Consider the following 57,671-nt stretch of genomic DNA (forward strand, 5'->3'; position numbering starts at 1 on the left):
GCAGCGTGGCGTCGTTTAACGCGCTCAGTTGATTATCATTAGTGGCGGCGGAAACGCGCTGTTTGATACTGTCGAGCTGTTTTTGCAGCTTGGGCAACTCAACGCTTGCCACCAGCTTGGGGGCCGCCGGCGCGTCGGCCGGCTTGGTATCGGCGGCAACGGATGCGGTAATGGGTGCAAACCCCGCCGCAATGACAAACACCATCAATATGCAACGGTGCAAAAAAGTCCGAAAAAGGTTATGCATAGGGTAAATTATTCCGAAAATCAACGATGCCGTGGCCGCTACGCCGGTTAGTCTGAATGGGACACTCTCGCTAGTTAAGTATCCAACAACTTAATTATCCAACAAATAATACACCGATTCCCATAAAACATGATGCCGATCCGCGTACCACTATAAAATGATTGTTTCTGGCTGACGAGCGCCGCGCAACTCGCCGTGGCAGCCCCGAGCTCAAATCGCTGCCAGCGCAAAACGGATGGTTTTTTTGTACTACAATTCATTCATCATAAAAGCCTTTAATAACCTATGAGGTCGTTATCATGAGCCATTTTATTTTTCCGCCGCGGGCGATATCGTATGGCAAATTACCGGCTAACGCGTTAAGACTTCTCTTGATCGCGCCGATACTGCGCTAGCTGACCCAATGACTAAACAAGCGGAACTGAAAAAAGTCAAACGCCTGGCCCTGCTGCTGCTAATCTGCGCGGCGGGGGTTTTTGTAGCGACCCTGTTTTTACCGCAGGGATTCTGGCGCGACGGAGTCAAAGCCATAGCCGAGGCCGCCATGGTCGGCGCCATGGCCGACTGGTTCGCCGTTGTCGCCTTGTTCCGGCGGGTGCCGATTCCTTTTATCGCCGCCCATACCGCCATTATCCCCCGCAATAAGAATAAAATCGCCGATAATCTGGCAATCTTTGTGCAGGAAAAATTCCTCGATACGTCATCCATCGCCGGGCTGATACGCAAACACGATCCGGCGCTGACGATTGCCAATTGGCTTACCGCGCCCGACAACGCCGACCGCCTGGGCGGCCATATTTTACAATTGATGCGCGGCTTTCTTGATTTTACCGATGACCGCCGCATCCAGGGATTTATTCGTAACGCCCTGCATGCGGTCATCGATAAAATTGATTTATCCGCGTCCGTCGGCACTATCCTGGACAGCTTGACCAAAGATGGCCGACATCAGGATTTGCTGGATGCGGCATTGCGCCAACTGATTAAACTGCTGAATAAGCCCGGTACCCGGGAGCTGATTTCCATACAGATTATCCAATGGCTTAAGCGGGAACATCCGCTTAAAGAGAAAATGCTGCCCACCGAATGGCTGGGCGAACACAGCGCTACGGCAGTGGCCAATGCGGTGAATTCGCTGCTGGATGAAATAGGTAAAGACCGCGGCCATGAATTGCGCCGGCGTTTCGATCGGCTGGCGGACAAACTGATCGACAGGCTTAAGCACGATCCCTCCACCGCGCGCAGGGCTGATGAAATCAAACATTACCTGAAAAACGACGATGTGCTGAATACCTATATCAGCGAATTATGGGGCGATTTGCGCCGCTGGTTAAAAGAGGACCTGGACCGCCCGGACTCGGTATTGCATGGGAAAGTGGCCGCCTCGGGGCGCTGGATGGGACAAACGCTGGCCCAGGATGCCGGCCTGCGCGCTTCGCTGAATCAACACCTGGAACAAGCGGCCAGCAAAATGGCGCCGGACTTCTCGGCGTTTCTTACCCAGCATATCAGCGATACGGTGAAAAGTTGGGATGCGCGGGATATGTCGCGGCAGATCGAGTTAAATATCGGCAAGGATCTGCAATTTATCAGGATCAACGGTACCCTGGTGGGCGGATTTATCGGCCTGGCGCTCTATTTGCTGTCTCAACTACCCGCGATCTGGCGGCTATTATCGGCATAAATAAAAGTTAAATAGATTTTTCAAATCAAGCAGATGCTTCTTCTCTACAACGATGTTTAAATAATTGTTCATAACTGCACACTTTCCTTTCCATTATTTTGGCGAACTATCGCCTATCTGGCAGTTTTGACTTTATTAATAAATAAATTAGTGGAGATGACATATTGAATAACACCAACGTACCGAATGAAATTAATTTAAAAAATAAATATAGCCTACAAGAATACTCTCCCAGCGATAATATAGATCATTGCATATTATCAAAAAACATTACTTCCATTTATAACAATGAAGTTATCAACATGCGAATCAACCGTCACGCTAGCCGTGGCCTAGCAATAAAGTCCGATATTAATCACTTTAACCAAGAAAAAATAAACATTGATCATTTATTTACCTGCCGAGACCTTTTTAAACGTTACCCGGAAAGCATGGCGACGGCACAGGCTGGAAAAATTATCCGGGTGGAATGGCAAAATAGCCTCTATTACGTGCCAAGCAAAAAAATAACGCTGCCCGGCGGTCACGATATCTATGTTGCGCAATTCAATAACCGCACATTGCTATCAGACGGCGATATTTATCATATCGAAGACTTGGTCTCGCCTCCTCCTCCGTCCTTAATGGCATACATGCTGAATCTGGTGAGCCACTTGGTTGGCATCGTGAGTAGCCATATAACCCTGCCTGGCGTATACGCGTCAACCGCGCCACCGGACCCGGCCAGCGCCGGCATGCCGCGCAGTGAATATCGACAGGATCGGCAACCGGCGAGCCGGCCCTTTCTGCTGCCCGGCGCCGCCGGGACCGGCGACAGCGATGTAGACCAGGTTACGGACCTTCCCTTCCGGCAAAACCAGAACGCCGCTGAACGAGTCCACCAACGGCAAGACATGGACATTTGCGAAACCAACCTGCATTTGCCTCTCCACGGAGCCAGGCAAGTATATGCAACCCTGCGTGGGGAATATATTAATATAGCGAAAGAGAAAATATATTCCCTGGAATGGATGTCTGGAATGAATACTTTTGTGCAGAACAAACTTACAGAAATATTTGATCAGGCAAGTTATTTACAGGATAGAATTCGCTGCGCCGACATTATCATGATAAAAAGACATATTGAAAAAAACCTTGAGAATTGTCTGGCATCTCGGCATGGATTAACACTATCTGAAAAACGATTAGAAAAAATATTTTTCGATCAAACAAAAATAGAAGATATTTTTATTTCATTTCGCGGCGACATGATAAAAGCGCTACACGATATAAATTTTAAAACCTTACGCAGTGTTATAGAGTACAAAAATGGCATCAATTATGAAGAAGCCAAACAAAACTTCAGGCAAAAAATCAACGAAACCGGTCAATCCATGAATGCCACCGACGCCGAGTTTTATTCCCTTATCGTTTTAATGGAGAACGCCCAAAAAATTTATGATAAAAATTTAAATGATGATGGCATCCCCATAATTAAAAAATTATTGTATTTTAATGATAGGGAACTATTTCTAACTATGCTGGATGAAAATCCGCATGGAATATCCCAGGTACTGGTAAAACGGTTCTTTTATTATATATTTGAATACAGTAGGAATAATGGTTTTACCACCCGAGGAAATTTTTATATCGTCCCCGGTGAATTTACTGAATTTTGGCATAATTTTCAGCAGCCTGAGCGGGCGCTGAATGAAGATGATATAGCCAAACTTCTATCCGACCAAGTGCTTGATTATATGAATAATGATAACAAACCCAAGCAGCACTTAGAACGTGCGATAATATGTATCGATTTTGTCCGGACTCATTACGCCCATGTAATAAAGGCTCTGCCCTGGCGAAAAGCCAATATCTGGCCTTACAATAAATGCCTGGCCATTCTTGATAGATTGATCGCCACGGACCTGGGCGAAGCAAATGAGCAAAAAAAGCCGATTGATAAACAATGGAGTGATAGCGTTGTTAGGCAAATTATTTATAATAAAGAGTGCACTTTTCTGATACAGTTTATTATCAGATTACAAAATACGCTAATCGCTATTACTCATCATCATTTGCAGGAAAAAATAACTCTGTCCGCTAGTACCAATGAGCAGCGTTTGATAGAAGCAAAAATTTTGGCAATGAAAATGGTTTTGCCTGGGCGGCAAATTCATTTGCCGCATAAGGAACTGTTATCTAGATATAACCAGAAAATAGCGGAAGGGAACATTGATCTTCTTCTCAGGGCTGCTATTTATTGGTACTTTGAAAACCACAGCAGACAATCCTATCGGTACGCCGACCTTGATGCGCTGTATATCATAAAAAACTTCCAGGAGGCCGAGAGAGTAGCCGTTTTTGATTTTCAGCGGCGAGAGGATAAAAATTTCCAAACGATTTTCGATTTACGTCACTCCGATAACTTCACTACGCCTAAAGAATATTACGACCAGTTTATTTATTATAAAGCATATACACTTAACCATGAAGCCAGGTATTTAAGCTACAAAATGATTGAGCGTTCTTCATTAGATTTTTTAGAACTCACTTATCCACCTAAAGAAATTTATACTTTTAAAATATTTTCAAGAAATTACGTGCAAAACTCCCTTACACCTGCCAGCGATGTTTTTTTACCACAAAATAATTTCGGTACTATTTCGCTAGTTAAAACATATCATCAAAAATGGGTGCTGGTATCGTCCCTGCTCAGCGCTCCGGCGATCAAAGAAATGGCATTATCTGAAGATGACATGATCATAAAGAATATCATAAAAGAAAGTCAAGGTACACAATACCAATTAGATTGGCAAAACAGAAAACAAATTTCAGTCACAGCGGATGATTTATTGAAAATTTTTGATATTGCTTATAACCAAAGCGTAACAAATCTATCGCCGCTAAATTTTTTCTTGGTTAAGCCGGAAGAAAATATTGCCAGCAATGCAAGATCCGAATACCTTTTGGTTGCCGGCATATCGGATAATCCCTTATCGTCTTTACTTGAGGTGATAGATTATTGGAACGCCCAGACATTAAGTGAAGCATTATCGGAATTTAAGGAAAGTCTGCGGATAACATTGTGGTGGGAACAGCTGTTATTTCTAATTCCATTTTACGAAACCATCTGGAAATATTGGTATGATGAAGATAATGAAATAGAAATTATAGAGGTCATATTTGATATATTTGATCTGGCATTTTTATTTGGAGAATTCACAACTAGTGCTGGCAGAAAGATAAGTTCTGTAGCCAAAGGATTGGCCGAGATAACCGATCTGGCTTCATTACCGAGTAAATATTTAAACAGAAGAGTTTCACAAGCCTTATTAAAGGAATTGCCAGGCCTAGCGAGACAAAGCTCGCTGAGCCTGGCCCAAGGTTTTTTAATCTTTTGTAATCCGGTGCCGATACCGGGATCACTAAACAACCAGTTTCAAAAAAAGTTAATCAAAACCATGTCGGCAGATATTTCCTGGATAAGTAATTCTGTGTTAAACACCCTGGAAAAAAGGAAAACTCAATTAATTTATTGGCAATATACTATTAACGATCAGTCATTTACTATTGAAAGTGATGGGACCTATATAATCGATAAAGGATTAAGCACCGAGAGAACGCTGATAAAGATTGCGGATAATTTTTATCAAGTCATTTGGGATAACAATATTTCTCGCTGGCGTATTATCAACCAGTATGAGCTGGTTAACCTTAATTATGCTGTACCGATAGATAAAGATAAAAATGGTAGTTGGGATGCTTTGAATTTTTTTGAAATAGATACTATCCCTCTGCTGAATGAAAATAGTGGAAAAAAAGAAATAAACTTTGAATTTAGCGCAATAATGTTTGAACCATTACGCCGTTTAACTTTTGCCCAAAATAATTATAAAAAATATAATTGGGAACATAGTTATTATCTGGAACTTATATTAGATCGTTATACTCCCCACTTAACTGAATTATTTGAAAAAGAGAGTGAATTAAGCACCATGTTGGCAGATTTTGCTGCTTGCCTGACGGATGAAAAAAAATTTCGCACAATATTCTCCATGCTTATTGAAGAGAGCTTAGATGAAAACCTACGGTCCTTTGTAAACGATTTCATTAAGCCCCATAATATCCAGGTCAGCTATAGAATTGCTCGTATGTGGCGAGATGAGCACGATCATCATCCTGATGATCATATTGTCATACTCCTCGGCATTAAGGAGCAAAGCTATATTATAGATATCTCATATTTGCGTCCCGTCCAAATAAATTTATTTTCAGACAGGCAGGTATTTATTGAATCTGAATGGATACATTATCTCAAAACCCGCATAAAAAAAGATTATAGCCTAATAAAATACAAGGATTTCACCGATATTAAAAAAGCCCTTGTTTTTCCTTATCGTGAAGCGGACCATGCGGGTAAATATATAAAAGATGCTTTTCTGGTCAGAGAGCCTTTATGGTATAAAACGGCCATTATAAAATATTTTTATCACGGACAGGAGAAATCATCGCCTTTTGACAACCATCGTCCTCCTACGGTATTGGCGGCGGTCCGACATATTATTGCCAAACAACGATCGCAGCATGAGATTCACTCCAGTGACGTGATGAATATGACCTTGCCGTTTGATGTATTGCAAGAAGCTCAGATTATAAATGCCACACAAGCGGATGAAATGATTAATCTTATGTCCAAATCATTATACAACGGACCCGCTCTGCTGGATTTTATGTCTGGCAAGTTAAATATAACCAGTTGCGAATCATTGATTAAATTAAAAGCGGGGTCTCTCCTTGCCTTCATCTCAGATGGAAAATACTTGTTCCATTTAATGATTTGCGTGGGTAATGGCCGTTTTGCGGGCTTGGGCAATGATTTCCTTAGCCCATCCTTTAAGCCTGGTCCCTCCATCGTCGTAGCCGAAGAAATGGGACTATTTATGGATCATCAACTGATTGTCAGAAACTCCACCACGCCCTATATGCTGGTTGCCGGCCATCCCGCTACGGCGACGGCAACCGAATCTGTCATCGACGAAACCATAACGGTTGAGCGAATCGCCAAAGTTTCCTCATCGGGAGAGCGTGTAATTGAGGACATAACCTTTGCGCAACGCGCCAAAATGCTGACCGATAATGCCTGGTCGCTGGCAAAATCTCCCAACGACGATCGCGTATTGGTGTTGAAAATGGAAGTTCTTGGCGCCAATATCCACCCACTTTATACCCGCGAGCTGGCCCATACGCTGCGCGCGCTGATCTTTGCCAATCCGGACTTTCCGGCGTTTTCAACTATCACCGCCATTGAGATAACCAGCTGTTTCACCGGTTTTGACGGCGTGGACTATCGGGGACAAACCTTGGCCGACGAGCTGGGGATACCGATCAGAACGGCTCCCTATCTGGATACGGACGATATACGTCAACGCCAGCCGCACTGGTATGGTCATTTTTCACCGCGCCGGAATGCTAATCACACAACATCATTATCGCCAGAACAAATTGCCACCATGTTTTCAAAGAAAAATAAATCTTCCCGGGTGCATGCTAAAAACCAGCGCCTGGCGAATATAGTGGACATACTGCGTGATATCCGCAAATCCCTTAATAACACGCGGATTAAGCGAAATATGGCATTTCTGCCGACGATATTCATCGACCTGGCCCGCCTGATTATTCGCGATATAAATTTTTATAATTTCATTGAAATTTATCATCTTTCCAATGAATCTGAAAAAAAACTGAATAACGTATTAAGGGAATATACGGTCATGATATCTGAAGCCGATGAATTTTTTATACAATGCTTTTTAGATATCATTCTTGCCGTGGATGATTTCAATCACTTGGCAAAGTGGATTTTCTCTGCGCCGCTGGCAACCACGCAAGCGTCATTATCCCCGGCGCCGCAGGCCAGGCGTTAGCACTCAGGCCATGCGGCGGCAGTCGCCCGGCGGGCTCGCCGGGCGACAAACTCAGTCATTGATGCGCAGTTTTAGTAAATCGTCCAGGCCAATGCGGCGAAACAGCTCGGCCCTAACCCGATCGGCAACGCCGTTCACCTCTTCGCATCCGTCGCGCGACGGGTCGATATGCACGCGAAAAGGCCGGTTGCCAAACGGCATAGCCACAACCCGCCCGATGGCCCGGGCCACCTCGGCCACATCGGCATCGTCCGGTTCCAGCGCCGACAATCCCCGTAGGCTTTGCTCCGGCAAGCCGGCATACGGTCCTTGATCATATTCTCCGGCCCGGACTCGGTCCGCCGGGGCGCCGGAGTGCGCAAAATGGTTAGTACCCCGGGTAAAGGCGCCCGGAACGATAATGGTGGTTTCGATTCCCCAGCGGCTCAGTTCCGGGGCATAAGATACGGCCAGGGAGTCCATAGCGGCCTTGGCGGCGAAATAAGGAGACAAATAAGGCGGAGTACCGCCGCGGGCGCTGCTTGATGAGACCCATATCAGCAATCCTTTGCCCTGTTTGCGCAACTGCGGCAAAGCGGCGCGATTGACCCGCTGGGTGCTAAGTACATTGATATCAAATAATTGCGCAAACTGTTCCGGCGTAAAGGCCTCGGCGGGACCGAATGACATATGGCCCGCATTATGGATAATCACATCCAGCCGTCCGCAATCGGCGATAATGCTCGCGATGCCGGCCTGCACCGACGCGTCGGATGCGACATCCAGCTCCACCGTACGCAAATCGACGCCGCGTTCAGCGGCATACCGCTGCGCTTCGGCCACCTGCGGCGCGTTGCGCCCCGCGGTTTCCCTCATACCCGCATAAACCGTATGCCCCGCGTCCGCCAGTTCCCGGGCGGTCAATGCGCCGAAACCGCTGGACGCACCGGTTACTATGATAATATTTTTCATGATATGGCCTCTCGATAGGGGTAAGGAAACGCCGGTTATCCGGCGTTAAATCAGGCCGCCGTTGGCGCGCAAAACCTGGCCGTTAATCCACGAACCGTCCTGACCGACCAGGAAAGCCACCGCGGCGGCGATGTCCTCCGGCGTGCCCAGGCGTTCCAGCGGCGCCATTTTGGCCATGCGATCGATAACTTCCTGCGGTTTACCTTTTAAAAACAAGTCGGTACCTGTGGGCCCGGGGGCAACGGCGTTAACGTTTATCCCACGGCCGCGCAACTCCTTGGCCAAGATGGCCGTCAGGGTTTCCACCGCCGCTTTGGTGGCGGCATAAACGCCGTAGGTTTCCAGCTTCAGCCCGACGACGCTGGTGGAGAAGTTAACGATGCTGCCGCCGTTGCGCAAACGCCGCGACGCCTCGCGCAGGCCGTTAAAAGTGCCTTTCAGATTGATGGCGATCTGCCGGTCAAATAGTCCGTCGTCGCTATCCGCCAGGGTGCTGAGGTTCATGATGCCGGCGTTATTGATCAGCACATCCACTCCGCCGAACGCCTCTTCCGCCCGGTCAAAGAGCATGGGAAAGGTGGCCGGATCGCTGACATCGCCCCGGGCGCCCAGCGCCCGCCCGCCCGCCCGCTCGATTTGGCTGACCAACTCATCCGCTTCAGCCTGCTGGCGTGCATAGTTGACGATAACGGTGTAGCCGTCATAGGCCAGGCGCTTGGCGATGGCGGCGCCAATACCCCGTGAAGCCCCGGTAATAATTGCGACCTGCTGCGTTTGTTGATTCATGCTCTTCTCCTGAAGGTAAGCGGCCCGCACCGTTGTGGGCCGGTAGAAACATCATGGACCTGTTTTTGTACCGGATAATCCCCTATTATTCGACATCACTATCCGAAAAGGGTTAACAATACGATGGACAGATACGAGGCAATGCGGGTATTCACGCGGGTGGTGGAACAGCGTAGCTTTACCAAGGCGGCAGCGGATTTGGCTATCCCCCGCTCCACCGCCACCGATGCCATCAAGCAGTTGGAAGCCCGGCTGACGGTCAGGCTGCTGCACCGCACCACCCGGCATGTGAATCCAACGCTGGACGGCGAGGCCTATTACCAGCGCTGCCTGCTGATTCTGGCGGCGGTGGAAGATGCAGAAACCGCCTTTATCGGCGCCCTGCCAAAAGGGTTGCTGCGGGTCGATGTGCACGGCACCCTGGCTCGTCATTTTTTGCTGCCGGGTCTGCCGGATTTCCTGAGGCGTTATCCCGATATTGAATTTTTCATGAGCGAGGGCGACCGGCTGGTGGATCTGGTGCGTGAAGGGATAGATTGCGTGCTGCGGGTCGGCCGGCCCAAAGACAGCGATATGGTCGCGCGGCGTATCGGCGTGCTGGAAGAGGCCACCTGCGCTTCCCCCCAGTACGTTACGCGTTTTGGGCTGCCGGCTTCGCCGGCGGATCTGGAGGGGCATCGGATGGTGGGCTTCCGCTCGTCCGCCACCGGCGCGCTAATGCCGCTGGAGTTTATCGTCGGCGGCGTTTCCCATCGGCATACGCTGCCGGCAACGGTCACGGTAACCGGAGCGGAAAGCCTGGTGGCGGCGGCTCGGCTCGGCCTGGGGATTATCCAGGTGCCGCGCTACCACGTTGCCGCTGATTTGGCCTGCGGCAATCTGCTGGCCCTGCTGGAGGACTATCCCTCGCCGCCCGTGCCGGTTTCGGTACTTTATCCGCGCAACCGCCAACTTTCACCAAGGGTGCGGGTTTTTATCGACTGGCTCGGCCAGGAGTTCATCCGCCGCAATGCCTGAACGATCGCGGACCGATCCTTAGCCGGGCATAAAATCAATGATGAACCGTTTATGCTGTTGCAGGTAGGAAGCCGGCGGCGGGGAGATAATGACCGGCTTGATATTCTCTTTGATAAAGGCGCAGAGCGCCGGATCGCCGGAAAAGCTTTTTGCCGCCTGGCCGCTGGTAAAATCCAGCGCCAATGAGCAGGTTCGCCCCTGGAATTGATTGAACTCATGGTGCCAGATGCACAGAGTCATGGCCGTGGCGGTGGCGGCGAGATAGCCGGACATTTCGTCATCCATACCCGCGTCCAGATAGGCCTGTTTACTGGATTTATAATCGTCCAGCTCCTTAACCTCATCCGGCTGGAGGCACGGTTTTAACCGTGATGTTGCCGCCGTCTGCCCGGCGGCTGCCGGGGCAACGCGCGTCGGTAACGTTGCGCAGGCGCATAATAAAAAGCACAGCGCCGCCAAAATGCATGTTCTGATATCCATATCCTTGCCTTTTGTTTTTCCGCCAATAGCCGCCGCGACCGGCCAAGCTACGTAATTATTGCAGCGATAATATCAGCGATAAAGCCGCCGGTCAGCGGTAAACATCACGCTATAAAGTATCAGTGCGCAGCGGTTTAACCATGATGCCGCGCGTCCTCACCGCCAGGGACCGCCGGCTCCGGCTCCGGCTCCTCCACCAGCATTAAGCCGGCGCGCAGCCCCAGCGCCACCGCCGGATTGGGAAATAACACCCACTCGCGCGGCTCCCGCACCCGGTACTCACGGCCGTTTTCCCGCGCCAGAAGCTCGCCCTGGTTGAAACAGGTAAAATTCAGCGTATCGGGAGGGATCAACAGGGCAAAATCCGCCTGGCTGCGGGTGATTTGCTGGCTTACCCGATAGCGCCGCATCGGCGGCCCCTGGCGCGCGGGCCACGCCTTATCGCCGATCAACGCCGCCAGCGCCTCGCGGGCCGCGCTGAACTGGCTGTGATCGTTGTCGCCAAACGGCAGCGCTTTGCCCAGTTCCAGGGTGGCGCTGGCGGCCTGCAGCCGATCGCTGCTGAAATGGGTGAAAGTGGAACCCGCGGCGCGGTGGGTCACCAGGGCGTCCAGACCCGCGGCCGCCAGCCAGGCCAGCAGCGCCGGGGCATAAGGCTCGCGTTGGTACGGCAGCAGGGCGAAACGCACATGGCGGGAACCGCGGATGGCGGTATGCAGATCCACATGCCAGCGCGGCAGCCCGTCGCGCCCGGACCCGCTGTAACCAAAAAAGTCCTGCAAGCTGGCTTGCAGCCGCCGGCTGCGGGCGGTTTCCTCGCCCTCGATAAAACCCTCGGTGCCCCGCTGGCCAAACATCCGGTTCAGATCGTTGACCAAATAGCGTCGGCCCGCCCGCAGCGCGCCGGGGTTGCCCAGCACCACCAACAGGCGCACCGCCAGTTCCCTCCGCCCCGCCAGCAGTTCCGCCAGCAGGCCGTCAAGCAGTTCCACCGGCGCGGTTTCATTGCCGTGCACGCCGGCGGACACTACCACCGAGGCGGCGGCGGGCCGGCGCGGCAGCAACTGCATAATGCCGTTATCCAGCCATTGCCAGGTCAGTCCGGCGGTCTCGCCCCGCCGGAGCTCCGGCAGAGTGCCCGCCAGCGTCTGGCGGAGAAAATCACTGCTGCTCATATTGACGATCCCCGTTAATTACTCATTATCCCGTGCTGGCGCCCCGGGCGGCCGCATTGATGGTCAGACGGCGAAAGACAAGCCGGGCGCCAGCGTTTCCGGCAGGGTTAACCGTTCGCTTTCCAGTGACGCCATCGGCCAGGCGCAATAATCCGCCGCATAAAACGCGCTGGGACGATGGTTGCCGGACGCGCCGATCCCGCCGAAGGGAGCGCTGCTCGCAGCGCCGGTCAACGGTTTGTTCCAATTCACGATGCCGGCGCGGGCTTCCAGCAATAATTGGTCGAAATGGCGGCGATGGGGCGAAATCAATCCTATCGCCAGCCCGAAACGCGTGCGGTTGGCCAGGGCCAGGGCCTGGTCGAATTCGTCATAGCGGATAACGCTTAATAATGGACCGAAATACTCTTCGTCCGGCGCGTCCCCGACCGCGGTAATATCGATAATGCCCGGCGTCAGCAGGCTGCTGTCGGCCCGGGGTTGCGCCATGGTCAGCAGGGCTTCGCCGCCGCCGGCCAGCAGTTTTTGTTGGGCCGCCAGCAAATTCGCCGCCGCCGGCAAACTTATTACGCCGCCCATAAACGGCGGCGGCCGGCTATCCCAGGCACCGACGCGCAAGCCGGCGCTGACGGCCGCCAGCCGGCGCAGCAGCGCATCCCCGGCCGGGCCGCGCCTGACCAGCAAGCGGCGAGCGCAGGTGCAGCGCTGGCCGGCGGAGATAAAAGCCGAATGGATAATTACATTCACCGCCGCGTCCACATCGTCCGCCTGTTCCACGATCAAGGCGTTATTGCCGCCCATTTCCAGCGCCAGCATTTTCTCCGGCCGGCCGGCCAATTGCCGATGCAGCTGGTAGCCCGTGTGGGCGCTGCCGGTAAACAGTAAACCATCGGTTTCATCGGATGACGCCAGCGCCATGCCGGTCCGCCGCCCGCCCTGCACCAGGTTGATCACCCCGGCGGGCAGCCCCGCCTGCTGCCAATAGCGCAGCGTCAGCTCGGCGGTCATGGGGGTCAGCTCGCTGGGTTTGAATATCACGGTATTGCCGGCCAGCAGCGCCGGGACAATATGGCCGTTGGGCAGATGGCCGGGGAAATTATAAGGACCGAACACCGCCAGCACGCCGTGGGGCCGATGGCGCAGGCTGGCATGGCCATCACCCAGCGGCACGGAAGCCTCCCCGGTGCGGATCTGGTAAGCCGTGAGGGAAATCGCCACTTTATTAATCATGGCCTGGACTTCGGTTTGGCTTTCCCACCAGGGTTTGCCGGTCTCGCGGGCAATAGCGGTGGCCAGCTCGGTTTTATGCTGTTCCAACAAGCCCGCAAAGCGCTGCAGCAGTTCCAGGCGCTCCGCCAGCGGGCGCCTGGCCCAGGCGGGGAACGCGGCGCGCGCGGCGCGGCATGCCGCCTCGACCTGAGCGGCGTCCGCCTCGTTGCCCTGCCATAATAGCGCGCCGGTCACCGGACAGAATTTGGTGAAATGTTCCCCTTGCCCGCCGCACCAATTGCCGTTAATAAACTGGGTCATACCGATATCTCCGTGGCAAAAAGGTTTACCGCCCGTAACGCTTGCCCCTGCCAGCGCCGGGCACCATCGAATATATCAATATCCCCCGGCTAACGCAGCCCCCGATTCAAACGGACGGCGAACGGATAGACGAGCGACAACGCTGAACAATCCGGGCTGGGCTATAGTGAAGAAGACGTTAATAAGACAATTTTCACCATTAATGGCATATGCGCCTATTTTTCAGGAAACCAGAAACATGGCTGAACTACCGAAAACCGACGTGAAGCGCAGCATCGGCGATCGCGGTATTATCGGCGATCTGCGCACTTGCGCGTTGGTCGCCCTGGATGGCACCATCGACTATTTCTGCTGGCCGGAACTGGATAGCCCCTCGGTATTCAGCGCCCTGCTCGATACCGACCAGGCCGGACTTTTCAGCCTGTCGCCCGATTGGCCCAATGCCCGCCGCCAGCAGCTCTACCTGCCGGACAGCAATATTCTGCAAACCCGCTGGCTGGATCACGCCGGCCTGGCGGAAGTGACCGATTTTATGCCGATTTGCGACGCCGGCGATCGGCTGCCGCGCATTATCCGCCGCCTGGAAGTGTTGCATGGCGAAGCCACATTCGCGCTGCGCTGCGCGCCGGTACAAGACTATGCCCGCGCCAAGCCCCGGGCGCGCCTCAACCGTGGGGCGGTGGATTTTACCGCCCGGGGCCAACCTACCCTGCGCCTGGTATCGAGCGTCCCCCTGCATACCTCCGGCGGCGGCGCCGTGGCCAGCTTTGTGCTGAAGGCCGGCGAAAGCGCTGAATTTATTTTCGGCGGCGCCCAGGATAAACAGGTCAATCTGGACAATACCCAGGCGTGTTTCGACGAAACGCTGAAGTACTGGCGCCGCTGGTGCGCCACCAGTAATTACAAAGGCCGCTGGCGGGAGATGGTTAACCGCTCGGCGCTGGCGCTCAAGCTGCTCACGTCTTACCAGCATGGGTCCATCGCCGCGGCGGCCACCTTTGGCCTGCCGGAACATCTGGGCGGGGAGCGCAACTGGGATTACCGCGCGTCCTGGATACGCGACGCCTCGTTCAGCGTCTATGCCCTGATGCGTTTGGGTTACACCGATGAAGCCGGCGCTTTTGTCAAATGGGTGGGCCGCTGCACCGAAAACAGCCGGTTCCAGCCGGATAAATTGCAGGTGATGTATCGCCTTGACAGCGGGATCGAGCTGGAGGAAACCGACTTGCCGCATTTGTCCGGGTACGCCGGGTCCACCCCGGTACGCATCGGCAACGGGGCGTACCGGCAGTTGCAATTGGATATTTACGGCGAGCTGATGGACGCCGTATACCTGGCCAATAAATATGGCGAAGCCATTTCACACCGGGGTTGGGAGCATATCAGCAGAATGATCGATCATGTGTGCGAATGCTGGAACCAGGCGGATGCGGGTATCTGGGAGATGCGCGGCGAACCGCAGCATTTCCTGCATTCACGATTAATGTGCTGGGTGGCCATCGACCGCGCGCTGCGTCTGGGGGCCAAACGCTCGCTATCCATGCCTTACGCGCGCTGGGATGAAGCGCGCAACGCCATCCGCGACGATATCTGGGCCCACTTCTGGAACCCGGAACTGGGCCATTTTACCGCCACCCGCCACGGCAGCGACCTGGATGCGTCCATGCTGCTGATGCCGCTGTTCCGGTTTGTCGGCGCCACGGACCCCGATTGGCTGGCCACCCTCGACGCCATCAAAACCACCCTGGTGCAAGACGGCCTGGTGCGGCGCTACAATGCCGAGGTTACGCCCTCCGACCCGTTATATGGCCAGGAAGGCGCCTTTGCCGCCTGTTCGTTTTGGTATGTGGAGTGCCTGGCGCGCGCCGATCGCCTGGCGGAGGCGCAGTTTGAATTTGAAAAACTGCTCAGCTACGCCAACCCGCTCGGTCTGTACGCCGAGGAGTTCGACCAGCAGGGCTACCCGCTGGGCAATACTCCCCAGGCATTGACCCACCTGGCGTTAATCAGCGCGGCGTTTTATCTCGATCGCAAACTCAGCGGCGGTGAATCCCAGTGGCAGCCATAAGCGCGGGCGCGGCGCGTTTCAGGTCATCTCCGGCAGCAGGCCGATAAACGTGGTCTTTTTACGCGGCCCCGTCATCAGCGGTTCGAGCTGTTCGACACAGCGCAGGTAGTGGGCGGTTTTTTTATGCGCCGCCACCGCCTGCTCGTCGCGATAGGCCTCATAGATATAAAAGCGGTTCGGCGACTGCTCGTCCTGCAACACGTCAAAGCGCAAATTGCCCGGTTCCTGTACCGAGCCCAGGTGATTTTGACGGAATACCGCCAGGAACTCCTGCACCTTATCGGGTTTGACATTGATTTCCACCAGCGTCACATGCATCACTCCCCTCCTTTATTCGCGTGTTGTTCGCTTTTGAACAGCTCATAGGCGCGCTCGGCATTTTCGCCATGGTGCACCACCGCCTGCACCGCTTTAAGCATCGCCACCGGCGCGGCGGACTGGAAGATATTGCGTCCCATATCCACCCCGGAAGCCCCCTGGTCGATGGCGCGATAGCACATTTCCAGCGCGTCGCGCTCGGGCAGTTTCTTTCCGCCGGCGATCACGATGGGCACCGGACAACCGGCCGCCACGCGTTCAAAACCGGTGTCGGTATAATAGGTCTTGATGATCTGCGCGCCGATTTCAGCGGCGATGCGCGTCGCCAGGGAAAAATAGCGCTGGTCGCGCACCATGTCCTTGCCGACGCCGGTGACCGCCATGGTGGGCATGCCGTAGCGCGTGCCCTGGTCCACCAGCTGGATAATATTTTTGATGGATTGGTGTTCATATTCGCTGCCGATATAAACCTGCGCCGCCATGGCCGCCACGTTGAGGCGCAATGCATCCTCAATGGCCACCGCCACCGCTTCGTTCGACAGTTCCCCCAGGATGGAGTTGGCCCCGGACGCCCGCAGCACCACGGGTTTATTCACCGCCGGCGATACCACGCTGCGTAAAATGCCGCGCGTGCACATCAGCACATCGGTGTGGGCGAACAAGGGGGCGATATGCAAGTCGATCCGCTCAAGCCCGGTGGTCGGCCCCTGGAAATAGCCGTGATCGAACGCCAGCATCACCGTACGGCCGGACGCGGGATTAAAAATCCGCGCCAGGCGCGACTGCATCCCCCAGTCCAGCGCGCCGCTGCCTTTGAGGAAAAACGGCGCGTTCTGCTGCGCCACCCCGATGCCGAAATCTTTCCCATCTTTGATATCATCCAAATCAGCCATAATTATTCCTCCCCGGTGGGATGATTAAAAGTCATATTTACCGATATTGTCTTTGTCGAACTGCACGCGCTGCGGCAGCAGGACAATGCCGTTATTCTTCGCTTCATAGTCATATCCCTGCACGCTGTTCGGCGAGACTTCCACTTCGCCCACCTGCGGGATGGTCAATTTGTCGCCCACCTTCAGATCGCCTTTTTGCAGCATTTCATGGGCTACGTACACCGCGATTTTGCCCTGCTGCACCACGTCCCACAGGCCGAAGGTTTTCACCGTGCCGCGTTCGACATAGGGGCGCATGACGTTTGGCGTACTGAAGCCGACAATCGCCACGTTCTTGCGGCCGAGATTTTCCGCGGCCTGGGCGGCGGCGGGCAGCGCGTTGGCGTCGGGGGCGATAATGGCGTCCAGATCCGGATAGGCTTTCAGGATGCCTTCGGCGGTTTGCAGGGATTTGGTGGCATCGTTATAGCCAAATTGCGTGGTCACGATACTCCAGCCCGGATGTTCGGCGCTGATTTTGGCTTTGGCCTCCTTGACCCATTGGTTCTGGTCGGTCACCGTGGGGCTGGAGTAGAAAAAGGCCACCTTGGCCTGCTCCTTGATATTCTGTTTGGCCGCCATATCCACCAGCAGCGCGCCCAATTGCTTCGGCGTGCCCTGGTCGATATACAGGGTCCGGCACTCGGGTTTGGTATCGGAATCCCAGGTCAGCACCTTGACCCCGCGCTGCATGGCGCGCTTGAGCGCAGGGCACAGCCCGTCGGGGGATACCGCCGACACGATAATGGCGTTATACCCCTGGTTGACGAAGTTATTGATTAACTGTACCTGCCCGGACACGCTGGGTTCGGTCGGCCCGTCATAGGTCACATCGATGCCCAGCTCCTTGCCCGCCGCCAGGGCGCCGTTGCCGCCGCTGGTAAAAAAGCCCACGCCCACCAGCTTGGGGATAAAAGCGATGCGCTCGGCGGCCTGGGCGGTTGCGATCCCCCCCGCCAGACAAAGCGCGCCCGCCATTACCAGGTTGCGCCAGATGATTTTATCCATGGTCCGTACTCCATTGGTCTTAGGGAAGTTCATAGGGGAACCCGCGGGCGCAGCCGACGGGTCAGGAAAGTAGTAACGATGTCCCAATGCAGGCTGGCGGAGCGGCCAATCACCACCAGGATCAGGAGCGCGCCGGACAGGGCGCTGGAAACCTGGTTGCCCACGCCCGCCATTTGCAGGCCCTGCTGCAAAAACCCCACCAGCAGGGTGGCCAGGGCGGTACCGAGAATCGAGCCGGAACCGCCGTAAATATTGGCTCCGCCCAGCACCGCCGCGGTAATGGCCGGCATCAGCAGCGCGCCGCCCAGATCGGAACGGGCGGAACCGAAATAGGACACCAGCAGCACGGCGGCCACCGCCGACGCCAGGCCGGTCAGGCCATAGACCGCGCACAGCGTACGCCCCACCGGCACCGCGCTATAACGCGCCACCCGCGCATTTTGGCCAATCATAAAGACATTGCGGCCGAGCCGGGTGCGGTGCGTCAGCAGCCAGAATCCCAGCAGCGTGACTAAAAACACCAGTAATGGCATCGGCACCCCGCCCGGCGCCAGATTGGCGAAATCGCTAAAAGCGGTGGGGAAACCGCCGATGCCTTCAAAGCCGGTGGCGCCCGCCAGGCCGGACAGCAATAAGGCGCTGCCGCCGAAAAGATAGAGCGTGCCCAGCGTAATGACCAGCGGATTGACGCCGGTAAACAGGATCAGGCCGGCGTTGAGCAAGCCGCAGGCCAGGCCGAGCAGCAGGGTTAACGGAATCGCCGCGGCCATGGGCACGCCGCTTTGGAACAGCACGCCGAGCGCGATGGCGCATAGCCCGACGGTGGAAGCAAAAGAAATATCGATGCCGCCGCTGACGATCACCATGGTCAGCGGCAGGGCGACGATGCCGATGGCGATAAAATCGCTGGTGCTGAACAACAGCATATTAATATCCAGCATGCGCGGATTAACCACCCCGAACAGCGCAATCTCCGCCGCCAGCAATAGCACCAGCGCGCCTTCCCAGCCGTACGCTTTGATGTTCATCAGGCCACCCCGCTTTTTTTATCCGCGGCGAGCGGCGCGCGGCGCGCGTTGCCCGGCCGTTTTTTTTTGCCTTTTCCCGCGCCGGACGCCGGCATGAAGCGGGCATATTTTTGCCGGCGGCGGCTTTGCTCCAGCGCCCGGCGCAAACGGCCGTCAAAAATCAGCACCCCGAGCAGCACCAGGCCGGCGATAAAATCGTTCCACCAGGCGGGCAGCCGCAGCAACACCAGCACGCTGTCGATCTGCGTCAGGAAATATGCCCCCAGCACCGCGCCGGCCACCGTGCCCGTCCCGCCGAGCAGGCTGATGCCGCCCAGCACGCAGGCGGCAATGGCCTTCATTTCCAGCCCGCTGCCGGTTTGATTGGGGACGAAACCGATTTGCGAAGCGAACACGATGCCGGCCAATGCCGCCATCATGCCGTTGACCATAAAAGCGGTGATGCGGATGGTATTGATCGGCACGCCCAGCTGGCGCGCGCCCTGTAAATTATCTCCCACCGCGTAAAAACTGCGGCCGAAGGAGGTGCGCCCGCATAACCAGAACAGGCCGCCCAGCAACAGCATAATCAGCCAGCCAATGGGCGAAATTCCCAGCCAGAGCGGGCTGGATAACGCTTTCAGGCCGGAGGGCAGCCCTTCAATCCATTTCCCCCCGGTCAGCAGCAGCATCAATCCCCGGTAAAGCCCCAGGGTGCCGAGGGTGGCGACGATGGCCGGAATGCGCAGCCACGCCACCAGTATCCCGTTGAACAATCCCGCCGCGGCCCCCACCGCCAGCGTCATCAGCATGGCCGGCGCCAGCCCCCAGCCGGCATTCAGCAACAGCCCCAGCGATACCGCGCACAGGCCGGTGGTCGACCCTACCGATACATCGATATTGCGCGTCAGCATCACCAGGGCCGCGCCCATGGCCAGCAGCATCAGGATCTGCGCGCTGCTGAAAATCATCGCCAGCGTTTGCAGGCTGATATAGCTGCGATCCAGCGCGCCCAGCAGGACAAACAGCGCCAGGATGGCCAGCAGCGCGGTAAGTTCGCGGTTGTTTTGCAATAATTTAAGCATCGGCGCTATCCTCGATATGCCCGCCATAGGCGTTGGCTTCCGCTGATGCGGGGGAGCCGAAAGCCAAACGCATCATGTGTTCGACGCTGACCGAACCCCGGCTCATCGGCGCGCTCATTTGCCCCTGGTGCATCACCAGCACCCGATCCGCCAGCAGGGCAATCTCTTCCGGGTCCGAGGAAATCAGCAGCAGCGCCACGTTTTGCTGCACCACGCCGCGCAGTAATTGATAAATATCCGCCCGCGCCGACACGTCGACGCCGCGCGTGGGCTCATCGACGATCAGCAGCCGGGGCTGCGCTTCCAGGCATTTGGCAATCAGCAGCTTTTGCTGGTTGCCGCCGGAGAGCGTGCGCGCCAGCTGATCGGCATGCACATATTTAATGCCCAGCGCCCGGTGATAACGTTCCAGGGCGGCTTTTTCCCGCCGCGGCGATAACCACCAGTCATTGCGGGCGGCGGCCAGCGCGCCGGTATTCCAATACAGCGGCGCATCCAGATATAAACCGGATGCCTGGCGGTCCTCGGGCAGATAAACCAGCCCCGCGGCCAGCCGCGCGTTCAGGGCCAGCCCGCCGATATCCCGGCCTTCGAGCCGCAGCCGCCCGCCGCGCAGCGGACGCAGGCCATACAGGCTTTCCGCCAGCTCGGTACGCCCCGCGCCCACCACGCCCGCCAGACCCACGATCTCGCCGGCGTGTACGCTAAACGACACATCCTTGAACCCCTCGCCGCTCAGATGCTCCGCCTCCAGCACCGGCCGGCGCGCATCGGCGGTCTTGCGCTGGCCCGGCAGCTCAAGCCACATTTTTTGCGCGGCGGGCAGGGCGGCGGCGGCCAGGGGGGCGATGGCCTGGATCAGCGCATCGCTGTCGAATTGGCCGATGGCGCCGCTCAGGGTGATGGCGCCATCGCGCATAACGCTGACCCAGTCCGCCAGGGCATGCACTTCGGGTAATTTATGGGAAATAAACACCACGCCAACGCCCTGCTTTACCAGCCCGCGTACCTGTTGAAACAGGCGCTGGGTTTCCGCGGGAGTCAGCGAGGCGGTGGGTTCGTCCAGGATCAGAATGCGCGCGTCGCGCATCAGCCCGCGCAGAATTTCCACCAATTGCTGATCGGCGACTTCCAGGGTGCCGGCCGCCGCCTGCAGGGACAGGCTGCACCCCAGGCTGTCGAGCAGCGCGCTCAGCTTTTTGCCGTCGGCCTGGTGGCGCGGCAGGCGAAATAGAATGTTCTCCTTGACCGTCATATTGGGAAACAGCATTGGCTCCTGGGGCACCAGATAAATGCCGTAGTGGTGCGCCCTGGCCGGGGTCAGGCGCTCGCATGTCTCGCCCGCGATGCGCAGCGTGCCGCTGTCGGGGGCGACCACGCCGGCGATAATTTTCATCAGCGTCGACTTGCCCGCGCCGTTGCCGCCGAGCAAGGCATGGATCTGGCCGGGCATCAGGGTAAACTCGATATTTTTTAATACCGCCACGCCGGAATACTGCTTGCAGACGTTTTGTACGTTGAGCAACGGCGTGGCGGATATCGGGGGTTGTGCCATCAGATTGCCCTCGGTCAAATATGAACAAATGAATTTTAATTTCAAAACTGTTCATTATCCTAGTAGGCGCGTTATAATAAAACCGCCAGATGGATCACATTTCACTCATTACAATTACTCAAGTAGCGCCGGAGGACACGACAATTTTGCTTTTGCCGTGTCCGTCACAATTTGCCCCTGTTCTTAATTGAACAATTGATTTAAATTTTAATAAGTGTTCTATATGACTAAAAATAATTCCGACCATTTCAACCCAGCGGACAGCACCATGGCCGAACCGGAACTGTTAGCGCGTATTGCGTGGTTTTATTACCACGACGGCATGACCCAGGGAGAAATCGGCGAGCAGCTGGGGCTGACCCGCCTGAAAGTATCGCGCCTGCTGGAGAAGGGCAGGCAGTCCGGAGTAATCCGCGTACAGATCAACTCGCCCTACGAGGGTTGCCTGGAGCTGGAGAACCTGCTGCTGGAACGGTTTGATTTGCGGCATGTGCGGGTACTGCCCGCGCTGGCGCAGCGGGATATCAACCAGCGCATCGGCATCGGCGCGGCCCAGGAAATCATGAAGCAATTGCAGCCGCAGCAACTGCTGGCGGTGGGGTTTGGCGAAACCGCCATGAGCACGCTCCAGCATTTGAGCGGGTTTATCACCTCGCAGCAGATCAGGCTGGTGACGCTTTCGGGCGGCGTCGGCCCTTATATGACCGGCATCGGCCAACTGGATGCCGCCTGTAGCGTCAGTATTATCCCGGCGCCCCTGCGCGCCTCCTCGGCCAGCGTCGCTGAGATTTTTCGCCAGGAGCGCAGCGTGCAGGATGTGTTATTGACCGCCCGCGCCGCGGATATCGCGGTGGTGGGCATAGGATCGCTGAGCCAGAGACGCGAGGCCACCATTATGCGTTCCGGTTATATCAGCGAGGGCGAGCAACTGCTGTTCGGCCGCAAGGGCGCGGTGGGGGATATCCTGGGCTACTTTATGCAGCGCAACGGCGAGTTGGCCGGGGAGATGCCGATTCACCAGGAGCTGATCGGCGTGTCGCTGCGGGATTTGGATAGCATTCCCCAGGTGATCGGGGTAGCGGGCGGCGCGGAAAAAGCCGAGGCGATCCTGGCCGCCCTGACGGGAAAACATATTAACGCCTTGATTACCGAAGAGAGTACGGTGCGCGCGATGCTGGCGCTGCTCTGACCCTAACGCGCCTCGGCGCCACTGACACAGAGATAAAAACAATGGCCACACTCTGTTCCCCTACCCGCACCCCGCCTCGCGCCGGCGGCGACTATCTGCTGGCGCTGGATGCCGGCACCGGCAGTATCCGGGCGGTGATTTTCGATACCGAAGGCAACCAGATCGCCACCGGGCAGGCGGAATGGCAGCATCTGTCCGATCCCGCCATTCCCGGTTCCATGGACTTCGATTTGGATAAAAACTGGCTGCTGGCCTGCGGCTGCATTCGGCAGGCGCTGCAACTCGCGGGGCTGCCGCCCGAAGCGATCCGCGCGGTAGCCGCCTGCTCCATGCGCGAAGGCATCGTGCTTTACGATCGCCACGGCAAGCCCATCTGGGCCTGCGCCAATGTGGATGCCCGCGCCAGCCGCGAGGTCAGCGAACTCAAAGAATTGCATGACTATGGGTTCGAACGCGAGGTTTACGAGTGCTCCGGCCAGACCCTGGCGCTGGGCGCCATGCCGCGCCTGCTGTGGCTGGCCCACCACCGGCCGGATGTCTATCGCCGCGCTGCGACCCTGACCATGATCAGCGACTGGCTGGCCTATATGCTGAGCGGCGAACTGGCGGTGGACCCGTCGAACGCCGGCACCACCGGCATGCTTAGCCTGGCCAACCGGGACTGGCAGCCCAGCTTGCTGGAAATCGCCGGTTTACGCGCCGATATCCTGTCGCCGGTGCGGGAAACCGGCACGGTGCTGGGCGCGGTCACCCGCACCGCCGCCCATGCCAGCGGCCTGGCCGCCGGTACGCCTGTGGTGATGGGCGGCGGCGATGTGCAGCTCGGCAGCCTGGGGCTGGGCATTGTGCGGGCGGGGCAAACGGCGGTGCTCGGCGGCACGTTCTGGCAGCAGGTGGTCAACCTGCCCGCCCCCATTACCGATCCGGATATGAATATCCGGGTCAACCCCCACGTGATCCCCGGCATGGCCCAGGCCGAATCCATCAGTTTTTTTACCGGCTTGACCATGCGCTGGTTCCGCGATGCTTTCTGCGGCGAGGAAAAGCTGATCGCCGAGCGCATGGGCGTGGATACCTATAGCCTGCTGGAAGATATGGCCGCCCGGGTGCCGGTAGGGTCCCACGGCGTCATGCCGATTTTTTCCGACGCCATGCATTTCAAGACCTGGTATCACGCCGCGCCCTCTTTCATCAACCTGTCCATCGATCCCGATCGCTGCAATAAACAGACGCTGTTTCGCGCCCTGGAAGAGAACGCGGCCATAGTCTCCGCCTGCAATCTGGAGCAGATCGCCCGTTTTTCCGGGGTAAAAACCCCGGCGCTGGTATTTGCCGGCGGCGGTTCCAAAGGCAAGTTATGGTGCCAGATACTCAGTGATGTCACCGGTCTACCGGTGAAGGTGCCGGAAGTCAAAGAAGCCACCGCGCTGGGCTGCGCCATTGCCGCCGGGGTCGGCGCCGGCATTTATTCCAGCCTGGCCGAAACCGGCGAGCGGCTGGTGCGCTGGCAGCGGGAGTACCAGCCGGATATGGTTAACCACCAGCACTACCAGCGCATGAAGGCCGACTGGCAGGAGGTCTATGCCGGCCAACTGTCGCTGGTGGACCACGGCCTGACCACCTCGATGTGGAAAGCGCCGGGGCTATAATAACGGCGCGGCCCTGCGCGAACGCGGGATTGGCGTTCATTCCCGGCGCAGCAGCCCCATTTGCCGCAGTTGGTTAAAGCTGGCGTCGGTAGCGCCCTGCGGATGATATTCCAGGCTGACCCAGCCGTCATAACCGGAGTTATCCAGCAAGGTAAACAGTTTTTCAAAATCCACGGCGCCGGTGCCAATCTGGTGGCGCCCCGGCACGTCCGAGATCTGGATATGCGCGATGCGGTCGATAAACGCCGGAATAATTTTAAACGGATCTTCCCCCGCCCGGACGGAGTGATAGACATCGTACTGCACGGCGATGTTATCGCTGTCCACTTGATCAAACAGATCCACCGCCGCCTGGACCGATGAAATCACCGCTCCCGGCACATCGTTGGTGTTAATGGGTTCCACCACCAGCTGAATACCGATGTCCTTAAGCGCGTTGGCGGCATAGGTCATATTGTCCACCAGGGTGGGATAAGGCGCCTGGCCTTGGGCTGCCGGGCCGGACGGGCAATTGATGCGCGGCGGACGCAGCGCTTTGCCATAGGCGACCGCCTGGGCGACGGCGGTGCGGAATTCATCGCGCCGGCCGGGCTGGGCGGCAAAACCGCGATCGCCGGCATCCCAATCCCCCAGCGGCAAATTAAACAGCACCAGTTCCTGGTGGTTGCGCTTCAGCGCATCGAGGTATTTTTCCGCCGGTTCCCCGTAGGGAAAAAAGAATTCCACCGCGGTAAAACCCGCAGCGGCGGCGCGGTCGAAGCGCTCGAACAACGGGTACTCGGTATATAGCATGGTTAAATTTGCAGCGAATCGAAGCATCATTGTCATCCTTATCAAAGCGGCGGCCGCCGGCGATCTCGCCGCCCGGCCGCCCGTTGCCGGTTAATTCAGTTGGCTTTCGCCCTGGGGCAGGGGCGCGTCGGCTACCGGTTTATTAAAGCGCACGAACAGCGTACCCAGCACATAGAGCGCGGAACAAAGGGTAAAGAAGGTCAGCACGCCGCCGTAGCTGCCGGTCACTTGCAGGATAATGCCTACCAGGATCGGGACCAGGATGCCACCCACGCTGCCCGCCATATTCATGGTGCCGCCCACCAGGCCGACGCGGGATTTATGCGCCAGCAGCGCCGGCAGGCTCCAATAGATACCGCCGCCGCCGGTCAGAAAGAACGAGGCAATCGATAGCATGATGACGGCATTAATCGGGCTGGTGATGTTCGGCAGGACAAAAAATATGCCCAGCGTAATCAAACCGGAAATGGCAATCAGGCTTTTCACCGCCACGCCGTGCTTAATGCCCCGTTTAACCAGAAAATCCACCAGGAAACCGGCGCTCAGCGAGCCGAAAGCGCCCATCAAAAAGATTACAAAAGTGGCGTTGCCGATGGATTTCAGATCGAACCCCCGCGCCTGGGCCAGATAACTCGGGCCCCAGGTCAGCAAGCCGAAATAGATCATCGCCCAGGTGGCGCGGCCGAACATAATGGCCAGCAGAGATTGCATATCGATGCCCATGCCTTTCACCGGCGGCAATTTATCTTCCGCCGTGTTGGCTTCTATTTTACCGTCGTTGATAAGCTCCAGCTCCGCCTGGTTGACGCCGGGATGATCGGTGGGCTTATCGCGCAGTTTGAACCAGGCCAGAAGTCCCAGGGATAGGCTGAACACGCCGGCGACGATAAACGCCAGCCGCCATGAATCGAGCACCGCGATCAGGTAGGCGATAATCAGCCCCCCGACCGCCACCCCCAGCGGACTGCCGCAGTCCATAATGGACGCGCCGCGTCCCCGCTCGGAGCGGGCCAGCCAGGTGGAGCTCATTTTGGCGCCGGAAGGGGAAATCGGCGTTTCGGCCACGCCCAGGGCGATGCGGGCGAAGATCAGCGACAACCCGCCGGTGGCCAGCGCCAAACCGATTTGACTCGCGCCCCACAGCACGGTGGAGCAGGTCACTACCTTACGCGGGCCAAAGCGGTCCAGCGCCCAGCCGCCGGGAATTTGCAGTAAAGCATAAGACCAGAAAAAGCTGCTGAGAATCAGTCCCTGCATGGTGGGCGACAGATGAAATTCATCTTTGATGTACGGCATGCCGATGGAGATTGTAATCCGGTCCATCAAGTTCACGGCCAGCAGAAAAAACAGTACGGCGAAAATACGCCACCGCACATTGGTCGGTTTGGTTGCCTCAGGAGCAGAGGCAGCGGCCGGCGGATTTTTAGCAGAGATGTTCATATTGATTCTCCGTAGCACTCTTTCAGAAAGTCGCGGACCGATCCGCCAAAAGTCGCAATGATAAACATGCTGGGTCACCTCAGGGTGTGTAAGCCGCATGAGCGTAGCATTTGCAATAATCGCTTTATCTACGCTGAACAAAAGTTCACAATAAGAACTTATGTCTACTACTAAAATCTAAATAAGGCTTAAAAAAATTGAGTTCACTCACAAAACTCTATAAACAATGCGAAATTTGTTAAAAATAATGACTATTCATATATTCCCTGGCTCTTCATCTGTTCATTTTATAATAACAACGTCATTTATATGAACATATGTACATTTTTTTGACGCCGGAAAAAACGCCGCGCCGGCCGGGGAAAATATATATTAAAAGCTGAATCGTCAAAGCCAGACCTAATAAAAGAACTGCCGGGCAGGTTTCGCCAAGGTTATTTTGTCCATGGGCCAGGCATCATTTCTGTGCCGGTTTTTCCGCGCCATTTCCCCGCGCTTATTTAAGCGTTAATATTATTTTTGTGACCGGCTTCAAAGACTTTTACAGGGAATTTTCATTTCATAGGCTGAACAAAAGTTTGCAAACTGAACTTATGAAATACTCCCTCGCCATCGCGGCCGGCCCGGCGCACCGCGACCGCGGGCCAACGCCGCTTAGCAAGGAAGAGAGCATGCCTATCGCCAATAAATTGTTCCCCTCGGCCCATATCGCGGAGCTGTTTTTCCCGTTGATGAGCGACGAAAACGCCGTGGCGCGCATTGTCGAGCGCATCGGCGACATTGAGTTTTATCGGGGTTTCGAAACCGGCATTATTCACGATGCGCAGATTGCCCGGCGGGTTCTCGACCTGGCCGAACGCAAGAAATTAACGGTGACCCAATGGCTGACCTTTGAGCTATTAAAAGACCACTTAAATCTCAGTAGCCTGGATAAACCTTTGCGGGAAAAATCCATCGCCCGCGCCTGCGAGCTGGTGCACATCGCGGCGTCATGCGGTACGACCAAGCTTGCGCTGGTCAGCGGCAGCGACCCCGGCGACGCCCTGCGCGACGAGGCGAAGCAAGCGTTTGCCGAAGCGCTGGTGCGCATAGGCGAGCAGACCCGCCGCTATCCCGGCATGCTATTGCAGGTGGAGCCCCTGGATCGCTTTGCCCATAAATGCCAGTTGATCGGCCCCACCCCGGAGACGGTGGAGTGGATGGCCCGGCTGCGTCCCGATTGTCCGAATCTTTATCTGGCGTGGGATAGCGCCCACGCCGCCCTCAACCAGGAGGATTTATCAGTCTCGCTGGAGCAGGCCGCGCCGCTGCTGTCGCAGTTGCATCTGGCCAATGCGATCCTCGACCCGCGGGACGGCGGTTATGGCGATTATCATATGAAATTCGGCGCGCCGGGTTTTCTGACCCCCGATATGGCGGCGGGCATCATCCGCGCCGCCCTGCGGCTGGATTTCCCCGCGGAACTCGGGGCGGTTTCCATCGCCATCGAGATGCGCACCGGCGCGCAGGACGACCTGTGGGATAACGAACGGCAGTGCCGGGAATTTTTGCAGGCGGCCATGAGCGCGGCGCAGCGGCCGGACTAGTGCGCAAGCGCCGGGCGGATGGCGCTATTGGATAAGACATTGCGGAGCACAGACATGAAAAAGTACCTGATCGGTACCAGTTGGAAAATGAATAAAACCCTGGGGGAAGCCCTGGATTATTGCGCCATTCTGGCCAAGGGCGGACCGCTGCCCGATCGGCTGCAACCCTTCGTGATCCCGCCGTTCACCGCGGTCAGGGAGGTGACGCGGGCATTGCAGCGGGCCGGGCTCAATTGTCTGACCGGCGTGCAGAACATGCATTTTGCCGACCGGGGCGCCTTTACCGGCGAGATATCGCCGCTGATGGTCAAGGATACCGGCGCGACGCTGGTGGAGATGGGCCACTCCGAACGGCGGGAGTTTTTTGGCGAAACCAACGAAACGGTGCGGCTCAAGGCCGCCGCCGCGCTCAGCCACGGTCTGACGCCGCTGATTTGCATCGGCGATAGCTTGCAGGAAAAATGCTGGGGCGTATCGAAAGAGACGGTGATCCGCCAGATGAAAGCCGCCCTGGCGGGGCTGCGGCCCGAGCAGGTGGCCGGGGTGATTATCGCCTATGAACCCATTTGGGCCATCGGCGAACAGGGGGTGCCCGCCACGCCGGAAGAAGCGCAGGCCATCCACCGGCAGTTGTATCACGCGCTGGCGGAAAGCTACGGCGCGGAGATTGCCGATCGGGTGCCGTTACTCTACGGCGGCAGCGTCAATCATGATAATGCCCTGACGCTGCTGGCCTTGGATCATGTCGACGGCCTGTTTGTCGGCCGCGCCGCCTGGGAAGGCGAATCCTATCGGCGTTTGCTCGATACCATCGCGGCGACGTTGTGATCGGCGCGTAAAGCGCACGCGATCGGCTCACAATCACCGCCATCGACCATGCCGGGAGCGCATTAAATTTATGCGTTCCCGGCCATGGATGGCGATAATCGGCAAGTCCCCTGCTTTAGCCTATCGGCTGGCCCAGCAGCGCTGCCAGTCCCTGCCTGGATTGCAGCAAGACTTCGCGGCTTTGTTCCACCGGGACCGGGCTATCGGCGCGCAGCGGCCAGGAGTCGGCCTGGCGATGCATGCGCAGCGGAATCTCCAGGCTGCACGGGATATTGCGCCGCGCCAGCGCCTGGAGCAGCGGCCGGTAATCCAATTGTCCCTGGCCGATGGCCGGGAAAAAGAACTCGCCGTTAACCGTCCGTACATCTTTGATATGGCAGTGGCGCATGCCGTCCAACATCTCCAGCGCCTGATCGATGGCAGCCATATCCGGCCGCAGGGAAACCATATTGCCCGGATCGACATTAAATGCGACGGCGTCATGCCCCACGTCTTCCAGCAATTGCCGCCCTTCCCGCGCCACGGCAAACGCATCGTAGTTGGGATCGCCGCCGTTCTCCACGCAAATCACGCACCCGCGATCGGCGGCTTCGGGGGCCAGGATACGTAAATTACGCACCAGCCGCGCGTAATCCTCCCGCTTGGCGGTACAGGTATTCAGATAGGTCGCGCCGATGTCATGGGCAAAACGGATACGCGCCCTGAATTGCTCCACCGCATCCGCCCCCGCCAGGTTGATGGTGCAGCCCAGCGCAATGCTGCGTAACTGATATCGCCCGAACAGCTCCTTGACCCGCGCGGCGTTTTCGCTGCCGAACAACGCCGGATCGAGGTTGCCCACATAACCTTGATTATACGCCAGCTCAATCACCGTAAAACCCGCCTCATGCACGGTACGAAAGGTGGTCTCCAGGTCGATACCGTCGAACATGGCGGTATTCACGCCGACTATCATCTGCTGCGTCATGCATAACTCCTTACAGTCCCGGGCCAGCGCCCGCGGACGCTGCCCCCATGCGGCGATTACAAGGCAACCGCTTCAGGTTGTTTGATCCCTTCCGCCATAAAAGAAAGAATGAGATACATGGAGATGGCGCCGGGATCGGGATGGCCTATGGAACGCTCGCCCAGGGATTTCGCGCGGCCGAAGACCGCCACCATTTGTTTAGTCTCATCGGCGCCGCGGCTGGCCGCCTGCGCGATCTTCGGCAGCGCGTCGCCCAGCGGTTCGGATTCCAGCGGCTGCGAAGCCTCGACCGCCGCCGCCAGCGCATCCACCATGGTTTTATCCCCGGGTTTGGCCCCGCCGCGTTTGCGCACGGCTTCCAGCCCATTCACCAGAAAACGGGTCAGCACCGGCGTGGTCAACTCGGTTTCGCCGGCGACGCTTTTACCGCCGGCGCGGAACATGGTGCCGAAAATGGCCCCCGAAGCGCCGCCCATGCTGGACATCAGTTCGGTGCCCACGCGGGTCAATAACACGCCGATATCATCGGCCTCTTCCGGCGCCTGGGTTAACAGCGCATGCACGGCGGTAAAGCCGCGCTGCATGCCGATACCGTGGTCGCCATCGCCCACCGCCATATCCAGGCGGGTCAATTCCGGTTCGCTGGCAATCATTTTATCGGCGACGAAGCACAGCAAGCGGGACGTTTCGGTGGTATTCATGATTATTTCCTCCAGGCAAAACTATGGCAAGGCGCGTCATACAGCGGTTTGAGTTCGTCATCCAGCTTGAAGAAGGTGATTGAATAGCCGGACATTTCTTGCGAGGTGCAATAGCTGCCCACCAGGGTGTCGTGGATACGAATGCCGCGCTCGCCCAGCAGCAGGTGGACTTTCCGGTTGGCAATCAGCAGTTCGGTATAGGTCGACGCCCCCAGGTTATTCACCACCAGGCAAACTTCATCGCCGGCCTCCAGGCCCAGGTCATCGCACAGGCGATCCACCAATTCGGTGACCAGTTGGTCGGCGGGAATCATTTTCTGGCGGCGCACGCCGGTTTCGCCGTGGATACCCATGCCCAGTTCAAATTCATCTTCCGGGATCTCGAAATTAAACGCCCCGGTCTGCGGCAATGAGCAAGCGGACAGCGCCACGCCGATGGTGCGGGTATGCTGGTTGGCTTTTTCCGCCAGCCGGTACACTTCATCCAGGTCCTGGCTGTGGCGTGCGGCCGCGCCGGCAATTTTCAGCACCATCATATCCCCCGCCACCCCGCGCCGGTCGTGCAGGCGATCGCGGGGAGCCGAGGCCACATCATCATTGACCCGCACGGTGCGCGTAGGGATGCCCTCTTCCTCCAGCAGCTCGGCGGCAATATCGAAATTCATATTATCGCCCGCGTAGTTGCCGTAAATAAACAACGCGCCCTGGCCGCGATTGGCGTGTTTTACCGCCGCCATAATCACATTCGGCGCCGGCGAGGCGAAAATATCCCCCAGCGCGGCGGCATCGGCCAGTCCGTCGCCCACATACCCGGAAAACATCGGTTCATGCCCGCTGCCGCCGCCGGTCAGTACCAGCACCTGGCCATCGCGCAGCCCCCGGCGCGCCACGGCGCTGATCCCTTCGATTTTCCGCAAATCGCCGCCGCAGGCGGCAATCATGCCGTCCAATTGTTCACGGCAAACATCGATGGGGTTATTTAGTAATTTTTTTGGTTTTCTCATTACCTGCTCCATTGTGATCCATGGATATGCGTGTCGCGTTTATCATTCAAGACATTAACAAATTTGTATGATTAAAAGCGCGACAGCGTTAAAAATTAGCCTAATTGCGGTTATGCCTGCGGTTAACGGTTTAATTACCGGCTACCGGCGTCATCAAGAAATTTATTTTCGTAATAACTGATGCGATCGACTTTAGGCCCCGAACCGCCGGCTTCGAATTCCGATTCCAGCCAGGATGCAACGATACTTTTTGCCAGCTCGGCGCCAATGACCCGGGCACCCAGGGTAATAATCTGCGCATTGTTACTTTTGCGCGCCCGCTCGGCGGAATAATTATCGTGGCAAAGCGCGGCGCGGATACCCGGCACTTTATTTGCGGAAATACACATGCCGATACCGGTGCCGCATAATAAAATGCCGCGCTCATGCTCGCCGTTGACAATTTGCTCCGCCAGATGAACCGCAATATCGGGATATAACTCGCCCGTATCGCTATAGTCCTTCACCGCTAACCCTTTTTTACGCAGAAAGTCGACCAAAATATCTTTTAATGCCGTAGCAGCATCATCACAACCGATAGCTATAGGTAACATGGTTTCTCCGTAAGGCTGAACCGCTATGGCACATCACAGCCTGGTTTTATGAACACGCATTGATACGCAACACATCGATGCCGATCCAAACAAAAGAACATCGATGTTACTTTTGTTCACTTATATAAATAATTAACCCCGGAGAAAAATTGAAGCCGGTCACAAAAACTCGCTATTTGGATTAAAAACAAGAATATTTGATAAGTGAATCGTGTCAGCCATGTTGATTATTTCTTTCAGTTAGTGTTCATATGCTCATTAACGTTATCGGCGCCCGACAAATGCTCTCTCTTTCTCTAAATGCCAGCGCGCCGAAACGGAGTCGCTATGAATAGCGAACCCACGTACCCCAAAGAGGTCCCGTTATGGAAAGGCAATTGGTTCCTACCGATAATGAGTTACTTACAGAAATTGCGGTCGCCTACTACCAGGAAGGCATTACCCAGGAAGAAATAGCCAAAAAATTCGGCATCTCGCGCATTAAGGTCGGCCGTTTGTTAAAACGCGCCAAAGAAGAAGGCATTGTTGAAATCACCGTGCGTTATCATCCGGTGTTCAGTACCCGCATAGAACAGCAGTTAATGGAGCAATTCGGCGTCAAGCGGGCGCTGATTGCCCTGGATTATAACGACGACGACGAGCAGCGCAGGCAAATCGCCACGCTGGTGTGCAATTATCTCACCACGGTTTTAAAAGATAATATGGTGTTGGCGGTGGGACAAGGCCGCAACGTGGCGGCGGTGGCCGATCATGTGGGCATCGTGTCGGAAAAACAGTGCAAATTTATCTGCGGCATCGGCGGCACCCACCGTCCCGGCGACGCCATTAACGCCGACCATATCAGCCGCCGCCTGGCCAAGAAATTCGGCGGCAGCAGCGAAACGCTGTATGCGCCGGCCTATGTGGAAGACCGGGCGCTGAAAAAAGCCTTTATGCAAAACGGCACCATCAAAGAAACGCTGGATCGCGCCCGCAAAGCGGATATCGCCCTGGTGGGCATCGGCGATATGAATGAAAACAGCTATATGGTGAAACTGGGCTGGTTCACGCCGCAGGAAATTGCCGACGCCAGTCTGCACCAGGGCGTTATCGGCGATATCGCCGGCTATGACTTCTTCAACGCCCACGGGCAGCACGTGGATACGGTAATGAACGATCGGGTGATTGGCTTAAGCATCGACGAACTGCGGCAAATCCCCTGCGTAATCGCCATCGCGGCCGAAAAAACCAAAGCCATGGCTATTCTGGGTGCGCTACGCACCGGCGCCATCGATATTATCTGCACCAGCGCGCTTAATGCCCGCACCATTCTCAATATGGTTAAATAACCCGCCGCTTCACATGCGCCGCCCGGCCATCGCTGCCGCGGCGGCAGTACCGCCAGGATCGACGCCCGCGCAAAAAAACCAAAACGAGATCTATCTCAAGTTTATTTTTTTCTTTTCATGTAGCATCATTACAAATGTTCAATTACATAACATTTGTATTACCCACACCTTTTTCCTTATCAAGTTCCTTGTAAAGAGAGACGCGAGATGAACCAACTTGATGCGTTAAAACAGTTTACCGTCGTCGTTGCCGACAGCGGGGATATTGAATCCATTACCCGCTTTTCCCCGCAGGACGCCACTACCAATCCTTCGTTGATTCTTAAAGCCGCCAAGCTGCCGCAATACGCCCCCCTGTTCAGCGAGGCGCTGGGCTATGCGCGCCTACAGGGCGGCAGCCGGGAAACGCAGTTGATCAACGCCTGCGACAAGCTGGCGGTGAATATCGGCGTGGAGATCCTGAAAAGCGTGCCGGGACGGGTTTCCACCGAAGTGGACGCCCGCCTGTCGTTCGATCGCGGCATGTGCGTGGCCAAGGCGCGCAAGCTGGTGAATCTTTACCACCAGGCCGGGATCGACAAGTCGCGCATCCTGATCAAGCTCGCCTCCACCTGGGAAGGTATACGCGCGGCGCAGGAACTGGAAAACGAGGGTATCAACTGCAACCTTACCCTGCTGTTCTCCTTTGCCCAGGCCCGTGCCTGCGCCGAAGCGGGGGTGTACCTGATATCCCCGTTCGTCGGCCGTATCTATGACTGGTACCAGCAGCGCCAGCCGCAGGAACCCTATGTGGCCGAGCAGGACCCCGGGGTAAAATCGGTGCGCGGCATCTACGACTACTACAAGCTGCATCGCTATCACACCGCGATCATGGGCGCCAGTTTCCGACGCATCGAGCAGATCCTGGCGTTGGCCGGCTGCGATCGCCTGACCATCTCGCCTAATTTGCTCAATGAATTGCAAGCCGGCGACCAACCGGTAGACCGCCGGCTGTCGCCCCCGGTCCAGGCGCGCAACCAGCCGACCCCGCTGACGGAAGCCGAGTTCCGCTGGCAGCATAACCAGGACCCGATGGCGGTGGATAAATTGGCCGAAGGCATCCGGCAGTTCGCGGTGGATCAGCAAGGATTGGAAGATCTGCTGGCGGCGAAGCTGTAAGCGGATCGGTTAACTTTTATTCAATTTCATTATAGCTTCACCATAGGAGCAGCTATGACCTCCCGAAAAGTGCTGGCGAACGCCATCCGCGCCTTAAGCATGGACGCAGTGCAAAAAGCCAAATCCGGCCATCCCGGCGCCCCCATGGGCATGGCGGATATCGCCGAAGTGCTGTGGCGCGATTACCTTAACCATAATCCGGCCAACCCGAAATGGGCCGACCGCGACCGCTTTGTCCTGTCCAACGGCCACGGCTCGATGCTGCTTTACAGCCTGCTGCATCTCACCGGCTATAACCTGCCGATGGCCGAGCTGAAAAACTTCCGCCAGCTGCATTCCAAAACCCCGGGCCATCCGGAGTACGGCTATACCGACGGCGTGGAAACCACCACCGGCCCGCTGGGCCAGGGCATCGCCAACGCGGTGGGCATGGCTATCGCCGAGCGCACCCTGGCGGCGCAGTTCAACCGTCCCGGCCATGAGATTGTCGACCACCATACCTATGTGTTTATGGGCGACGGCTGCATGATGGAAGGCATCTCCCACGAAGTCTGCTCCCTGGCCGGCACCATGAAGCTGGGCAAGCTGACGGCGTTTTACGATGATAACGGCATCTCCATCGACGGCCACGTGGAAGGCTGGTTCAGCGACGACACCGCCGGGCGCTTTGAAGCCTACGGCTGGCACGTGGTGCGCCACGTGGACGGCCACGACAGCGCCGCTATCCAGGCGGCCATCGAAGAGGCGCGCCGGGTGACCGACCGGCCGTCGCTGCTGATGTGTAAAACGATTATCGGTTTTGGCTCGCCGCATAAAGCCGGCTCCCACGAGGCGCACGGCGCGCCGCTGGGCGAGGCGGAAGTGGCCGCCACCCGCCTACAGCTGGGCTGGAACGAACCGCCGTTCGTCATCCCGCAGGACGTGTATGACGCCTGGGACGCCAAACGGGCCGGGGCCGAGCGCGAAGCGGCCTGGAGCCGGAAATTCGCGGCCTATGAAACCGCGTTCCCGGACCTGGCGGCGGAATTTACCCGCCGCACCGCCGGCCGGCTGCCGGCGGACTGGCGGCGGCAAAGCCAGGCCTATATCGACCAGTTGCAGGCCAACCCGGCGAATATCGCCAGCCGCAAGGCGTCGCAAAACGCGCTGGACGCCTTCGGCCCGTCCCTGCCGGAGCTGCTGGGGGGCTCCGCCGACCTGGCGCCGAGCAACCTGACGCAGTGGGCCGGCTCGGTGTCGCTGGGGGATAATCCGGCGGGCAACTATATCCATTACGGGGTGCGCGAGTTCGGCATGACCGCCATCGCCAACGGCATTGCGGTGCACGGGGGCTTCGTGCCCTATACCGCCACGTTCCTGATGTTCGTGGAGTACGCGCGCAACGCGGCGCGCATGGCGGCGCTGATGAAAATCCGCTCCATCTATGTGTATACCCACGACTCCATCGGCCTGGGGGAAGACGGTCCGACGCACCAGCCGGTGGAGCAACTGGCCAGCCTGCGGCTGACGCCGAACATGCGCACCTGGCGCCCGTGCGACCAGGTGGAATCGGCGGTGGCCTGGCAGCAGGCGATAGAGCACGCTACCGGGCCGAGCACGCTGGTATTCTCGCGCCAGAACCTGGCGCAGCAGGAGCGCACGCCGCAGCAATTGGCGGACGTGGCCCGCGGGGGGTATGTGCTCAAGGACTGCGACGGCCGGCCGGAGCTGCTGATTATCGCCACCGGCTCGGAAGTGGCGCTGGCGGTGGCGGCCTGGCAGCAGCTGAGCGGCGAAGGCCGGCGGGTGCGGGTGGTGTCGCTGCCGTCGCCGGAGGTGTTCGATTTGCAGGACGCGGCCTACCGCGAGGGGGTATTGCCCAGGGCGGTAAGCGCGCGGCTGGCGGTGGAAGCGGGCATCGCCGACTACTGGTATAAATATGTGGGCCTTGACGGCGCCGTCGTCGGCATGACCCGCTTCGGCGAATCGGCCCCGGCGGAGCAGCTGTTTGAACTGTTTGGCTTTACCGTGGGCAACGTGCTGGACAAGGCGCGCAGCTTGCTGGGATAAATAAAGCCGCCAGCCCGGCGACGCCGGGCTGGCGCGAAATCTTGCGCCGGGCAAAGCCAGCCATTCACTCGATCAACGGCTTGTAATGATGCGGCAGCCGCATCGCCACCAAATCCTTGCGCCGCACCACGTTGGTCGGATAACGGCTGCCCGGCAGCGACGCGGTATCCATCGTGAGCGTCGCCAAACCCGCCTCGCGCCATAACACCCGCTCCACCCGCGGAAACGCAAACGTCTCCGGTACGAAAACGCCGCTTAAACCGCCGGCGGCGCCATCCCCGCTCACTCCGTTGGCCAGCGCCAGATACACATTATTCTCCCCTGCGCGGGTGCGGAACAAATGCCAATGCAGCGGATCGGCCCCGGTGGGAATCGGATACCCCTGCGCGACCCGGCTGCCCCCATGGCCAAAACTAAATCCGCCCTCCAGCGCGGCGGAACAGGCGATCGCATCGCATCCCATCAGCGCCAGCACCCGCCCCGACTCCGGCAACAGAGCGTCATTGCCCAGCAACAGCCCGATGCGCCCCGGCGCGATATCGAATACCGCCCATTCATCGCCGGGCGTCGCCCACCCCTGATACTCCTGCGGCACATGCATCTGGCGATAACACCCCACCACTCCCGCCGGCCCGGTCAGCACCAGCGCATTATGCATAGCGCCGTTCCCGCGCTCGGCGAACCCCACCGCCAGAAACACCCCAAGCTCCATCGCCAGCGCGGTCAGCGCGGCGATCTCCGGTCCGTCCAAAGCCAGGGCATTATCCGCGGGATTATCCCGCCCGCTGAGCGCCAGTTCCGGAAACACCACCAGTTCGCTGCCGTCCCGCTCAACCGCCCGCGCGGCCAGCGCCGCAATCGCCGCCAAATTATCGGCCACTCGATCGGTGCAGGCGAACTGCGCCACGCTGATACGGCTGGTCTTGCCCGCCGGCAGCGGCCGGTGTCCATACAGGCCGAAAAAATCCTGCGGATTCCATAAAAACGTATCGCTCAGCAAGGCCATATAACGATCGGGGCGGCGCTGCGCGAACACCGGCTGCCGCAACACCAGACGCCGCCGGGCGCGGGCCAGATCGATCTCGCCGAAAGCGATGCCGTCCCCGTCATCCACCACCGCGGCCAGGGTGCCGTCCGGCTCGATCACGCAGCTGCCGCCGCTGAACTGTACCCCGCGTTCCAGCCCCCAGCGGTTGCTCTCCAGCAAATAACAGCCGTTCTCCATCGCCCGGGTAATCCAATAAGGCGCGGGGGTGCGCTCCGCCAGCCAGTTGCTGACATGGCAAATAATATCCGCGCCGGCCAGGGCCAGCAGCCGCGCGGTTTCTATATAATGGATATCCATGCATACCAAGATGCCGATACGTCCGACCGGGGTATCAAATACCTGGTGGCCCACATCGCCGGCCGCGGCCCACTTCGGCTCCGAAATATAAGGATGGCTTTTGCGATGGCACCCCAGCACGCCCTGCGGCCCAATCAACACCGCGCTGTTGTAATACAGCGCGGTGCGCGGGTCCACCTCGGGCATGCCGAGCACGATATAACAATCATAGCGCCGGGCCAGTTCGGCAAAACGATCGGTACTGGGTCCGGGCACCGGCTCCACCTGCGGCGCAATCTCCTCCCGATCAAACCAGCAATAGCCGGTAGTGGCCATCTCGGGCGTGGTAATCAGGCGCGCGCCCCGCCGGGCCGCCTGCTCCACCCATTCCAGCAACCGGGCCAGATTGCGCTCTTTGGCGAACAGGGTAGGTTCAAACTGGATGGCCGCGGCCAGAAATGGCGATAATGTCATGATCAACCCTCTTTATTTTTACCGCCGGTCTTGGCGGCCGGCGAGGTCAGGGAAAAAATATCGTTGGCCTGGATAAGCGAGCGCGAAATATCTTCGATGGTGATCCGCTTATCCATGGCCTGCTGGCGCAGGATTTCGTAGGCTTGCTCCTCCCCGATCCCGTGCATATGCATCAGGATCGTCTTGGCCTCGCTCACCTGGCGCAGGCCGAGGATCTTTTTCTCCAGCCGATCAACCCGATCGGTCAGTTGCCGCGCCTGCTGGCTCAAATGCAGGGCAAAGATAATCGCCGACAGCAAACCCGATACCCGGATTGGGGTATTAATGGTCGCCCTGGCGCCCAGTTTCAGCGCCTGATCGATAAACGTCGGGTTTTCGTAGGTAATCACCGCCACCAGGGGAATGGCGCTTTGCGCCAGCCACGGCACGTCCGATTCCCGCCGATCGGGTTGCAGCGCCAGAAAAATCAGATCCGCGTCCGCCGGGGACTCGTCCGGTATCGGCCAAAAAGCGCGTACCATCAGCCCCATGCGGCGCAAATGGTCGGTCAGGGTCTTACCATCTTCATCATGGGGATGCAGCACTACCACCCGCATACCCCGGCTGAGCAACCGGGCGGTAATACTGGTCCGGGAATCATCAGGGTGCATCGGGCTGCTCCAGTTTTGTCAGTTTGGTGACCCAGTCGCCTTCTATCTGGTTACTCATATAGGGGTCCGGTCGTACCCGATTGCGCGACTCCCAGACAATTTCAAACTGCCCGCGGCCGTCGGCGCAGCCGATGCGCGGATACAGCCCGGTATGCTGGTTCAGGGGGTCGATCTGGATACGCCCCTGCGGCGCATCGTATTCACATCCTCGCAGGCAGGGCAACAAAGCGGGCACCTCGTCGCTGCCGCACTCCCGTACCGCCCGGGCATATAAATGCAGCTGGCTATAGGCCGCCTCCCAGTTCATATCCGTTGACACCCCCGCGCCGAAATGCGCATGAAAATGCGCCAGCGCCTGGCGGTTCTCAGGGGTGTTCACGCTTTGGAAATAAGGCGCCGACGTATAATGGCCGCAGGCGTACTGCGCGCCCATCATGGCGATTTCGGTTTCCGACGTATTCAGGCTGCCGATTGGCATACGCGCCGGGTCCAGTCCCGCATCGGCATAGGCGCGATATAAAAACGGCACCGTCTGGCCAATCATGGTGCTGAAAATAAAATCCGGCTGCTTCTTTTTCACATCCTCGATAATCGGTAAAAACGCCTCGTACGGCGCGTTTAAATCCAAATACCGTTCGCCGATCACCGCGCCATCGTGGTGTTGCAGAATCAACTCCTGCATATTGCGGTTGCATTCATAGGGATAAACATAGCGCGAGCCAATCATATAAACCCGGGCCCCGAAACGGCGGGTAAGATAATCCGCCATCTGCACGCTGTTTTGGTTGGGGGACGCCCCGCCGTAAATAATGTTTTCCGAAAATTCGAAGCCTTCATACTGCTGGGGATAGAACAGCAGGCGCCGGTATTTCTCGACGATCGGCAGGATGGCCTTGCGGCTGCTGGAGGTATAACCGCCAAAAATAACGTTAATCCCGCGCTCGACGATCAGTTTTTCCGCCAACTGGCGAAAGCGGGCATTTTCCGACATCGGATCATAATGCACCGCGCGCAGCTCGCGGCCGTTGATGCCGCCGGACTGATTGATCTCGTCGATGGCCTGCCGCGCGCCGCGCATTTGCGAGGCCTCAAGCGACGCGGTCACGCCGCTGGCGGAAAAAAGCAGGCCGATAGTTAAAGGTGCCGCTGAACTCATTTTCACCCGCTTATCTTGACTGAAGACCGGCGGCGGCCAACGCGCGCCGCCTTGAATACCACGCCATCCGGCTACAGCGCCAGCAGGGTTTTATTGATCATGGCGCCGACGCTGTACTTCGGATCGACCATATTGCCCAGCCGCACTTTGCCGCACTGGCTCAGCAGCATATACGCATCCCATTGATCGAAACCATAATCGGCCACCAGCCAGTAGATCAAGTCCCGGTAGGCGATGCGGGTGGCATCTTCCAGCGGCCGCGCGCTACCGATACTCATGATCGACTCCGCATTCTCCATGCGCGGCCAGGAGATCTGCCATTGTTTGATCAGATCGACTTTGATAATGGTGGTGGAGGCGTATTCCACCGCGGTGCCGCACAGCTCGCCGTCCCCCTGGCAGGCATGGGCGTCGCCGATAAACAGGCGGCCGCCGGGCGAGCGTACCGGCAGATAGGTAATGCTGCCCGGACCGATATCCGGCACGTCCATATTGCCGCCGTGGTTATCCGGGGTCAGGGAGTTGATCGAGTCGATCTCGGGCGATACGCTCAGGGTGCCGATATGGGGTTTATACGGCAGGGTATGGCGGTCGCTCCAATACACCTGCTGGTCGTCGAGCTTGATGCGCTTGACCTTTTCCGGCAGCGGATCGTTAAGCATGGCGGTCAGATCCGTGCCGGTCAATCCGCCGAAATGGGGGATCATGGCGCAGATGCCGTGCGGATCGTCGCCGCGGGGCAGCATGCTTTCAATATAAACCGCCAGCACATCGCCTTTTTCCGCGCCGGTAACCATGATCGGTCCGTTTTGCGGGTTAAGGAACGGCATATTCAGCAGTTCGCTCGGTTTATCATGTTCGTGGTTAATCGCGCCTTCGAACGCATCGCGGGTATCCACGATCACCCGATCGCCCGGTTCGATGGTCAGCACCGGCGTCGAGTACGGCCCGATGGTATAGTGAAATTCCTTTTGCATCGCTTCGGTCAAATGATGGGTCACCGGCTGGCGCCCGGCGCCGACGCCGCGTTTGGTCATGATGGATTGGTCAAGCCAGTTCATAGGTTATCTCCATAGGGCATAGATCCCCCCGTTCTGGGAGGGCTGGGTTTATAAGGCCAGGTAGCGGCGCATCAGGGCGTCGTCACAGAGCTGCGCGTGGTCCAGAGTGTCGATAATCCGGCCCTTATCCATCACGCAGCAGCGGTGGGCCGCGCGCTGCACCATGGCGATATCCTGCTCCACCAGGATCACCGCCACGCGCAGTTCCCGCGCGATGCGCACCAGCGTGTCGGCGATAATATGGACGATGGAAGGCTGCACCCCTTCGGAGGGCTCATCGAGCAGCAGGACCCTGGGCGCGCCCACCAGCGCGCGGGCGATGGCCAATTGCTGCTGTTCGCCGCCGCTCATGGTGCCGGCCTTTTGCTTCAGGCGCTGGCGCAGGATGGGGAAATACTCAAGCACCTGTTGCAGTTGATCCTGCGCCGCGCGGCGATTCTCACGTAAAAACTGCATACCCACCTGGAGATTTTCACCCACCGTCAGGCCGCCGAACACCTCGCGTCCCTGGGGCACGTAGCCGATGCCCAGATGGGCGCGCCGCTGCGGCGTGGCGCGGGTAATATCGGTTTCGGCCAGCAACAGGCCGCCTTCCCCCACGGGCAGCAGGCCAATCAGCGCCCGCATCAGGGTGGTTTTGCCCACGCCGTTGCGCCCGATAAGTCCCAGCACTTCGGCCGCATGCAATTGCAGCGTCACGCCGTTTAAGACCCGGCCGCCGCCGTAACCGCCGCTCAGGCCGCTGGCCTGTAGTAGTATCTCGTTCATGACGCTTTCCCCAGATAGATATCCGCCACATCTTCACGGGCCAGTACCTGCGCCGCTTCGCCGTCGGCGAACACCCGGCCGCCGTGCAATACGGTGACCCGCGTGGCGATCTGCCGCACAAACGTCATATCGTGCTCCACCACCATCAGCGTCAGGCCGTCGCGCTGCATCTGTTTAATCAATTCGCCGGTGAGCTGGGTCTCTTCAATGGATAATCCGGCCACCGGTTCATCAAGCATCAGCAGGGTCGGGCGCAGCGATACCGCCATGGCGATTTCCAGCCACTGTTTTTTACCATGGGATAAATTGCCGGCCCGCTGGCGGCGTTCCGCCGTCAGCCGGAATTTCTCCAGCAAAATATCGATCCCGTCCCCCGCCCCGCGCCCGGCCGCCCGCAGATGGCTGAGCGACAGCTGCAAATGCTGCGCCACCGTCAGTTCGGGAAAAATGCCGGGGATCTGGAATTTAATGCTCATGCCGCGGCGAATACGCTGGAAGGGCTTTAACGCGTTCAGCCGCTGGCCCAAAAAATAAATTTCCCCCGCGCTGGGGCTATGCTCGCCGGTCAGCAGTTTAAAAAAGGTGCTTTTGCCGGCCCCGTTCGGCCCGATCACGCAGCGCACCTCGCCCTGATTAATGGCCATATCCACGCCGTTAATCACCTGCGCGCCGCCGAAGCGTTTGCTCAGTCCGCGCGCTTCCAATACCGGTTGCGCCACATCGGTCGCCAGGGAATTCATCGCGGGTCCTCCTTATCGGCGCGCGCCGGCCACCGCCGGGCGAACAGTTCACCCAGCCAGGGCAGCAGCCCTTGCGGCGCGGCCAGCACCACGAACAGCAAAATGGCCCCCAGCAGGATCATTGCGTACTCGCTGCCGTAAATCGCCAGCCACTGGGAGAGCCATACCAGGGCCGCGGTAATTACGATGGTGCCGAAAATATTTTTACGCCCGGCGGTGGCCACCCAGATAACCGGCATGGCGGCCGCCGTGAGTCCCATGGAGGATGGGGTGATATAGGCGCCCCACAGCGTATAGAGCGCGCCGGATAACCCGGACAGCACGCCGCCCAGGATAAATACCAGCAGCTGATAACGGCGGATATCGATGCCCAGCATTTCGGCGCGCCGGGGATTTTCGCGAATCGAGGCCAGGGTCAGTCCGAACCCGGAACCCAACAACCGGCGCACGCCCCAGTACGCCAGCGCCAGCAGCAGTACCACCAGATAATAAAAAGCATTGCCCTCCAGGGTCAGCGGTTCGCCGCCGAACCCCGGCAGCGATAGCGGCGGCATCCCCGACATGCCGTTGAACCCGTTCAGGCGCGCGCCGCCGATGGTCCACTGCGGTCCGGCGGTCTGCGACATAAAGGTTTCCATCACCAGCGTAAACGACAGCGTCACGATGCCGATGAAAATGCCGGTGACCCCGCCGTAAAACATCAGGTAACCCAATATGGCGGCAACCGCGGCGGCCATAACCAGGGCTATCAGCAGACCGGTCCAGCTCGATAGCGCCCCGTCGCCGAAGTTGATGGTCAATACGCCATAGGTATAACCCGCCAGGCCGAAAAACGCGGTTTGGCCGAACGACAATATGCCGCCGTGCCCCCACATGGCCGCCAGGCCGATGGCGCCGAAAGTCCACAACAAGAAGTAGGACAGGTCCCCCACCGTCGAGTCGTCGGCCACCAGCGGCAATAGCAGCATGGCCGCGGTTACCAGCACGCCCGCCGGGCCTTTGCCGGCAAGCCAGCCGGCCGCGCCGCGCCTCGCGGGTCGATTTGTTTGCATAACAGTCACCATGCCGCTCCTAGCGATTACGGGTAAACAGGCTGCCGACGCCCTGGGGTAAGATACGAATCACCAGCATGGCGGTGACCAGCAGGCCGATCTGGCCGGCCAACTGTCCGTACCAGGAATTAAGGCCGGTTTGGATGGCGCCCAGCGCCATCGCCGCCGGAATGGTGCCGACCAGTACATTCGCGCCGCCCACCACCACCGAGACAAACGCCTGTACGATAAAACTGCTGCCCATGGTGGGCACCGCGGTCAGCGTGGGCGCGTACAGCGCCCCGCACAGCCCGGCCAGGCCGGCGCCCAGCGCGAAGGTCAGGGTATAGATGCGATCGGTTTCCAATCCCAGGCAGGACGCCATGCGCGCATTCTGGATGGTCGCCCGGGCGCAAACGCCGTAATTGGTATGGAAAAATACCCCGTACAGCAGCAGCAGGATGCCGATGGCGAACAGCGGCAACAGCGCCCGGTAGGTGGCAAAAGAGTATTCGCCGAACGTAAAGGACCCGAACGGCGTGGATAACCCTTCCAGCGACGGGCCGGCAATCAGCAGCATCCCCTGCTGCACGATCAGGCTGATCGCCCAGGTGGCCACCACCGAATCATGCAGCCGCCCATACAGATGGCGCACCACCAGCCGCTCCACTACCCCGCCGGCAAACGCCGCTGCCAGGGTGCCCAGCAGCATGGCCACCGGCAGCACCACCCCGGCTTTATTCATCAGGATGGTGACGTAAGCCCCGCACATAATAAATTCGCCGTGGGCCAGGTTAATCACGCCCATCATGCCGAAAATCACCGCCAGGCCCAATGCGGCCAGCACCAGATAGGCAAAGTTATCGCCAAATTGATAAATCACTGAATATAATGCGGAAATTATTAACATCCCGGTCTACTCCCCTGCCATTAACCACCGGTTCCCATGGGGGCCGCCATGGCCCCCTGGACGCGTCATGCCTTGGGAGGATTGGACGGGGTATATTGGTTATGATCGGGTTTCACCGGCAGGTTGCAGCCGACCTGCCCCAGCCAGTAAGGTTTGATGTCATTCCATACTTTGGGAATTTCTATGGAGTGATCTTCTTTCACATGGGCCAGATAAATGGTGTGGCTCAGGTGATGGCTTTTCGGATCGATGCAGACTTTGCCGGACGGGCCGTCGGTACAGATGTCGCCGCTTTCCAGGGCTTTGCGCACCGCGGCCATATCGGTGCTTTTCGCCTGTTCGACGGCGGCCTTATACAGATAAACCGCATCATAGGCATTGGCCGCTTCCTGGTTGATATAGGGCTCATTAGGGTATTTGGCGTGGAAGCGCTGTTTGAAATCATTGCTCGCCGGAGTATCCACTTCTTCCAGATAGTTGGCGGTGACATACATATCTTTCAGCGCCGGCGCCTTAAAGCGTTTGTGTTCGTAGGCCTGGCCCACATTCACCGAGCTGCCCATCGGCAGGTCCAGCTTGGCCGCCGCCGCTTGCTCGTAATAAGAAGACTGGTTGGCGCCCACCAACAGTGTCACGACAAAATCCGGTTTAGCTTTCTGAATATTCTGAATGGTCTGGCCGAACTGCGACACGCTCAGGGGAATAAATTCTTCGCCCACCATGGTGCCGCCGTTTTCTTTGACGATATTGCGCACCCATTCGGCGGAGATCTGGCCGAAGTTATAATCCGCGGCGATGGTGTAAACTTTTTTGCCGTACTTTTCCATCAGCCAGGGAATCAGGGTAGAGAATTGCTGTTCCGGCACGGCGCCGGTAACAAACACATTGGTATCGCATACGCCGCCTTCGTACTGATTATTATACCAATACATTTGCTTGGCGCGGTCCATAATGGGGCGAATCGCTTCGCGCGACGCGCTGGAAAACGCGCCGAATATCACGTCGGCCTTATCATTATTAATTAAACGGCGGGCCATTTGCTGAAAGCGGGTATTATCTGACTGCGTATCATATTTAATCAGTTCGATGGGGCGGCCCATTATTCCGCCTTTGGCATTAATTTCCTCAACCGCCAATTCCGTAGCATGGATTTTAGGTATCACCGGCAGAGCGAAATTACCGGAAGCATCTTCCAGCAGACCTATTTTTATTGGCTTATCCGCAGCGATGGCAGCATGAGTTATTCCCATGGAAAAAAGTGACGCAAGCGCAATAGCAACATAATTACTTTTTATTGAGGACATGATAACCCCTTGTGGCGTTGTCTGAAAAAAAAGAAAAAAAAAGCCCTGCAAAGTCATGGACTCTGCGAGGGCTCTATTGCCATAGCCACAAGCCGACAGCGTTGGCGTTCTTGCGGATAAGTTAGGGTTACTATAAAAATTAAACCCGCCGAATGTCAATATATGTTGCCAAATAATTCCAAGAAATATTCCTTAGCGTCGCTGCACCAAGATGAAGCAATGAATTGCACAATAATGGCCCAAAATAATATGGAATGTTTTGTTAATTAAATGCCCACGCCAGCTGATTAAAAATGGCCATGGCCAACATAAAAAAATTATTCGTAAAAAGTGTTTGTTAACATATCGCACCAAAAGCGTGATACCCAACCGACGAACAAATGGGGTAGCCATCAGATACATTAAAGTTTGGACCCGTCCGTCTTTGTGTTCCCGCCACACCAGTTCCTTGGTTAAGGCCAGATCTGTACGCAAGTCCGATGGCTACAACTCATTGTAATCCCATCAAGCACCTGCTTTTTAGCGACATATGTTTATAAACAGAAGGTTTACACATAACAGACGGTTGACCCATAATTGTCGGCAAACGCCAATAGCTTAAATCCCTGCTTGTCCTCGGCACGGATAGTTTTCGTCCCTTTTAACCACTGAAAACATGTGGCGGGGCAAACATCAATCAGACATTGGTTTGCCATTTGGCTATAATCCCTGTGGGCATGGCCGCAAATCAGGGCTTTTACCCTGTCATGGGCATGGCATATCGCCACTATTTCACTGCCATTACGCAGCATGCAATCATCCACCAGCGGTGTACCCACCGGTACCGGATGGTGGTGCATAATTAATGCAATATTTTTACCTTTATACTTTATGATTTCCTGCTCAATCCTGTTTTTTTCCTCCGATGTTACCCATCCGCTATCATCCCCGCCTTGGACGGTGTCCACGGTAATCAATTGCCAGGTGTCAGACGCCAGTTCGATTATAGGACGCACCAGTGTGGAACGAGTGAACACCGTATCCATATGCTGCTTGTTATCATGGTTACCGTGGATATAAACGATAGGCAAACCTATCCGTTCCAGCTGCTGTAATGCCAGGTAATAAGAAGCCAAGGAACCGTCCTGCGAAATATCTCCGGTCACCAATACGGCATCACAACCTAATCCATTATTAAACACTATAAAATCAATCACTCGTTTTAACCCGTCATGGGTAGTATGCCCATGCAATGCCAGATTATGGCTATCAAATAAATGCAAATCAGTTAGCTGGATAATGCGCATTATTTATCTCCGGCAAAGTTATCTCCTTCCACAACCCCATACAGTTTATAATCTGAATGCATAAAATTCCCTTTTAGAGTCAGAATGTATTTACATCTGGACATGGCGCCAACAATTAACTCCCAGCACATTTCTTGCTGATCCATTATTGCGTGACTCGGCCGGAGGTTATACATAGTATATGTTATTACATTAATGGCGTTTACTTTCTATTGATATCGCGTGTTCACAGGGCAAAACGCGGCGCGAACCGCAACCGCACCTTTTGTCCGCCCCGCCAGCCGGCCGATCCCCTTGACTCGCGCCGCCATATAAACCTATTTTATAATCGATGGCTTGATACTTCGTTTAGTTTCATCGATAACACAAAGGAAAAACAACATGCGTATCTTAGTCGTTGGCGCAGGCGCCACCGGGGGATATTTTGGCGGCAAGCTGGCCCTGGCCGGCCGTGACGTCACCTTTTTAGTGCGCGGCAAGCGCGCCGAGGTTTTACGCCGGGAAGGCATGCACCTGATTACTCCCGACGGTGATTTTACCCTGGCGCCGCAGCTGACGCAGGCCGACGAGATCACCGGGCCCTATGACGTGATTATTCTCACGGTTAAAGCCTTTGGCCTGGAGTCGGCGCTGCAGGATATTACCCCCGCCGTCGGCAAAGACACCGTAATTATGCCGATACTCAACGGCATGAAGCACCTGGAGGTGCTTACCGCCCGTTTCGGCAAGCAGGCGATAATAGGCGGCCTGTGCAAAATCGCCGCCACCCTGGACGAACAGGGACGCATCGTGCAAATGAGCGCCTTGCACCAGTTCGCCTATGGGGAACTGGACGGTTCAGTCTCACAACGTATTCAGGCGCTCGATCGTCTGTTTAGCGGCGCGGGCTTCGACGCCAGGCTATCCACATCGATTATCAACGATATGTGGGAAAAATGGCTGTTGCTGGCAAGCCTGGGCGCCATAACCTGCCTGATGCGCGGCAACATCGGCCAGGTCGCGTCGGCGCCCGGCGGCGATCGGTTCGCCCGCGGAGTGATCGGTGAAATCCTGGCGACGATCGTTTCCGCGGGTTATATCCGCAACGAGCAATATATCGCCGATACCACCGCCTTGCTGACCACCAAAGATTCGTCGCAGACCTCCTCCATGTATCGGGATTTGATGCAGGGCTATCAGGTGGAGGCCGAGCAGGTGCTGGGAGATTTGGTGGCGATCGGCCAGCGGGCCGGCCTGGATATTCCATTGCTGGGCGCGGCCTATACCAACCTGGCGGTTTATCAGGGCAACCGCGGCTAAACCCTGCATTCGCCATGGATGCACCGATGAACGGCAGGCCTGATGGCCTGCCGTTCATGTTCCTGAGCCGATGGCCGGACCCACGCCGGCGGCGCTGCCGTCAACGATTCTCCCTGATGCGAAATATTTTTTGCAAATATATCGAATAAACCGATCCGGTTATGTGTTTACCCCGTATCACAACCATGAATACAGGGTACGACCATGCCAGCCAATGCGTTAACTTCAGAACACCCTTTACCCCGGCGCTATGACAAACTGACCATACTGTTGCATTGGGCGACGGCGCTGATTGTCATTTTTCTGTTTGCCAGTTCCCAAATATGGGAGCAGCTCGAACGGGGAACGCCCCTGCGCAAGGGCTTACAGTCATTACATATCTCTTTTGGCATTACCCTGGCGGCCATTATTATCATTCGTCTTATCTGGCGCGCGACCTCCGGGCGCAAATTGCCCCCAGCCGACGCGTCAACCTTTATGCATATTATCGCCAAGCTCGCTCATTGGGCCTTATATCTGCTGCTGATCATGCAGGTCACGCTTGGATTTCTGTTTCGCTGGGCGCAGGGCGAACCCTTTATGTTTTTCGGCCTATTCCCCGTGCCGGATATTTTCAGCGTCGATCCGCTGCTGCGCCGCACCTTCGGCATGCTGCATTTTTACACCGCCTGGACCATTATCATCCTGGCCGGCCTGCATGCCTGCGCCGCGCTGTTTCATCACTATATATTGCGTGACGATACCCTCAAACGCATGATGCCGCCGACCCGATAAGATCCTCTTACCTGCAACCACCGGAGTGAATGCCATGTTCAATTATGATGCTGCCGCAGTGTTAAAAAAACGCGCGCTGTTACTGCTGGGAGGTTCCCTGATGCTGTTATCGGGGGTAACCCATGCCATGGGAGATGATTCGTCCACCACCCCGACCTGTCCCAAAGGGCAGATTTACGATTCCCGCACCAAAAGCTGCATGGTGGATAAAGGCAGTATGATCTCCGACGGCGATCGCACCCGCTATGCCTATTCCCTGGCCAAAGCCGGGCGTTATGACGAAGCGCTGGACATGTTGAATACCCTTAAGCAACCCGATACCGCCCAGGCGTGGAACTATCGCGGTTACGCCACCCGTAAGCTGGGACGCACCGACGAAGGCATCGGTTATTATCAGAAATCCATCGCCCTCGATCCGAAGTATGCCCAAGTCCGGGAGTATTTGGGCGAAGCCTGGATGATCAAAGGGCGGCCCGATCTGGCCAAAGCCCAGCTCGCCACGATAAAAACCCTGTGCGGCACCGGGTGTGAAGAATATCGCGATCTTGCCAACGCTATCGCCGGACATCCGGAATCCTGAAGCACCGCGGCGAATGTGCGGGTAGGGACAGCTTAATATGCGGCGTCTGGCGATCAATGTCGCTTTACTAGCAGTGTTTATCAAGAAAGAGGTATTGTTAGCGTCTGGCAAAGTAGTGAATCAGGGTGGGAGACCGCGATCATCGAAACACAGGATATCCGGAATGAACTGGGGGGCTATCTGGCCCGCCTCTGGCGATACGGCATGGTATTGTCCCGTAAACCCGACGTTGCCGATGATTTGGTACAGGCCACCTGCGTGCGGGCGCTGGAGCGCGCCGGGCAGTTTGCCGCGGGTACCACCCTGGATCGCTGGCTGTTTACTATTTTGCACTCGATCTGGGTTAACGAAGTCCGCTCCAGGATGATTCGCCAGGGCCAGGGTTTTGTCGCCATCGACGATGTCATGCCGGAAATCGATAGCGACGCGGCTGACGCTATTTGGGCCAATCAAATTATAGGGCGGGTCAACCGGCTGCCGGAAGCGCAGCGTAACGCGGTTTTCCTGGTTTATGTGGAAGGATTTACCTATCAGGAGGCGGCGCAGACGTTATCCGTACCGATTGGCACCATCATGAGCCGGTTGGCCACCGCCAGGCAAACGCTGGCGAAAGATACCGCCATTTCGTCAGCCCGGCCCCTGCGGGAGGGGGATAATTTATGACGCAGCAACGCCTGACCCCACCTCTCTCCGATGAAATATTGGTGGCTTATCTGGATAATGAACTGAGCGGCGAACAGCGCGGCCAGGTGGAGCAACTGCTTAGCGATGATCCGGACCTGGCCGGACGGTTGGCCCATTTGGATCGCGCCAGCCTGCCGTTTGGCGCAGCCTTTGCCGGCATGCTGGCGCAGGCGCCGGTGGCGCGGTTACAGCAGCGGCTGGATAACCTGGCCGCCGCCGCGCCGGTCCACTCCGCCCCGGAGCGCGGCGTCAGCCGGCGCAATCTTATCGCGGCGGCGATAGCCTGCCTGGCGGTGGGCGCCGTCGGCGGACGGCTGTCCCTTGGCCTGCCCGGACGCGAGGCGTCTGAGGGCAACTGGCGCGACCTGGTGGCGCAGTATATGTCGCTCTATACCGGGGAAACCTTTGCCGATATGCCCGACGCGCCGGAATGGCAGCAGCGGCAACTGCAAAATATCGGCGCCAGGCTGGGGCTGGAACTCAATCGCCGGCGGGTCAATCTGCCGGGCGCCGAACTGAAATACGCCCGGTTATTGAGTTACGATCGGCAGCCGATAGCCCAGATTGCCTACCTGGACGCCCAGGGGCGCCCGCTGGCGTTCTGCATCACCCAATCCCATAACGGCGGCAGCGAGGCGCCGGGGGCGCAAACCGAAGTGCGCCGCGGCATGAACGTCGTGTATTGGTCGGCGCACGGCCATGATTTTATGCTGATTGGCCACGGCGCCAGGCAGGAGATGCTGGCGCTGGCACAGCCGCTGATGGCGGTGTAATTGCGCGATGTCGCCGCGTCGGCGCAGACGGCGACCGGGTATCAGGCCTCGGCGACGGCGGTCAGCCGGTGGTCGGCCCCGATACGCAACAATTGCGGCCATACCGCCATCAGGGTGGACACAATCGAGTCCAAATCCTCATGGGTCGCGCCGTCACGGGCCTGAACCGACATCCCTTGCAGGGTGCAGGCCAGATATTTCGCCAGCACCGCGGTATTGGTTTGCGCCGGCAGTTCGCCGTTGGCCTGCCGGGCCGACAAAAATTCGCGCAGCGTATTTTCCTGTAAATGATGGCGGGTGCGCAGGAGCTGCGCCACATCCTCGGAAGAAGCGGACAGAGCCGCTGAGGTGCAGATAATAAAACAGCCCGACGGCAGGGTTTTATCGGTAAACATGACCGCCGCCGCGCGTAAAAAGCTTTCAATCGCTTCGCTTACGGTGCTGCCGGGACGGGTGAGCAGCGCTTTGCCCTTTTCGGCGAATTTGGTGACGTAGCGTTCGACCGCCGCGCGGAACAAGCCTTCTTTATTACCGAACTCGGCGTAAAGCGTCGGCGCCTTGGCGCCGGTGGCATCCACCAGGTCGGCCATCGAGGTGGCTTCATAGCCATGACGCCAAAACATTTCCAGCGCTTTGTCCAAAGCGATGTCGCGGTCAAACTGCTTGGGACGCCCACGGCCTTTCTTCAGACATGCGTTTTGTTCAATGTTCATGACATCCTCTCTGACCTCTAATCACGGTGATTGAATATAATTAACGGCTATTATAAAAAATCCCGCCCCTACTGTCGAGGGGGGGTTTGATTATTTATCGCCCATATCACGCCAGGTGCATGACCCCATGCCGGCAAATCGATTTTCCTGTTGCCTGATGATTTAAACGCCGGATGGTAGGTTCCATTCAGGAAAATATTAAGCCGCGAATCGACTTCATCATGAACCTGGAAAAACTTGCCGTCATATCATTATTTGCATACAGCCGGATTTTGTCCGCAGCGAAGATCTGCGGATCTTGGTATAACCAGCGTCCCGCCGGGTTAAAACATAGTGATAGCGCCATGCCTGCGCCCCCAAACTTGCCTACAGCACAACAGCCGCAAAATGTTAACCCGCGCCTTACGCCCAGCAATCCTGGTTGCCGACGTATGTGGGACAGCGAGCGCAACCATCGGTTCAGGGAGGACACGCGTCGCTCTACTAAAAATGGACAACAAGGTAGAACACCGTAAAAAAAATAGCGGTTCATAATTCCCCCGATTTCCCATCTTGGCGACTATTAAATCTTATACAATAGAATTACCTGTACTTTATTACATGGTATTAAATCCGGAAATTAATATTTTAATTCAAAATAACTAGTATCATTAAGTTTTAAAAACCAGTTTATTTATTTTTATAAAGTTCATTTTTTTTGAGAATTTCATCGCAAAAAAGTTGTTATCCCCGTTATTTGCAATACTTGGTTTAACTTTCGTTCTAATACCTGCGTTAGAATACGCCGGGTTGATACAAGCATTTTGCTTTATAGGCCATTAATTCTATATGTATAATAATGAAGGATGGGAAAAATGAGAAAGTTATTATTATCGCTGGTAGCCTGCGCTACCCTGGGAATGAGTCTGAATGCGTCTGCCAGCGATCATACCGTTACGCTGGGCTATGCGCAAAGCAAGGCTGACGACGTATGGTTAAAGGGGATCAACGCCAAATACCGCTACGAGTGGGACAGTCCGGTGAGTTTTATCACGTCGATAACCTATATGGGAAAAAACATTGATGGCAGAATAAATTATCCGGGCGGCAATCGTCCATACGAAAAATGGCATAATCGAGACCGAAACTTTTCGCTATCCGCTGGCCCCGCCTATCGCTTTAACGATTTTTTAAGCCTCTATGGGCTGGCGGGCATAAACGTCAATAAATTTAGAGGCAACTCTACGACATATCCTTTTTCTGGGGATAGAAAACAAAAACACCAGCGCGATTTAAGCAGTAACACACCGATGTACGGTGCCGGCATCCAGATCAACCCGATTAACAGCGTTACCATTGATTTTGGTTATGAAGGATCGACCCTCAAATTCGGTGACAACCACAAGCGCACGCCCATTAACGGCTTCAACGCCGGCGTCGGTTACCGCTTCTAACCTGTATGACGGGCGCCAGCAGCGGTTCTGCTGGCGCCTCAAATCGCTTGTGGATTGAACACCGCCCCGATAGTCCATCGACCGCATCCCATCGCGACAGTGATCTCTACACGACGGTAAAAACAATCATGCCCACCACCGCGCCGGTGGTGCCCAGAATGGTTTCCATTACCGTCCAGGTCTTCAGGGTTTGCAGCTCCGTGGCGCCGGTAAGTTTACCAAACAGCCAGAAACCGGCATCGTTAACGTGGCTGCACACAATCGAACCGCCGCCAATACATACCGATAGCGCGGCCATCTGCGCGCCGCTAAAACCCAGCGGGGCGACCACGGGCATAATCAGCCCCACGGTGGTCAGGCAGGCAACGGTAGCGGAACCCTGGATAATGCGGATGGCGGCGGCCAGCACAAAACACGCCACGGCGATGGGCAGGCCGGTGCTAATCAGGGCATTGCCCAGCGCCGGGCCAACGCCCGAGTCCACCAGGACCTGCTTGAACACCCCGCCGGCGCCGGTGACCAGCAGGATGATACCTGCCGGTTGCAGCGCCGCCGAACAGATATCCATCACTTTATCTTTGCTCATGCCCTGGCGGTAGGCCAAGCCATAAATCGCCACCAGGCAGGCCAGCAAAATGGCGATAAACGGATGTCCCACCAGCTCCATCCAGCGATACAGCGCGCCGCCCTGCTCCACAAAACGCACGCCAATGGTTTTTAATCCCACCAGGATCAGCGGGAATAACACCAGCGATACGCTAAAACCAAACGAGGGCAGATTGCCGGTTTTCAGATCGGGTTCGGCGATATCCTGCGGCATCGGGATAGTGACATATTTACTGATAAAACTGCCGTAAACCGGACCCGCCAGCAGCATGCTGGGGATGGCGGCCATCAGGCCGATGGCAATCATCCAACCAAAGTCCGCATGCATCTGGGAGGCCAGCAGCATCGGGGTCGGCCCCGGCAACAGAAAAGCCGCCGCCGCGGCAACGCCCGCGAATAGCGGTATCAACAATTTAACCAGATTGCCGTCGGTGCGGCGGGCCACGGCGAAGACCACGCCGATCAATAGCATGACCGCCACCTCGAAAAACAGCGGCAAAGCGCAGACCAACCCTACGATACCCAGCGCCATATAGGCGCGGCTTTCGCCAAAACATCGCACCATTTTAGTGGCGATCTGGTCCAGGGCGCCCGTCTCGTGCAGCACCTTGCCAAACATCGACCCCAACGCCACCACGATAGCCAGGAAACCCAGGGTGCCGCCCATGCCCGCCTGCATGGTATCGGCGATTTTCTCCAATGGCATGCCCGAAAAAATGCCGGTACCGACGGAAACCAGCAGCAGCGCGACAAAAGCGTGCATCCGCGCTTTCATCACCAGAAACAGTAAAATAAGCACCGAGCCGATGGCGGTAATAATCAATGTCAGCGTGCTCATAATTGCCCGTCCACGGCACGGCGCAAGGCAACCGAGGCTACGCTCATGATGATATTAAGCGACATACCCTCCAATGGTGCATTCAATCTCAATTTATTCACTAATCACTCCCGTTATAATAAAACTTTATGCACCATCTTCCCCCAAGGGGGCGGCAATCATATTCCACCGTAAGCGGGTATTCCCAACCAGCGCATAAAAAAATGTTACCGGTAACATTACCGGTGGGGATAGTCCTGCCAGCAGCCCAAAAAGGCAAGAAATTAGAGATAGATCACATAAAAAGTGTGATGCACCTCCAAAAAATGGGGTTATATCACACTTTTTGTTAAGCCCGGGATCATAGGCGTCAACCCGGTTGCGCGCTGACCGCGCAGGGGTGACGCAGTGGCATCTGCGCATGGAGATCAACGAGGGGTCGCCGAGGAGCGAATAATGCTGAGCGAGGGTATTTTTTCCTACCGCAGCGTTCTTTATGCCAATATACTCGTTCAGAACCCGCCAACAACAGAAAATACCCGACAAATAATCAACATTTATTTAACCTTTATCTGTTATTGCTGTTTATATAAAAAGTTCAATAATGAATTGAATAAATATCTCGTGCAAATAGTTAAGTTTTATTAAGTATAGTTAGCACTTTAACCGAAACGGCTTCTTACGAAATTAACGATAACCTGCCGATAAATTCGCATATTTATTTATACCGGCATGGTAATATTCTGGTTATCACTTGGGAAAAAACGCTTATGAAAAAAAATAAAATCAATATCATCAATAAAATTCTCACCTGGTATGCATTTTTTAGCGGTTATACCAAAGGCAGAGCGGATGATTTTAATAAGGACGCTATTAATTGCATTGCCATCTATTCCACCACCGCCCTGGGCGATCTGATACTTAATACTCCCGCCATCATTGCGCTGAAAGCGCGGTTCCCCAAGGCGCGCCTGATATTGGTCTCCAGCCCGAAAAACAGGGACCTGGTACATGACAGCGCGTTATTTGATGACATTTTGTATTGGAACAATAAGTTTAATAATATTGTATATTTTATTTTTAAGTTAAGGCGCCTGCGTCCGCAAATGGCGGTGATTCTTCACTCCTATTTCCCTTATGATATCCTGAGCGCCGTCCTGGCGGATTGCCGCTATATTTATCGCGACCATTATGGTAAAGAAAGCGTAGCCCTTGACGCTTGGCTCACCGCCTATTCATCCGCTTTTGAAGGGCATACCGTCCAGCGTAAGCTTGAATTATTAAAGTCATTAGGCTGCGATGACACGCAAAAGCGGATGCACATTCCGGTGACCATCGTACCGGGACCAAGGGATGCGTCAAAAATCCGTATCGGCTTTCAAATGGGCGCCTCCCGTGATTGCAGGCGCTGGCCGCTGGAAAATTTTGCCGCTTTATGCGGTAAACTGATGCTCGCCGAACCGGCGATCGAGGTAGTGCTGATCGGCGGCAAAAACGAGCAGCCCCTGGTTGATGAATTTATGGCGCAGGTATCCGCACCGCACCAGCGCCGGGTGGTGTCCCTGGTCGGCCAGACCACGCTCAAACAGCTGGCCGCGGCGATAATGACCTTCGATATACTGGTTACCGGCGATACCGGGCCGCTGCATCTGGCCATAGCACAGCAGGTCAGGACGGTGAGCCTGTTCGTGACCGCCAATCCGTTATATACCGGCCCTTACCAGGATCAACAGCTGCACCACGTATTTTATAAACCCCTCGCCAGCCTGTCGCCGGAGCTGGCGCGCAGCCCGCTGCCCATGGCGGCCATCACTCCGGATGAAGTATTCGGCGCGGTGCGCGACGGGTTGCGCCAGGGCCAAACGCTCCTGAGGCGCGCCGTATGATGGTTGCCATGAGATCCGCGCCGCACCACGCCCGGCAACGGCGTCACGATCTGCAACAGCAGGTTTTTGATTTTATTTCGCCCTTTCGCCACCCGGGTATCTGGGGACGGCGAACGCCGCTCTCACTGACATTTTCCCTGCGTGACGATCTGCATATGCCCTGGGACGAATTCGACTATCTGATGAATGACTTCTTTTTGCTGTTCCAGGTGGACGCCGGCGGCTACGACCATTTGGCCTATTTTCCCGAGCCTCCCAGCCAGCTATCGTTAAAAATCGCTAGGCGGTGGCGGTGGTTTACCGGTGCGGGCGTCACGGGCGCGGCGCCCAGGCCGCTGACCGTCGGCATGCTGATTACCGCCGGCGCCGCCG

The 57,671-nt window shown here is 56.7% G+C and carries 49 protein-coding genes (2 of these 49 running past the window's edge); 19 read left to right on the top strand and 30 right to left on the bottom strand.

Features of this window, described 5'->3' with window-relative positions:
* A protein-coding gene (locus ACL2XP_RS23415; RefSeq protein ID WP_413735691.1) for a DUF3772 domain-containing protein crosses the window boundary here: on the bottom strand, nt 1–247 show its start. The gene continues 2,204 nt to the left of window position 1, outside the view; only the first 247 of its 2,451 coding nucleotides appear in the window; it begins with the start codon at nt 245–247; the stop codon falls past the left edge of the window.
* Nucleotides 248–650: 403 nt separating this feature from the next.
* Here ACL2XP_RS23415 and ACL2XP_RS23420 point away from each other — a divergent pair, with 403 nt between their 5' ends.
* Entirely contained in the window at nt 651–1,931 is a 1,281-nt protein-coding gene (locus ACL2XP_RS23420; protein WP_413735693.1) for a DUF445 domain-containing protein, read from the top strand.
* Nucleotides 1,932–2,095: 164 nt separating this feature from the next.
* Nucleotides 2,096–7,834, top strand: a complete 5,739-nt coding sequence (locus tag ACL2XP_RS23425) for a hypothetical protein (RefSeq protein ID WP_413735695.1) — start codon at nt 2,096–2,098, stop codon at nt 7,832–7,834.
* A 51-nt stretch (nt 7,835–7,885) separates the two neighbouring features.
* Here the strand turns inward: ACL2XP_RS23425 and ACL2XP_RS23430 are convergent, their stop codons facing one another.
* Together ACL2XP_RS23430 and ACL2XP_RS23435 are read right to left on the bottom strand one after the other, a co-directional pair.
* A complete protein-coding gene (locus tag ACL2XP_RS23430; RefSeq protein ID WP_413735696.1) occupies nt 7,886–8,785 on the bottom strand; it encodes an SDR family oxidoreductase in 900 nt (299 codons plus the stop codon).
* 45 nt (nt 8,786–8,830) lie between these two features.
* Nucleotides 8,831–9,571, bottom strand: a complete 741-nt coding sequence (locus ACL2XP_RS23435) for an SDR family oxidoreductase (protein WP_413735698.1) — start codon at nt 9,569–9,571, stop codon at nt 8,831–8,833.
* Between the two features lie 123 nt (nt 9,572–9,694).
* On the opposite strand from ACL2XP_RS23435, the gene ACL2XP_RS23440 reads away from it, so the two are divergent.
* Nucleotides 9,695–10,588, top strand: coding sequence for a LysR family transcriptional regulator (locus tag ACL2XP_RS23440; RefSeq protein ID WP_413735700.1), 894 nt, complete (start codon nt 9,695–9,697; stop codon nt 10,586–10,588).
* Nucleotides 10,589–10,606: 18 nt separating this feature from the next.
* Here ACL2XP_RS23440 and ACL2XP_RS23445 read toward each other — a convergent pair whose 3' ends face one another.
* The 3 genes from ACL2XP_RS23445 to astD all read right to left on the bottom strand — a co-directional run bounded on the left by ACL2XP_RS23445 (nt 10,607) and on the right by astD (nt 13,773).
* The gene (locus ACL2XP_RS23445) at nt 10,607–11,068 is read right to left on the bottom strand and encodes a hypothetical protein (protein ID WP_413735702.1); all 462 of its coding nucleotides are present in this window, start codon (nt 11,066–11,068) and stop codon (nt 10,607–10,609) included.
* 134 nt (nt 11,069–11,202) lie between these two features.
* The gene (gene astE, locus ACL2XP_RS23450) at nt 11,203–12,243 is read right to left on the bottom strand and encodes a succinylglutamate desuccinylase (RefSeq protein ID WP_413735704.1); all 1,041 of its coding nucleotides are present in this window, start codon (nt 12,241–12,243) and stop codon (nt 11,203–11,205) included.
* 63 nt (nt 12,244–12,306) lie between these two features.
* A complete protein-coding gene (gene astD, locus ACL2XP_RS23455; RefSeq protein WP_413735706.1) occupies nt 12,307–13,773 on the bottom strand; it encodes a succinylglutamate-semialdehyde dehydrogenase in 1,467 nt (488 codons plus the stop codon).
* 238 nt (nt 13,774–14,011) lie between these two features.
* On the opposite strand from astD, the gene ACL2XP_RS23460 reads away from it, so the two are divergent.
* The gene (locus ACL2XP_RS23460; RefSeq protein WP_413735708.1) at nt 14,012–15,841 is read left to right on the top strand and encodes a glycoside hydrolase family 15 protein; all 1,830 of its coding nucleotides are present in this window, start codon (nt 14,012–14,014) and stop codon (nt 15,839–15,841) included.
* Nucleotides 15,842–15,859: 18 nt separating this feature from the next.
* Here ACL2XP_RS23460 and lsrG read toward each other — a convergent pair whose 3' ends face one another.
* From lsrG to lsrA, 6 genes are read right to left on the bottom strand one after another with little or no spacing between them, the layout of a single operon-like run.
* Nucleotides 15,860–16,159 (bottom strand): (4S)-4-hydroxy-5-phosphonooxypentane-2,3-dione isomerase, encoded by a 300-nt coding sequence (gene lsrG, locus ACL2XP_RS23465; protein WP_413735710.1) that lies wholly within the window; start codon nt 16,157–16,159, stop codon nt 15,860–15,862.
* The gene (gene lsrF, locus ACL2XP_RS23470; RefSeq protein WP_413735712.1) at nt 16,159–17,052 is read right to left on the bottom strand and encodes a 3-hydroxy-5-phosphonooxypentane-2,4-dione thiolase; all 894 of its coding nucleotides are present in this window, start codon (nt 17,050–17,052) and stop codon (nt 16,159–16,161) included. The genes lsrG and lsrF overlap by 1 nt, the downstream gene beginning before the upstream one ends.
* A gap of 24 nt (nt 17,053–17,076) precedes the next feature.
* The gene (gene lsrB, locus ACL2XP_RS23475; protein WP_413735714.1) at nt 17,077–18,099 is read right to left on the bottom strand and encodes an autoinducer 2 ABC transporter substrate-binding protein LsrB; all 1,023 of its coding nucleotides are present in this window, start codon (nt 18,097–18,099) and stop codon (nt 17,077–17,079) included.
* Nucleotides 18,100–18,128: 29 nt separating this feature from the next.
* A complete protein-coding gene (gene lsrD / locus ACL2XP_RS23480; RefSeq protein ID WP_413735716.1) occupies nt 18,129–19,127 on the bottom strand; it encodes an autoinducer 2 ABC transporter permease LsrD in 999 nt (332 codons plus the stop codon).
* Nucleotides 19,127–20,191 carry an autoinducer 2 ABC transporter permease LsrC gene (gene lsrC / locus ACL2XP_RS23485; protein WP_413735717.1) on the bottom strand — a complete coding sequence of 355 codons (1,065 nt, stop codon included), beginning with the start codon at nt 20,189–20,191 and terminating at the stop codon, nt 19,127–19,129. Before lsrC ends, lsrD begins: the two co-directional genes overlap by 1 nt.
* Complete coding sequence (gene lsrA / locus ACL2XP_RS23490) at nt 20,184–21,746, bottom strand: autoinducer 2 ABC transporter ATP-binding protein LsrA (protein ID WP_413735718.1); 1,563 nt, start codon at nt 21,744–21,746, stop codon at nt 20,184–20,186. The genes lsrC and lsrA overlap by 8 nt, the downstream gene beginning before the upstream one ends.
* 223 nt (nt 21,747–21,969) lie before the next feature.
* Between lsrA and lsrR the strand changes: the two genes are divergently transcribed.
* Entirely contained in the window at nt 21,970–22,935 is a 966-nt protein-coding gene (lsrR, locus tag ACL2XP_RS23495) for a transcriptional regulator LsrR (RefSeq protein ID WP_413735720.1), read from the top strand.
* Between the two features lie 41 nt (nt 22,936–22,976).
* A complete protein-coding gene (lsrK, locus tag ACL2XP_RS23500) occupies nt 22,977–24,584 on the top strand; it encodes an autoinducer-2 kinase (protein WP_413735721.1) in 1,608 nt (535 codons plus the stop codon).
* Nucleotides 24,585–24,620: 36 nt separating this feature from the next.
* On the opposite strand, the gene ACL2XP_RS23505 is transcribed toward lsrK, so the two are convergent.
* Together ACL2XP_RS23505 and ACL2XP_RS23510 are read right to left on the bottom strand one after the other, a co-directional pair.
* Nucleotides 24,621–25,406 (bottom strand): hydroxypyruvate isomerase family protein, encoded by a 786-nt coding sequence (locus ACL2XP_RS23505; protein WP_413735722.1) that lies wholly within the window; start codon nt 25,404–25,406, stop codon nt 24,621–24,623.
* A 60-nt stretch (nt 25,407–25,466) separates the two neighbouring features.
* Nucleotides 25,467–26,816 carry an MFS transporter gene (locus ACL2XP_RS23510; RefSeq protein WP_413735723.1) on the bottom strand — a complete coding sequence of 450 codons (1,350 nt, stop codon included), beginning with the start codon at nt 26,814–26,816 and terminating at the stop codon, nt 25,467–25,469.
* Nucleotides 26,817–27,394: 578 nt separating this feature from the next.
* Here ACL2XP_RS23510 and ACL2XP_RS23515 point away from each other — a divergent pair.
* Together ACL2XP_RS23515 and ACL2XP_RS23520 are read left to right on the top strand one after the other, a co-directional pair.
* A complete protein-coding gene (locus tag ACL2XP_RS23515) occupies nt 27,395–28,402 on the top strand; it encodes a sugar phosphate isomerase/epimerase family protein (protein ID WP_413735725.1) in 1,008 nt (335 codons plus the stop codon).
* A 54-nt stretch (nt 28,403–28,456) separates the two neighbouring features.
* Nucleotides 28,457–29,230, top strand: coding sequence for a triose-phosphate isomerase (locus ACL2XP_RS23520; protein WP_413735726.1), 774 nt, complete (start codon nt 28,457–28,459; stop codon nt 29,228–29,230).
* 115 nt (nt 29,231–29,345) lie between these two features.
* On the opposite strand, the gene ACL2XP_RS23525 is transcribed toward ACL2XP_RS23520, so the two are convergent.
* The 4 genes from ACL2XP_RS23525 to rpiB all read right to left on the bottom strand — a co-directional run bounded on the left by ACL2XP_RS23525 (nt 29,346) and on the right by rpiB (nt 32,495).
* Complete coding sequence (locus ACL2XP_RS23525; protein ID WP_413735728.1) at nt 29,346–30,197, bottom strand: sugar phosphate isomerase/epimerase family protein; 852 nt, start codon at nt 30,195–30,197, stop codon at nt 29,346–29,348.
* A gap of 56 nt (nt 30,198–30,253) precedes the next feature.
* Nucleotides 30,254–30,898 carry a dihydroxyacetone kinase subunit DhaL gene (dhaL, locus tag ACL2XP_RS23530; RefSeq protein ID WP_413735729.1) on the bottom strand — a complete coding sequence of 215 codons (645 nt, stop codon included), beginning with the start codon at nt 30,896–30,898 and terminating at the stop codon, nt 30,254–30,256.
* Between the two features lie 2 nt (nt 30,899–30,900).
* Nucleotides 30,901–31,902: a dihydroxyacetone kinase subunit DhaK gene (locus tag ACL2XP_RS23535; RefSeq protein ID WP_413735731.1), complete on the bottom strand. Its 1,002-nt coding sequence runs from the start codon at nt 31,900–31,902 to the stop codon at nt 30,901–30,903.
* Nucleotides 31,903–32,036: 134 nt separating this feature from the next.
* On the bottom strand, nt 32,037–32,495 hold the full coding sequence (gene rpiB, locus ACL2XP_RS23540; protein WP_413735732.1) for a ribose 5-phosphate isomerase B: 459 nt from the start codon (nt 32,493–32,495) through the stop codon (nt 32,037–32,039).
* 365 nt (nt 32,496–32,860) lie between these two features.
* Between rpiB and ACL2XP_RS23545 the strand changes: the two genes are divergently transcribed.
* The 3 genes from ACL2XP_RS23545 to tkt all read left to right on the top strand — a co-directional run bounded on the left by ACL2XP_RS23545 (nt 32,861) and on the right by tkt (nt 37,030).
* A complete protein-coding gene (locus ACL2XP_RS23545; RefSeq protein ID WP_413735734.1) occupies nt 32,861–33,823 on the top strand; it encodes a sugar-binding transcriptional regulator in 963 nt (320 codons plus the stop codon).
* 207 nt (nt 33,824–34,030) lie between these two features.
* Complete coding sequence (tal, locus tag ACL2XP_RS23550) at nt 34,031–34,981, top strand: transaldolase (protein WP_413735735.1); 951 nt, start codon at nt 34,031–34,033, stop codon at nt 34,979–34,981.
* A gap of 54 nt (nt 34,982–35,035) precedes the next feature.
* The gene (gene tkt / locus ACL2XP_RS23555) at nt 35,036–37,030 is read left to right on the top strand and encodes a transketolase (protein WP_413735737.1); all 1,995 of its coding nucleotides are present in this window, start codon (nt 35,036–35,038) and stop codon (nt 37,028–37,030) included.
* A gap of 64 nt (nt 37,031–37,094) precedes the next feature.
* On the opposite strand, the gene ACL2XP_RS23560 is transcribed toward tkt, so the two are convergent.
* From ACL2XP_RS23560 to ACL2XP_RS23605, 10 genes are all read right to left on the bottom strand, one after another.
* Nucleotides 37,095–38,828: a nitrilase-related carbon-nitrogen hydrolase gene (locus tag ACL2XP_RS23560; protein ID WP_413735739.1), complete on the bottom strand. Its 1,734-nt coding sequence runs from the start codon at nt 38,826–38,828 to the stop codon at nt 37,095–37,097.
* Between the two features lie 2 nt (nt 38,829–38,830).
* Complete coding sequence (locus tag ACL2XP_RS23565) at nt 38,831–39,478, bottom strand: ANTAR domain-containing response regulator (RefSeq protein ID WP_413735740.1); 648 nt, start codon at nt 39,476–39,478, stop codon at nt 38,831–38,833.
* The gene (locus ACL2XP_RS23570; protein WP_413735742.1) at nt 39,468–40,634 is read right to left on the bottom strand and encodes a transporter substrate-binding domain-containing protein; all 1,167 of its coding nucleotides are present in this window, start codon (nt 40,632–40,634) and stop codon (nt 39,468–39,470) included. Before ACL2XP_RS23570 ends, ACL2XP_RS23565 begins: the two co-directional genes overlap by 11 nt.
* Nucleotides 40,635–40,705: 71 nt before the next feature.
* Nucleotides 40,706–41,695, bottom strand: coding sequence for an acetamidase/formamidase family protein (locus ACL2XP_RS23575; protein WP_413735744.1), 990 nt, complete (start codon nt 41,693–41,695; stop codon nt 40,706–40,708).
* 48 nt (nt 41,696–41,743) lie between these two features.
* Nucleotides 41,744–42,463: an ABC transporter ATP-binding protein gene (locus ACL2XP_RS23580; protein WP_413735746.1), complete on the bottom strand. Its 720-nt coding sequence runs from the start codon at nt 42,461–42,463 to the stop codon at nt 41,744–41,746.
* Nucleotides 42,460–43,203: an ATP-binding cassette domain-containing protein gene (locus ACL2XP_RS23585; RefSeq protein ID WP_413735747.1), complete on the bottom strand. Its 744-nt coding sequence runs from the start codon at nt 43,201–43,203 to the stop codon at nt 42,460–42,462. The genes ACL2XP_RS23580 and ACL2XP_RS23585 overlap by 4 nt, the downstream gene beginning before the upstream one ends.
* A complete protein-coding gene (locus ACL2XP_RS23590) occupies nt 43,200–44,171 on the bottom strand; it encodes a branched-chain amino acid ABC transporter permease (protein WP_413739270.1) in 972 nt (323 codons plus the stop codon). Before ACL2XP_RS23590 ends, ACL2XP_RS23585 begins: the two co-directional genes overlap by 4 nt.
* A 103-nt stretch (nt 44,172–44,274) precedes the next feature.
* Nucleotides 44,275–45,144 carry an ABC transporter permease subunit gene (locus tag ACL2XP_RS23595; RefSeq protein WP_413735748.1) on the bottom strand — a complete coding sequence of 290 codons (870 nt, stop codon included), beginning with the start codon at nt 45,142–45,144 and terminating at the stop codon, nt 44,275–44,277.
* Between the two features lie 65 nt (nt 45,145–45,209).
* A complete protein-coding gene (locus ACL2XP_RS23600; RefSeq protein WP_413739271.1) occupies nt 45,210–46,373 on the bottom strand; it encodes an urea ABC transporter substrate-binding protein in 1,164 nt (387 codons plus the stop codon).
* A 623-nt stretch (nt 46,374–46,996) separates the two neighbouring features.
* Complete coding sequence (locus ACL2XP_RS23605; RefSeq protein WP_413735750.1) at nt 46,997–47,734, bottom strand: metallophosphoesterase; 738 nt, start codon at nt 47,732–47,734, stop codon at nt 46,997–46,999.
* Nucleotides 47,735–48,115: 381 nt separating this feature from the next.
* Here ACL2XP_RS23605 and ACL2XP_RS23610 point away from each other — a divergent pair, with 381 nt between their 5' ends.
* The 5 genes from ACL2XP_RS23610 to ACL2XP_RS23630 all read left to right on the top strand — a co-directional run bounded on the left by ACL2XP_RS23610 (nt 48,116) and on the right by ACL2XP_RS23630 (nt 51,844).
* Nucleotides 48,116–49,033: a ketopantoate reductase family protein gene (locus ACL2XP_RS23610; protein ID WP_413735751.1), complete on the top strand. Its 918-nt coding sequence runs from the start codon at nt 48,116–48,118 to the stop codon at nt 49,031–49,033.
* A 204-nt stretch (nt 49,034–49,237) separates the two neighbouring features.
* Nucleotides 49,238–49,807 carry a cytochrome b gene (locus ACL2XP_RS23615; protein ID WP_413735752.1) on the top strand — a complete coding sequence of 190 codons (570 nt, stop codon included), beginning with the start codon at nt 49,238–49,240 and terminating at the stop codon, nt 49,805–49,807.
* A 100-nt stretch (nt 49,808–49,907) separates the two neighbouring features.
* Nucleotides 49,908–50,387: a tetratricopeptide repeat protein gene (locus ACL2XP_RS23620; protein WP_413739272.1), complete on the top strand. Its 480-nt coding sequence runs from the start codon at nt 49,908–49,910 to the stop codon at nt 50,385–50,387.
* Between the two features lie 204 nt (nt 50,388–50,591).
* Nucleotides 50,592–51,050, top strand: a complete 459-nt coding sequence (locus ACL2XP_RS23625) for a sigma-70 family RNA polymerase sigma factor (RefSeq protein WP_413735753.1) — start codon at nt 50,592–50,594, stop codon at nt 51,048–51,050.
* Complete coding sequence (locus ACL2XP_RS23630) at nt 51,047–51,844, top strand: anti-sigma factor family protein (RefSeq protein ID WP_413735755.1); 798 nt, start codon at nt 51,047–51,049, stop codon at nt 51,842–51,844. Before ACL2XP_RS23625 ends, ACL2XP_RS23630 begins: the two co-directional genes overlap by 4 nt.
* Nucleotides 51,845–51,885: 41 nt before the next feature.
* Here the strand turns inward: ACL2XP_RS23630 and ACL2XP_RS23635 are convergent, their stop codons facing one another.
* Nucleotides 51,886–52,557 carry a TetR/AcrR family transcriptional regulator gene (locus ACL2XP_RS23635; RefSeq protein ID WP_413735756.1) on the bottom strand — a complete coding sequence of 224 codons (672 nt, stop codon included), beginning with the start codon at nt 52,555–52,557 and terminating at the stop codon, nt 51,886–51,888.
* Between the two features lie 854 nt (nt 52,558–53,411).
* Between ACL2XP_RS23635 and ACL2XP_RS23640 the strand changes: the two genes are divergently transcribed.
* On the top strand, nt 53,412–53,990 hold the full coding sequence (locus ACL2XP_RS23640; RefSeq protein ID WP_413735757.1) for an Ail/Lom family outer membrane beta-barrel protein: 579 nt from the start codon (nt 53,412–53,414) through the stop codon (nt 53,988–53,990).
* A gap of 106 nt (nt 53,991–54,096) precedes the next feature.
* On the opposite strand, the gene gntU is transcribed toward ACL2XP_RS23640, so the two are convergent.
* Nucleotides 54,097–55,434 carry a gluconate transporter gene (gntU, locus tag ACL2XP_RS23645; RefSeq protein WP_413735759.1) on the bottom strand — a complete coding sequence of 446 codons (1,338 nt, stop codon included), beginning with the start codon at nt 55,432–55,434 and terminating at the stop codon, nt 54,097–54,099.
* A 749-nt stretch (nt 55,435–56,183) separates the two neighbouring features.
* Here gntU and ACL2XP_RS23650 point away from each other — a divergent pair.
* Both ACL2XP_RS23650 and ACL2XP_RS23655 read left to right on the top strand, forming a co-directional pair.
* On the top strand, nt 56,184–57,299 hold the full coding sequence (locus ACL2XP_RS23650) for a glycosyltransferase family 9 protein (protein ID WP_413735761.1): 1,116 nt from the start codon (nt 56,184–56,186) through the stop codon (nt 57,297–57,299).
* On the top strand, nt 57,296–57,671 hold the 5' portion of the coding sequence (locus ACL2XP_RS23655; RefSeq protein ID WP_413735764.1) for a DUF1493 family protein. The gene runs 23 nt beyond the window's last position; the window shows 376 of its 399 coding nt (coding positions 1–376); its start codon is at nt 57,296–57,298; its stop codon lies off the right edge, out of view. The genes ACL2XP_RS23650 and ACL2XP_RS23655 overlap by 4 nt, the downstream gene beginning before the upstream one ends.

It is taken from the genome of Sodalis sp. RH21, from assembly GCF_047324175.1.
Lineage (GTDB): Bacteria > Pseudomonadota > Gammaproteobacteria > Enterobacterales > Enterobacteriaceae > Acerihabitans.

Coding starts and splice junctions, on each gene's coding strand:
- ACL2XP_RS23575 (WP_413735744.1), bottom strand. CDS start 41,695: ATGAACTGGCTTGACCAATCCATCATGACCAAACGCGGCGTCGGCGCC.
- ACL2XP_RS23610 (WP_413735751.1), top strand. CDS start 48,116: ATGCGTATCTTAGTCGTTGGCGCAGGCGCCACCGGGGGATATTTTGGC.
- ACL2XP_RS23590 (WP_413739270.1), bottom strand. CDS start 44,171: ATGCTGCTATTGCCGCTGGTGGCCGACGACTCGACGGTGGGGGACCTG.
- ACL2XP_RS23635 (WP_413735756.1), bottom strand. CDS start 52,557: ATGAACATTGAACAAAACGCATGTCTGAAGAAAGGCCGTGGGCGTCCC.
- dhaL (WP_413735729.1), bottom strand. CDS start 30,898: ATGAATACCACCGAAACGTCCCGCTTGCTGTGCTTCGTCGCCGATAAA.
- ACL2XP_RS23585 (WP_413735747.1), bottom strand. CDS start 43,203: ATGAATTCCCTGGCGACCGATGTGGCGCAACCGGTATTGGAAGCGCGC.
- ACL2XP_RS23580 (WP_413735746.1), bottom strand. CDS start 42,463: ATGAACGAGATACTACTACAGGCCAGCGGCCTGAGCGGCGGTTACGGC.
- lsrG (WP_413735710.1), bottom strand. CDS start 16,159: ATGCATGTGACGCTGGTGGAAATCAATGTCAAACCCGATAAGGTGCAG.
- gntU (WP_413735759.1), bottom strand. CDS start 55,434: ATGAGCACGCTGACATTGATTATTACCGCCATCGGCTCGGTGCTTATT.
- ACL2XP_RS23615 (WP_413735752.1), top strand. CDS start 49,238: ATGCCAGCCAATGCGTTAACTTCAGAACACCCTTTACCCCGGCGCTAT.
- ACL2XP_RS23440 (WP_413735700.1), top strand. CDS start 9,695: ATGGACAGATACGAGGCAATGCGGGTATTCACGCGGGTGGTGGAACAG.
- ACL2XP_RS23435 (WP_413735698.1), bottom strand. CDS start 9,571: ATGAATCAACAAACGCAGCAGGTCGCAATTATTACCGGGGCTTCACGG.
- ACL2XP_RS23625 (WP_413735753.1), top strand. CDS start 50,592: ATGGTATTGTCCCGTAAACCCGACGTTGCCGATGATTTGGTACAGGCC.
- ACL2XP_RS23630 (WP_413735755.1), top strand. CDS start 51,047: ATGACGCAGCAACGCCTGACCCCACCTCTCTCCGATGAAATATTGGTG.
- ACL2XP_RS23560 (WP_413735739.1), bottom strand. CDS start 38,828: ATGACATTATCGCCATTTCTGGCCGCGGCCATCCAGTTTGAACCTACC.
- ACL2XP_RS23505 (WP_413735722.1), bottom strand. CDS start 25,406: ATGATGCTTCGATTCGCTGCAAATTTAACCATGCTATATACCGAGTAC.
- tal (WP_413735735.1), top strand. CDS start 34,031: ATGAACCAACTTGATGCGTTAAAACAGTTTACCGTCGTCGTTGCCGAC.
- ACL2XP_RS23605 (WP_413735750.1), bottom strand. CDS start 47,734: ATGCGCATTATCCAGCTAACTGATTTGCATTTATTTGATAGCCATAAT.
- rpiB (WP_413735732.1), bottom strand. CDS start 32,495: ATGTTACCTATAGCTATCGGTTGTGATGATGCTGCTACGGCATTAAAA.
- ACL2XP_RS23595 (WP_413735748.1), bottom strand. CDS start 45,144: ATGTTAATAATTTCCGCATTATATTCAGTGATTTATCAATTTGGCGAT.
- lsrK (WP_413735721.1), top strand. CDS start 22,977: ATGGCCACACTCTGTTCCCCTACCCGCACCCCGCCTCGCGCCGGCGGC.
- ACL2XP_RS23430 (WP_413735696.1), bottom strand. CDS start 8,785: ATGAAAAATATTATCATAGTAACCGGTGCGTCCAGCGGTTTCGGCGCA.
- ACL2XP_RS23570 (WP_413735742.1), bottom strand. CDS start 40,634: ATGAGTTCAGCGGCACCTTTAACTATCGGCCTGCTTTTTTCCGCCAGC.
- astD (WP_413735706.1), bottom strand. CDS start 13,773: ATGACCCAGTTTATTAACGGCAATTGGTGCGGCGGGCAAGGGGAACAT.
- ACL2XP_RS23565 (WP_413735740.1), bottom strand. CDS start 39,478: ATGCACCCTGATGATTCCCGGACCAGTATTACCGCCCGGTTGCTCAGC.
- ACL2XP_RS23545 (WP_413735734.1), top strand. CDS start 32,861: ATGGAAAGGCAATTGGTTCCTACCGATAATGAGTTACTTACAGAAATT.
- lsrR (WP_413735720.1), top strand. CDS start 21,970: ATGACTAAAAATAATTCCGACCATTTCAACCCAGCGGACAGCACCATG.
- ACL2XP_RS23620 (WP_413739272.1), top strand. CDS start 49,908: ATGCTGTTATCGGGGGTAACCCATGCCATGGGAGATGATTCGTCCACC.
- ACL2XP_RS23535 (WP_413735731.1), bottom strand. CDS start 31,902: ATGAGAAAACCAAAAAAATTACTAAATAACCCCATCGATGTTTGCCGT.
- lsrD (WP_413735716.1), bottom strand. CDS start 19,127: ATGAACATCAAAGCGTACGGCTGGGAAGGCGCGCTGGTGCTATTGCTG.
- ACL2XP_RS23510 (WP_413735723.1), bottom strand. CDS start 26,816: ATGAACATCTCTGCTAAAAATCCGCCGGCCGCTGCCTCTGCTCCTGAG.
- astE (WP_413735704.1), bottom strand. CDS start 12,243: ATGAGCAGCAGTGATTTTCTCCGCCAGACGCTGGCGGGCACTCTGCCG.
- ACL2XP_RS23445 (WP_413735702.1), bottom strand. CDS start 11,068: ATGGATATCAGAACATGCATTTTGGCGGCGCTGTGCTTTTTATTATGC.
- ACL2XP_RS23525 (WP_413735728.1), bottom strand. CDS start 30,197: ATGACGCAGCAGATGATAGTCGGCGTGAATACCGCCATGTTCGACGGT.
- lsrF (WP_413735712.1), bottom strand. CDS start 17,052: ATGGCTGATTTGGATGATATCAAAGATGGGAAAGATTTCGGCATCGGG.
- lsrB (WP_413735714.1), bottom strand. CDS start 18,099: ATGGATAAAATCATCTGGCGCAACCTGGTAATGGCGGGCGCGCTTTGT.
- lsrA (WP_413735718.1), bottom strand. CDS start 21,746: ATGGCACAACCCCCGATATCCGCCACGCCGTTGCTCAACGTACAAAAC.
- ACL2XP_RS23460 (WP_413735708.1), top strand. CDS start 14,012: ATGGCTGAACTACCGAAAACCGACGTGAAGCGCAGCATCGGCGATCGC.
- lsrC (WP_413735717.1), bottom strand. CDS start 20,191: ATGCTTAAATTATTGCAAAACAACCGCGAACTTACCGCGCTGCTGGCC.
- ACL2XP_RS23640 (WP_413735757.1), top strand. CDS start 53,412: ATGAGAAAGTTATTATTATCGCTGGTAGCCTGCGCTACCCTGGGAATG.
- tkt (WP_413735737.1), top strand. CDS start 35,036: ATGACCTCCCGAAAAGTGCTGGCGAACGCCATCCGCGCCTTAAGCATG.
- ACL2XP_RS23650 (WP_413735761.1), top strand. CDS start 56,184: ATGAAAAAAAATAAAATCAATATCATCAATAAAATTCTCACCTGGTAT.
- ACL2XP_RS23520 (WP_413735726.1), top strand. CDS start 28,457: ATGAAAAAGTACCTGATCGGTACCAGTTGGAAAATGAATAAAACCCTG.
- ACL2XP_RS23420 (WP_413735693.1), top strand. CDS start 651: ATGACTAAACAAGCGGAACTGAAAAAAGTCAAACGCCTGGCCCTGCTG.